This window comes from Geodermatophilus maliterrae (assembly GCF_041018925.1).
Lineage (GTDB): Bacteria > Actinomycetota > Actinomycetes > Mycobacteriales > Geodermatophilaceae > Geodermatophilus > Geodermatophilus maliterrae.
Window position 1 is genome coordinate 1 of the sequence record NZ_JBFNXQ010000037.1, and the last position, 45,989, is coordinate 45,989.

A 45,989-nucleotide genomic window follows, 5' to 3' on the forward strand; every position below is an offset into this window, starting at 1 on the left:
CTAGATCGGTCCACCATGCGGGCCGGCCGGGCGGTCCGCCCGGCCACGTGCCGGTCCTCCACGGGCGGCGTTCCCCACGGCGTCGGAGTCGGCCCGGACACCGGAAGCGCAGGTCGGGTCCTCGATCGGGCGAGGCTGACTCCCATGGCAGGTCGTCCGAGCAAGTAGCCTCCGCTGTCGACCCATCACGTCGGCACGGGGAGGACACATGTGCGGAGGGCCGATCTGGCGAGGACAGTCGCGACTTCGGGCAGGGGCTGACCCCACGGTCCGCCGTCGCCGAACCACGCGGACGTCCCCGAGGTGAGGGCCCCGGCGACCGCCCGAGACGTGGTGCACCGGCCACCGTCCGACCGGACGCCGCCGGTGTCCGAACCGTGCGGCGGGCACGACGTGCCCTCCGCGGGGCGAGGCAGCCCCGCGGCGGGCCGAGACGATCCCTCCGAGCTCAGGCGCCTGGCCGAGACGGAGATCACGCGTGCACCTATCGCACCGCAGCGCCTCGTCCGCGCCGCGCAACGGTAGACGTGTCAGCGATGTCTTCCGTCGACGCGCGCGGGTCGACGGGTGAGCCCCTGAGGGTGCTGGTGCTCGACCACTGCGCCCAGCTCTCGGGCGCTGAACTGGCGCTCGTCCGGTTGCTGCCGCACGTGCCCGGCGTCGACTTCACCGTGCTCCTGGCCGAGGACGGACCTCTCGCGGACAGACTGCGCGCCGTGGGCGTACGGGTCGAGGTCCTCCCCCTCGCGGTCGGCGCGGCCACCCTGCGGAGGGACCGGATCAGCCTGACCAGGCCGCCCGTGAAGGCGATCTGGTACGCCCTCACCTATGCGTGGAGGCTGGCACGGGTCATCCGTCAGGAGGCGCCGGACCTCGTCCACACCAACTCCAACAAGGCGCACCTCTACGGTGGCGTGGCGGCGAGGATCGCGCGTGTCCCGCACGTCTGGCACGCCAGGGACCGGATCGACTCCCGCTACATGTCCGCCTCGGCTGCTGCGTTGTCCAGATTGGCCGTCTGGACGCTGCCGCGACTCGTCATCGCGAACTCCCGGTCCACCCTCGCGACGGTCGCTCCTCGATGGCGCCGGGGACGGACCGTCGTCCTCCCCGAGCCGGTCGAGCAGACACCGCGCCAGGACCCCGTGCACGAGCGCGACGACGGCCTTACCGTCGGGATGGTCGGTCGCATCACGCCGTGGAAGGGGCAGGACGTCTTCCTCCGCGCCTTCGCGCAGGCCACACACGACCGACCGCACAGTCGAGCGGTGATCGTCGGTTCAGCCATGTTCGGTGAGACGGACTACCTCGCCGAGTTGCACCAGCTCGTGGCCGAACTCGACATCGACGGACGCGTGACGTTCACGGGGTTCTCCGACGACGTCCCGGCGGAACTGCAGGCAATGGACGTCCTGGTGCACGCGTCGCTCATCCCCGAGCCCTTCGGCCAGGTGGTGACCGAGGGCATGGCCGCCGGACTGGCCGTGCTGGCAGCCGATGCCGGGGGACCGAGTGAGATCCTCGAGCACGGCGTGACTGGCCTCCTCCACCCTCCCGGTGACGTGGACCTGCTCGCGGAGCACATCCAGCTCGTCGCCCGGGACCCTCGCCTCCGTGCGTCGATGGGGGCGGAGGCGCGACGCGCGAGCAGGGCCTACGACGTCGGGCTCATCGCCGCGCACCTGCACCGCGTCTACGCGGACGTCTTGGGGCGTTGCCCGTGACGCGCTCTGACGCCAGGTCGGCGTCATCAGCTCCCGGCCATCCGCGGGCGCCCCACACCGAGAGGCACGACAATGGATGAGGCGGTGGCGTCGCGGGACGGCGCGCGCGGAGCGAAGCTCGTCGGGTTGTACGGGACGTCGGCCGCGGTCGTGGCTGCGGGTGCGGCACTGCTGGTGGTCTTCACCGACCTCGACCCGGGCCTCGTGCTCACGGTCGCCGGCGCGGTGGTCGTCGCCGGCATCGCGCACCACGCCACCACCTGGGCCCTGCACGCCTTCCTGATCACGCTCCCGCTGTTCCCGTACACGGGTGAACTGGCCGGCGGCTCGGTCTTCTCGGGGTTCCTCGTCGGGCTGCCCGTCGCCGTCGTCTGTCTGCTCCGGTACGTCGGTCTCCCGAGGCGGACCCGCCCCGGTGCCACGGCTGTCACCGTGGTCCTCCTGGTGCTGGCCGTGAGTGTGAGCGCCGTGGCCTCCGGGAGTCCGTACGCCCTGTCCCGCGCGGCCTACCTGACCTTCTTCGTCGGGTTCGGCCTGGCTGTGCACGGTGCGGTCCGCACCGGGGCGACGACGGGAGCGAGGGTGCTCCAGTCCCTGACGATCGGTGGTCTGGTCGCCGGCGTCGTGTGCCTCCTGCAGTACGCCTACCAGTTCTTCGTCGGGGAGCCCGAGTTCTATGATCTGCTCGCGCAGGCCAACGCAGTGTGGGGCGGCACCACCGCCAACTCCATCGGCCTGCTGAACGTCTACGTGCCCAGCGTGGGGCAGTTCCGGGGCATCGTGCCGTTCATGGCATCGCCGAGTGCCGGTCAGTACTTCGCCGTGACGGCCTTCACGGCGCTGCTCCTGCTGGTCCACCGGAGGCTGCCCGTCCTGAACGCCGCGGCGATCGTGGTCATCGGGGCAGCTCTGGCCATCACCTTCTCGCGTCAGGGACTCGTGGCCTTGCTGGTCGTCACCGCCGGATACCTAGTCCTGAGGAGCAGTCGGCGCGTCGTCATCGCCGGTGTCGCCCTGGTGGGCCTCCTCGCCGTGCTGTTCGTGAGGCCTCCCGGCGCCCAGGAGAGCCTGGGCGACAACATCCTCCGCGCAATCGACTCGGGTGACGTGAGCACCTCCGGCCGGCTGGACCTGCTCACGTCCGCCGTGGGCGAGGCCGTCGACCGCGCTCTCACGCTCGGTGTCGGGCCCGGGCTCTACGCCCAGTTGTCCGACGACGGGACGGGTGGCCTGGTCTACTCGCACAACACCTTCATCGACGTGTTCATCGAGACGGGCGCTCTCGGTGGGCTGGCACTGATCGCCGCGGTGCTCGCCGTCTGTCGTGCCGCGTGGCGTGCTCGGTCCCCCGTCCTGGGCGTGCTGGTCCTGGTCCTCCTCACCTGGATGCTGGACAACGTCCTCTACTTCCCGCGGAACGGTCTCCTGCTGGCGGCCGTCGTCGCCGTGTCCACCGTCGCGCCCCGCTTCGCCGACCGGCCGGTCACCGAGGGACGTGGGCGGCACCGCCGCGAGGGCGTACCGCCGGTCCCCGACCGTCCCGCCGGAGGCGGGTCCCGTCCTGGCGAGGAGGTGTACGGCTAGTGGACCTGGACCCCCGCGAGTGGACGATCAGTCACGACTTCGCCTTCGTGTCGGGGGGTGCCGAGTGGGTGACGAGGTGCCTGAGCGAGCTCGTCCTCCCCGGCGCCCCGGTGCGGTTCATCGGCGCGGACGACGACGTGGTGCGGCACTTCGGGGTGCCCCGGGGTCCGGACCTGCTGGGCGCGCTCCCGGTCACCCGGTGGAACCACCGCTGGCTCGCGCCCCTCTACCCGGTGCTCCTGAGGAGGGCGAGACCGGCCGCCGGGCACCTCCTGGCGTCGTCCTACGCCTTCTGTCACGTCGTCCCGTCCACGGGGATGAAGGTCGTGTACTGCCACTCGCCGCTCCGGCACGCCTGGAGCGGCGCGGCGATGTACACCAAGGGTGGGTCGCTCCCCGTGCGGATGGCCACCCGCCTCCTCGGCGGGTACTTCAGGCACGCCGACCAGCGGGCGGCCGAGTCGGTCACCGCCTTCATCGCGACGAGTCGGGCCGTCCGGGACAGGATCCACCTCGCCTACGGCGTCGCGGACGCGCCCATCGTGCCGCCGCCCTTCGACGAGCGCGTCTTCACCTTCGACGCGGACGCGGTCCGGGACGGGTTCCTCTGGGTGGGCCGGATCGCAGAGCCCTACAAGAGGCTCTCGCTGGCCATCGAGGTCATGCGCGACATGCCGAACAAGACGCTCACGGTCGTCGGCGAGGGGCGCGACAGGGCGCGGCTGCAGCGCACGGCTCCCAGCAACGTCCGCTTCCTCGGCTGGCGGAGCGCGCACGACCTGGTGGACCTGTACCGCTCCTCGGAGGGACTGTTCTTCCCCGGCGAGGACGACTTCGGCATCGTGCCCGTGGAGGCTATGGCCTGCGGGACCCCGGTGATCGCATACCGGGCCGGTGGGGCACTGGACACCGTGGAGGAGGGCTTCTCCGGGGTCTTCTTCGACACACCGTCGGTGGAGAGCCTGGGTCAGGCGATCAAGGAGCTCCTGGCGCAGGACTGGGACCACGCGGAGGTTGCCTCCCGGACGTCGCAGGTCTACTCCCGCCTGGCCTTCCAACAGCGGATGACGGACACGCTCCGCGGAGTGGTCGGGGACCGCGACCGGTGACGACACTCGGTGGTCGAGCTGTCCCCCGGGGCTCGGCACAGGAGCACGACCGGATCGGTCCTCCGCTGTGCGTGTCGATCACTGCCTGCACCCGTGGGGGAGTCGATGGGGCGCCGTAGGCCGACGTCGCACCGCCCGCAGGGGGCGGCCCCCGGCGTTGTGGTGATCGGGGACGGGTGGTTCCCCGACCGGCCTGGAGGGCTGAACCGCTACGTAGCGAGCCTCTGCCACGCCTTCCAGGCGCTCGGTGTGGAGCAGCGCGTGCTGGTCCTGGGACCGTGCCGGGAGGACCCGGTCGAGGGTCTTGTGGACGTCGCGAGGGTCGAGGACCCCCTGCCGCTGCGTCTCCTCGCTCTGTTCCGGGTGCTGCGGCGCGTCGTGCGGACCGGTGACGTCGTCGTCGCGCACTTCGCGCTCAACGCCCTGCCGGCACTGTGGTCGCGACGGTCCTCGGGGTTGGTCTTCCACTTCCACGGGCCCTGGGCAGCGGAAAGTGCGGTGGAAGGCGCGTCCCCCGTGGTGGTGTCGGCCAAGAAGCGCATTGAGCGTCTGGTCTTCCGGCGCGCCGAGGCGTTCGTCGTGCTCTCCCGGTCCTTCGCGTCGGTGCTCGAGGAGGAGTACGGGGTCGAGGCCTCGCGCATCCGCGTCGTCCCTCCCGGCGTGGACCACGAGCGGTTCGTGGCCGGCCCGGACGCAGCGGTGCAGGACTACGCGGTCTGCGTGCGTCGTCTCGTGCCGCGGATGGGTCTCGACGTCCTCCTTCAGGCGTGGGCCCGCAGCGGCGTCCGTACCAAGCTCGTGCTGGTCGGCGACGGACCGGAGCGCCCTCGCCTCGAGCAACTGGCAGCGGAGTTGGGGCTCGGCGCCGTGGTGGAGTTCCGAGGCAGGGTGTCCGACTCGGCGCTCGCGTCGCTGTACCGCGGTGCCCGGTTCTCCGTGGTCCCGTCCGTCGCTCTGGAGGGCTTCGGTCTCGTCGCTCTCGAGTCGCTGGCCAGCGGTGTCCCCGTCCTGGGCAGCGACCTCGGCGGGTTGGGTGAGGTGATCGGGGACTTCTCGCCGGAACTCATCGTGCGTCCAGGCGACCCCGTAGCCCTGGCCGCCCGGCTCCGGGACGTCGCATCCGGACGGATCCCGCTCCCGAGCAGGGCCTCCTGCACCTCGTTCGCGCAGCGGTACACGTGGGAGGCCACGGCCGCGACCTGCCTTGAGGTGTACCGGGACGCCGGCCGGCAACGACCGGCACCCGATGGGCCCGAGTGATCGTCCGTGCTGCTCGGGAGGACAGGCGCGCTGCTGCAGCAGGCCGCGGTGGTGTTGGCGGGCCTGCTGTCAGGGGTGCTCCTGGCTCGTGAGCTGGGCGTCGTGGGGCGCGGCGACTACTCGAGGGTCCAGGTGCTCTACGTCCTGGCGCCCCACCTCCTGTCGCTCGGGGTGCCGCTGGCCCTCCTCCCGAGGAGCGCAGCAGGACCGGAACCCCGCATCGTCCTCCTGCACGTCGTCCTGGCGTGGACTGCGCTGGCAGGGCTGGGCCTGGTCGTGATCACGCCGTCCTCGGCGAGTTACGTGGTGGCCCTGCTCATGATCGGACCCGTGCTCGTCGGGTGGAGCGAGTCGTTCCTCGTCAGGAGTGCGCGTGAGACCTGGGTTCAACCCCTGAGGACGGTGGACGTCGTCTCCTCCTCGGTGGCGATCACCGTCGTCGGTCTCCTCGGGACGCTGTCGATCGAGGTGGCGGTCGTCTGCCTGTTCCTCCCGACGGTGGCCATGAGAGTGCCGATCGTGGTCTGGCTGCGCCACGGACTCCGGGGACCCACCCACGCCGGCCGCTCGCTCTACCGACACGGAGCCGCCCGACTCTGGCCGCGGGAACTCCTCGGTGCGGTCGGCTTCCACGCGGACCTGATCGCCGCGATGCTGCTGCTCTCCCCCCGAGAGCTGGGGGTGTACGCCGTGGCGTCCGCGATCGGTCGCCTGGGCATGGCGCCGTACCACGCCTTCTACGGCGAGAGCCTCCGGTCCGTCGCGTCCGGCTCCGCCCTCCGGGTGACCCTGCTGCGGCTGGTACCGGTCCCCACCGGGATGAGCCTGCTGGGTGTCGCTGGCCTGGTCCTGGTCGGAGGGCCGCTGGTGTCTTTGGTGTTCGGCGAGCAGTACGCCTCGGCCGGACCCCTGGCGGCGGCCCTGTTGGCGGCGTTCGCGTGTGGCGGACTGGCATCCCTGCTGGAAACGCTCATCACGGCAGGTCTGCCTGCGGCCGCCTCGGTCCGTCCGCGCCTGGTCTCCCTGCTCGCCGGCTGCGGCGTCTGGGCGGCGGCGTACTGGCTCGACCTCGGCCTGGTCGGTGTGGTGCTGGGACTCGCCGTGACGAACGTGCTGGTCCTCACGCTCACGGCGTTCGACCTGTCACGGCGGAGTCCGGCGTGGCTCGACGCGTGACGTCCCCTGTGGGAGGCCGGGCCGTCGGCGCCGGCGTCGGTGAGCCCTCCGTCCCCGTCCTCCGCTAGCGCTGAACCCAGACGTGTCCCACCGGCGGCCCGGGGACACGCAGTCCCATCCGATCGGCGGAACTCCGACTGTCCCGGCTCGACCCATCACGGCGCTTCTATAGGGTCTGGCCCATGATCGACCGACCCCGGCGCGGTGTCCTCGTCGCGTCCGGCATGCTCTTTCTGGCCGGTCCGGTCCTGCCGCTGGCGCTCGGCGCGGTGGAACGCCTCCTCGGCCGCGGGACGGGGTCGCACCCGGCGCCGGACCCCCTCCCCGAGGACCCGTTCGTCGAGGTCATCATCCCCGCCTACCTCGAGCAGAGCACGGTGGGGGACACGGTCGAGAGACTGACCACGGACTTGGAGAAGTCCTCAGTGCGGCACCTCGTGCACGTGGTGGCCAGTGACGAGGCCACCGCCGTTGCAGCGGCTGTCGCTGGCAAGGTGACCCTGACCGGGCGGGGAGGTAAGCCAGCCGCCGTCAACGCGGCCGTCGAGCAGTCGACCGCCGATGTCGTCGTCCTCACCGATGCGAACTGCCGGATCCAGCCGCCGGACTGGCCGGTGCGGATGCTCCGTGAGCTCCAGGAGACCAGTCTCCTCAGCGCGAACAAGACGGAGAACGGGTCGGATGACGTCCTGTTCTGGCTCCTCGAGTCGTGGTTGAAGCGGGAGGCCAGCGAGAGGGGAGGGACCCTGGCCGTGGTGGGTGAGTTCCTGGCGCTGCGACGGCGGGACTACCGGGCGGTGCCGCCCGCAACGACGTCTGACGACCTCTGGCTCGCGATCGACTTCGATGCCCGCGGGCTCCGCGTCAGCGTCTCCCCGGCCATCGTGACCTGCGAGGACCCGGTCCCTCGTCGGGAACAGTGGGAACGCCGGGTGCGCATCGCCTACGGCCAGCTGTCCGAGGCGCTGCCGAGGCTCCCGGCACTGTCCCGGACGCCGGCCGGCCGGGACTACCTCGCCCACAAGATGTACCGGCTCACCGTAGGAGCGGCCGCCTTCTGGGTCGGTGTCGGAGCCGTGGTGAGCGCGCGGCCCCGTGTGTTGGGACCCCTCGTGGGTGTTCCCGTTGCCGCTGCGGTTGCGCAGTACCGCGGTCTCCTGTCGGTCACGACCCCCCTCGACCCCGTGGCCGCGGTCGTCGCCCTCCAGGCCATCCCCGTCGCGGCGGCGTCCCGGATCCTGCGGCGGCGCCTGCGTCGCAACCAGCCGACCGCTGTCGGCTGGCGCAAGGTCCCTCGCTAGACCCACTCACCGACCGCTCAGGTCCCGACCACCACTCGCGGCGAGTGGGGTTCCCGCCTGGGCCGTCGTCACTCGCTGGAACAGGACCCTCATGTCACACACCGCTCGGCCGGCCGCGGGCCGACGCATCCTCCTGCTGACCAAGACCGACTTCGAGGACCCTCGGGACGGGGGGAGCCTGCGGGTGGCAGCCCTGGTGAGCGAACTGACCGAGGCGGGCTTCGTCGTCGACGCGCACGTCGTCCGCGCCCGGAAGCGCAGCGGTGCAGGCGCGTCCGGGCGATGGAGCCCGGGCTCCGCACGCTCCCTCGTGCGCGTCCTCGTCCGTTTCCTCCGGGCCCGCAGCATCTCGGCCCTGACCTGGTTCAGCCCCCGGGTCGTGCGCGAGGTGCACCGGGACCTGGAGCAGCACCGGTACGACCTGACGGTCCTGGAGTTCACGCAGCTGCTGGGTTACCTGCCCGTCGTACCGCGCCCCGTCCTCGTGGACATGCACAACGTCGAGTCCGAGCTGATGGCCAACTACGCGAGGTCGGCCACCTCGCGGCTGAAGCGGCTGGCCGCCCGGTACGAGGCCGCTGCGCTGCGGAGGATGGAGAGCCACCTGCCGCGGCAGGTCGACGCCGTCGCCACGGTCAGCCAGCGGGACGCGGACCTGCTGCGGGACCTGGCCGGCGGCCGTCCGGCGGGGGCCGAGATCGTCGTGGCACCCAACGGCGTGAGCGACGCGGCCTTCTACACGTCCGGCCCCCGGAGCAGGACCGTCGTCTTCGTCGCCCACCTCGGCTGGCGACCCAACGTCGACGCCGCGGAGTGGCTGGTCAGAGAGGTCTGGCCCCACGTGCAGGCGCTGGACCCCGGCCTGGTGCTCCAGCTCGTGGGCCGCTCGCCGGCGGCGTCGGTGCGGACCCTGCAGGGGCCGACGGTCGAGGTGCACGCCGACGTCCCCAGCGTCCTGCCGTACGTCACGGCCGCGCGGGTGGCCACCGCGCCGCTCCTCGCTGCGGGGGGGACGCGGCTGAAGATCCTGGAGGCCCTGGCGTGCGGCACGCCGGTGGTGGCGACCCCGCTGGGAGCCCTCGGCCTCGAGTCGCTGGAGGGTGCACACCTCCGGCTCGCCGAGTCCGCGGAGGCCTTCGCGCACGCGGTCGTCGACGTCGCACGGCAGGACCCGGACCGAGGGGCCGTGCGCGCGGTGGTCGAGCCCTACCGGTGGCACAACGCCCTGGGGTCCCTCGTCGACCGTGCGACCGCACTCGGCTCGCGGGCCGGCGGATAGACGGGCGCGGGCACGCGAGGACAGGCCCGTCACGCTGCAGGCGCGAGGTCCTCATGATGTGGCTCCCGTCACGGACGGTGAGCAAAAACCCTGTCCATTCCTCACTCTCGGTCACTAGTGAGTGACAAGATCCGAAGTCCTCCACGCGTGTCCGCCGATGGTGCGCAAATGGGCTCCCCGAGCGGTCGAGCATTGTGCAAGATCTCCGCTGCACGGGGTGGGCAGGTCACCGAGGGTCATGGTGATCTCCGCTCGCCCGGCTCGCGGCGTCGCCGGGGGCCGAGGACGACGCTCCAGACGCCGTGTCCGGAGCCTGATGTCACACGGGGGTCGGATGTACACGGTCACTCCAGGTGACGGGCTGAGACGCTCCGAGCCGCGGCCGGATGCCGGACGCGGGGCGCTCACCCGGGCCGCCTCGCGCCGTGACGACTCCGTCGACCTCCAGGCGTGGGAGCGGGCCTACGTCCGACGCATCATGGTGACCGACGGCGTCGTCGCGCTGGCCGTCTCGGCGGCCGGGTACCTCGTGCGCTTCGGCCCCGGCAGCACGCCACCCGGCAACGCGGCGTCTGTCTGGATGGCTGTGCTCCTGCCCGCCGTGTGGGTTCTCGCCATGCTGGTCTCCCGGAGTTACGAGCGGCGGTTCCTCTGGGTCGGCGCCGAGGAGTTCCGGCGCGTCTTCTCCGCGGCCGTGTTGCTCCTCGCCGCCGTCGCCACCGTCAGTTATGCCTTCAAGCTCGAGGTGGCTCGCGGCTTCGTCGTGGTGGCCCTCCCGCTGGCGACGGTCCTCACGCTGCTCACCCGGTACCTGCACCGGTCCTGGGTGCACCGCCAGCGGCAGTACGGGCGCTTCCAGCGGACGATGCTCATGGTCGGCCACCGCAGCGGGGTCGAGGCGTTGCACGGGCAGATCGAGCGGGACGCCTACCACGGGTACCGGGTGATCGGCTGCTGCCTGCCCTCCGACCAGCGTGACCGCCCGACTCCCGTCTTCGACGGCATCCCCGTCCTCGGGAGCCTGGACGAGGTCGCCGAGGTCGTGCGCGGGTACGACGTCGACACGGTCGCCGTGCTGCCCTCCCGGGAGCTGGACGGTCCGGCGCTGCGCCAGCTCGGGTGGGACCTGGAGCAGACCCGGGCCGAGCTGCTCCTCGCCCCTGCGGTCACCGAGATCGTGGGCACGCGGGTGAACATCCGCCCGGTGTGCGGGCTGCCCCTGCTCCACATGGAGCGTCCGGAGCTGCGGGGCGTCCGTCGCCTGACCAAGGAGACCCTCGACCGGGTGGCCGCCGCGGTCGGCCTGCTGGTGCTCCTGCCCGCCCTCGTGGCGATCGCGACGGCCGTGCGGATGACCAGCCGCGGTCCCGTCCTGTTCCGTCAGGAGCGGGTGGGCCGGGACGGACGCCTGTTCCCGATGCTGAAGTTCCGCAGCATGGTCGAGGGCGCCGAGCGCATGGTGCCCACCGAGCACGACGACGGCAACGGGGTGCTGTTCAAGCTGCGGGAGGACCCCCGTGTCACGCCGGTCGGCCGGTGGCTGCGGCGGTTCTCCCTCGACGAGCTCCCTCAGCTGATCAACGTCCTCCGTGGGGACATGTCGCTCGTGGGACCCCGACCCCCGCTGCCGTCCGAGGTCGAGCGCTACGGCCTGGACATGCGCCGGCGTTTCCTGGTCAAGCCCGGCCTCACCGGGCTCTGGCAGGTCAGTGGACGGTCGGACCTCTCCTGGGACGACTCCGTCCGCATCGACGTGCGCTACGTGGAGAACTGGTCACTGGCGTTCGACTTCATGATCATGTGGAAGACGCTGGGCGCCGTCTTCCGGGGGCCTGGCGCCTACTAGCCAAGGGCGGGGTACCGCTGCGACGCAGCCGGGCCGGAGGTCGCCCCGGCTTGATCCGCGGGGACGGTCGCCGGTCGGTCACACCCGCAGGACCGTCGGTCGCGGGTGGTCCTGCTCCACGGCGACACCGGCTGCCCACGCCGGGCCAGGTCCCTGCGCGATCCGGCCCGCCAGGCCGCCCGGAGGGGCGGTCCTGACGGGCCCCGGTGCGGCGACGGGAGAGACCTCGTCGCTCAGGTGCGGGACGTGACGAGGCGGCCGCCGACGAAGGCCCGCCCCGTGAAGGTGCCCACTGCGTGAGCCCAGAACTCCCGCGCCCGGCGGCGGTCACGGCGGAGGACCTGGACCGCCGACCGGATGGCGTAGCCCAGACCGAACAGGACGACCATGACCTCGGCGCGGAACCGAGGGTGGAACTTCCGGAGGTACTGGGCCATGGAGGCCCCCCGCAACCGCATCATCTCCAGGGACGGGGCCCCCGAGCCGCCGCTCGAGCCGGCGATCGGGACGTCGGTCCGCAGTCGCGGCACCAGTCCTCCCCGGCGACTGGCGCGGCCGAACGCGACGTCCTCGTTGTAGACGTAGAAGTCCTCGTCGAAGCAGCCGAGGTCGAGGAAGGTCTGCCGGCGCACCGCCATGCAGCCGCCACTGACCCAGTCGAGCTCCTCCGGCTCACCGATCACCGGGCGGGCGTAGATCCCCGCACGCGGGAAGGGCTTGTGCAGGCCCAGCGCGTGGACCGCGGCGCGGCGGACCGAGGGTTCCCAACCGCCCACACCGATCTGGGACCGGCCGTCGTCCTCGACGAGCGTGCCCCCGCTGGCCGAGCACCGCGGATCGGTGGCCACGTCCTCGACCAGCGTGGCGAGATCGCTCGTGGTGGGCCGGGTGTCCGGGTTGACGAACACCAAGTGCTCCGCGCTCGAGGTGCGCGCTCCCAGGTTGGCCGCGCGCGCGAAGCCGACACCGCCTCCCCGCAGGTACCGGCCGCCCGGGCGGGCGAGGACCACCTCCTCGAGTCCGTCGGCGCCGTCGGAGTTGTCGACGACCACGAGGGGCAGGTCGGTCGGCAGGCCGGCCAGCATCTGCTCGATCTGCGCGCGGCTGCGGTACGCGACCACGACGAGCTCGACGTCGGCCAGGGAGCCGGCAGCTGGTGGGGGCGGGACGGGACGTTCGGTCACCTGCTCACCTGCGCGGACATGTAATCTCCAGTCACTTGAGGGTGGCGTCGCGACTCAACGTCTGGTCTCCAGCGAGCTGCGCCGACATGATCTTCCACGACCAGGCGCAGGATCATCGCATCAGACACGGGAGAGTGACAGGTGGCCGCTGAGACGCAGGAGACCCCTCCGGGTGGCTCGACGTCCGTGACCCCGCACCCCTCCGGGCCCTGGCAGGTCGCCCACCCGGGCCGTCGACGTCGGTGGGTCGCCGTCCTGGCGATCGTCGCCGTGGTGACGGGCCTCGCGGTGGGTGCGTACGTCGTCCTGGGGGACGACCCGGTCCGGGTGGAGCAGACCCCCGACCCCCGCGTGTCCCCACCCGCGGACTGGCTGTCCGGAGCCGCCACCGAGGACGTCGTGACCATCGACCAGATGGGGGAGTGGCGGGGCCGGCCCATGGAGATCGGCGGCACGTGGTCGGACAACAACGAGGCGATGGTCGAGCTCTGGCAGTTGCACGACGAGGAGCAGTTCGGCTCCTGGGACCGGCCGCTTGACATCGCCATCGGTGCGATCGACGACGACCAGGAGGGGGAGAGCTGGGAGGAGGCTGCCGAGGGGGCCTACGACGACCGGTGGCGGGAGTCCCTGACCAACCTCCGTGAGCTGCGCGAGGACAAGTCCGGCACCACCTACATCCGCTTCGCCCACGAGATGAACGGCGACTGGTTCGACTGGTCGGTCGACGCCGACAACCACGAGGCGTTCGTCGAGGCGTGGAAGCGCTTCCGGGCGCTGCAGCAGGAGGTCTTCCCCGAGGCCCAGTTGGTGTTCAACGTCAACCGGGAGTCGGTGGGCACCGACATGGACTGGCGTGAGTTCTTCCCCGGCGCGGAGTACGTCGACGTCATGGCCGTCGACTACTACAACCGCTACCCGTACGTGGAGACCGAGCAGGAGTGGGCCGACACGCTGGACGACACGGACGAGTACGGCGCCCCCAAGGGCCTGCAGGCACACCTCGACTTCGCGCGCAGCGTCGGTCTGCCGCTGGCGGTACCGGAGTGGTCGGGCAGCGCCGAGGACGGCGACTCCCCGGCGTTCATCCGAGGGATGTACGAGTTCTTCTCCGAGAACGCCGGGACCGGCGCCGGCGAGGTGCTGTACGAGATCCACTTCAACGTCGACAAGGACGACCTGAACTGGCTGCTGTTCGGCGAGTACCTCCGGATGCCGGAGTCCGCCCGCACCTACCAGGAGCTGTGGTGACCGCGCGAGGCTGCGGCCGTCCGGTCCGCTGACCGGCGGGGCCGTGCGCGTCCCGGCTCACACGAGCGGGGGACGGGGGATCCCGTCCGGTGGACACCCGCCTCCCGTCCACCGGCCGGCAGGGGACGCAGGCCCGGACAGGACATACGCTTCCGCCCACCCACAGCGCACGAGGAGAGGGGGAGGCGAACGGGGGCACGGTGTCCTCGCTGCCTCGACGTCGATGCTGTCTCTGTCTGCAGGTCATCTGGAAACCGCGCGTCGCACACTGGACCCGGCGGTCTGGGACTACTACCAGGCCGGCTCGGGGGAGGAGACGACCCTCCGCGAGGCCGAGGCCGCCTGGCGGGCCTACCGGCTGCGCCCCCGCGTCCTGCGGGACGTCTCGTCGGTGGACCTGACGACCCAGTTGCTCGGGACCACCGTGGAGTCCCCGTTCGTCGTCGCCCCCATGGCCTTCCACGCACTCGCGCACCCCGACGGGGAGTGCGCGACCGTCGCCGGCACGGGCAAGGCGGGCTGCCTGTCGGTCGTCTCCACCCGGGCCTCGCGCACGCTGGAGGACATCGGCGTGGCCGCGACGGGCCCGTGGTGGTTCCAGGCCTACGTGATGCGCGACCGGGGCCTCACCGAGGCGCTCGTCCAGCGGGCCGCGGCGGCAGGCGCCCGAGCCGTCGTCCTCACCGTCGACACCCCCTACGTGGGCCGGAAACACAAGGTGAGCGGGGTTCGCATCGCCGTCCCCGACGACCAGTTCCTCGTCAACCTCGCCCAGCACCTGCTCCCCGGGGCCATCGGGCGCGAAGCCGCCGAGCAGGACCCCTCGATGACCCCGGACGTCATCCGGCGGCTCGCGGAGGTCGGGGGACTGCCGGTCCTCGTGAAGGGCGTCCTCCGGGGGGACGAGGCGGAGCGCTGCCTGGAGGCGGGAGCGGCCGGCGTCATCGTCTCCAACCACGGCGGCCGCCAGCTCGACCGGGCCGTCCCCAGCGCCCTGGCCCTCCCCGAGGTGCTCGAAGCCGTCGACGGACGCGCTCCCGTGCTGGTGGACGGTGGCGTGCGCACCGGTGTCGACGCGCTGGTGGCGTTGACGCTCGGAGCGGCTGCCGTGCTGGTCGGCCGGCCGGTGCTGTGGGCGCTGGCGAGCGAGGGGGCCGACGGGGTGACCGCCGCGCTGGAGGCGCTCGGTGCCGATCTCCGGCACGTCATGGCGGTCGCCGGTGCGGCCGGCATCGGCGACCTCGACCCGAGCATGGTGACCGGCGCTCTGCGTCCGCCGGGCTGACCGTCCGGCCGGGACCGGTGACCGGTCGGGTGACGTTGGTCTCCCCACCGGGCCGTCGACGCCGCGGAGCAGCCCACGATCGGGGGTGATCCGGTCCGGGTGGTGCGACTGCGGTTCCCCCGGGACGGGATCCTGCCTACGCTCCCGGGCGGACTGCAAGCAGTACTGCCGAGTAACCAGGAACGAGGAACGCATGCCCGACCGCCCCGACGTCCCGACCGCCGACATCCCCGTCGTCATCCTCTGCGGAGGGATGGGAACGCGGCTCCGGGAGGCCAGCGAGCACCTGCCCAAGCCGCTGGTGGACATCGGCGGGCGGCCGATCCTCTGGCACATCATGAAGACCTACAGCCACCACGGCTTCCGTCGCTTCGTGCTCTGCCTGGGTTACAAGGGCGACATGATCAAGGACTACTTCCTCGATCACCGCTCCCGGTGGAACGACTTCACCCTCCGGCTGCGCGGCGAGCACGAGCTCGAGTACCACACGGCGGTCGAGGACGAGGACTGGGAGATCACCTTCGCCGAGACCGGGCTGACCACCGCCACGGGTGCCCGCATCGCCCGCGTCGCCGAGTACCTCGACGCCCCCCGCTTCGCGCTCACCTACGGCGACGGCATCGGCGCGGTCGACATCACCGGCGTGCTCAAGACGCACGTGGCCGGCGGCAAGCTCGGCACGTTGACCGGCGTGCACCCGGCCGGCCGGTACGGCGAGATGGCGATCGCCGGCGACGACGTCACCCAGTTCAACGAGAAGCAGTCGCAGACCGGTTACGTCAACGGGGGCTTCTTCTTCTTCGAGCGCGAGTTCATCGACGGGTACCTCGACCCGGGCGCGACCGAGCAGATGCTCGAGCACGCCCCGCTGCAGCGGCTCGCGCGCGACGGGCAGCTCGGCGTGTACCGGCACGAGGCCTTCTGGATGGGCATGGACACCTTCCGCGACTGGAAGGAGCTCAACAGCCTGTGGGACAGCGGTTCGGCGGAGTGGAGGGTCTGGGAGGACTGACCCGGCCGGGCGTCGGCGCTCAGGGTGCCGGCGCCCGGTCCGCCTGCCACCCGAGGACGGTCTTGGGGCAGGAGAAGGCCTCGGCGTAGTCGGACCGGCACTCCATCCCCCTGAGCCGGGCCAGCGCGAGGAACGTGTCCTCGCGGAACCAGTCGTGGTCGCGCTGGGAGCCGTAGTGCTCGTGGAGGAGCGCGGCCTTCCGGCGGACGAGCTGGCCGGACAGGGGCCAGTACGTCTGCGGGCGCCCCGCGCCCAGATCGCCGTCCCACTTGGGGATCTCGTAGTGCAGGACCAGCTGGTCGCGGAACGCCGTCGTCACGAGTTCACCGAGCAGCCGGTGGTCCTGGTGGGCGTCCGCCGGGGAGGGCGCCAGCACGAGGTCGGGGGACGTCGTGGCCGCGAAGTCCTGCAGCCGGTCCTTGACCTCGTCCCAGCGGCCGGGCAGCCTCCCGTCCGGCAGGCCCCCGAAGGTCACCGCAGGGCGGACGGGCGCGCAGAAGGCCTCCAGGCTGGCACTGGCCTCGGCCTCGCGGACCGGTGTCGACGCGAGGACCAGGACGTCCACGGCGGCGAGCGCCCGCCGCTCGCCCAGGTCGAGGACGAGGCCGCCGGCGCCGATCTCCACGTCGTCGCAGTGGGCGCCGATCAGGGCGACGCGCAGTCGCTTCCCCGGGTCCGGGGTGAGACGCAGCACCCGGTCAGCTCCCGCGGCCGTCGCTCGTCAGTGCGGCCCTCCTCGCCTCGTCCCAGACGGCCCAGGGACGGACGTGCCGCCGCGCCAGCACGTCGAGCTCGCTGCGCTCCTTGACCGTGTCGGCCGGCTTCCAGAACCCGTCGTGCCGCCAGGCGATCAGCCGGCGCTCGGCGGCCAGGCGCGGGAAGGCGTCGGTCACCAGGTCCTCACCCTCGTGCAGGTAGTCGAAGACCTCGGGCGTGAAGAAGAAGTAGCCGCCGTTCTCCCGGACCTCGAGCGCGGAGACGGACCGCACGGCCGAGACGTAGTCGTCCTCGTCGGACTCCACCATGTGGAACGCCGCCTGGGGTGGCACCGACAGGAGGCTGCCGACCGCCCCGCTGGCACGGAAGTGCTCCTCGATGACGTCGAGCGGTGCGTCGGTCAGGACGTCGGCGTAGTTGGCGGCGAAGACGTCCTGGTCGACGTGCTCGCGCACCCGCCTCAGGCGCTCCCCGATGGGGGTGTCCATGCCCGTGTGCACGAAGGTGATCGTCCAGTCGGAGATGTCCGACGACAGGAGCTCGAGCTTCGCGCCGCCCTCGCGGAGCACGAAGTCGTTCGTGTACGTCTCGTCATAACGCCGGAAGAAGTCGACGACGTGCCGTGCGCCGTAGCCCATGCAGAGCACGAACTCGGTGTGCCCGTAGTAGGCGTAGGTGCGCATGACGTTCCACAGGAGCGGGCGGTCACCGATCATCTGCATCGGCTTGGGGACGTCGTCGACGTCGTTGCGCATCCGCATCCCGTAGCCGCCGCAGAAGAGGACCACCTTCATCGCCACCACCTCCGGGGCTCATCCTGCGCATGTGCGCGGTAGACGCCAGGAGCTCCGGCGAGAATCACACCCAACGTGAGAATCAACCGCGTGCCGCCACGTTCCGGAACCGTTCCGTTGCGGCTGTCCTCGGGTTCTCACCGATACAGGTGGATCGGGGCCACGGACGGTGACCCCCGGCCGTCCCCGCTGTAGCGTTCGCCGGTGCACGCAGTCCGCGGCGCCCGCGGCTGCCGCAGCGACTGAGGGGTCCACGATCCGCCGGTTGCGTCGCGTGCGCCGGCTCATCGTGAGCCGCGCCGAACATCAGGAGGATTCCGGTCTTGCGAGTCATGGTCACCGGCACCGAGGGGTACCTCGGCTGCCTGACCGCACAGGAGCTGCTCCGTGCGGGTCACAACGTCGTCGGCGTCGACACCGGCTACTACAAGAACGGCTGGCTCTACCCGGGCCTCGAGCACGTCCCCGAGACGCTCGCGCTCGACATCCGGCGTCTGGGCCCCGAGCACCTCGAGGGCGTCGAGGCGATCGTGCACATGGCCGAGCTGTCCAACGACCCGATCGGTGACCTCATCGGCGACGTCACCTACGACATCAACCACCACGGGTCGGTGCACCTTGCCGAGGCCGCGAAGGTCGCGGGTGTCCCGCGCTTCGTCTACATGTCCTCGTGCAGCGTCTACGGCGTCGCCGAGGGCACCGTCGACGAGAGCAGCCCGGTCTCGCCGCAGACGTCCTACGCGCGGTGCAAGGCGCTGGTCGAGCGCGACGTCACGGCCCTGGCCACGGACGGCTTCTCCCCTACGTTCCTGCGCAACGCCACGGCCTTCGGCGCCAGCCCGCGGATGCGCTTCGACATCGTGCTGAACAACCTCTCCGGCCTGGCCTGGACGACGGGGAAGATCGCCATGACCAGCGACGGCTCGCCCTGGCGCCCGCTGGTCCACGCGCTCGACATCGCCAAGGCCATCCGCATGACGCTGGAGAGCCCCCGCGAGCGGGTGCACGGCGAGGTCTTCAACGTGGGCAGCGAGGCCAACAACTACCGCGTCCGCGACATCGCCGAGATCGTCGCCGCCGAGTTCCCCGGCTGCGAGCTCACCTTCGGCGACCCCAGCGCCGACAACCGCAGCTACCGGGTCGCCTTCGACCGCATCCGCGAGGTCCTGCCCGGATACGACACCGACTGGGACGCCAAGGCCGGCGCCGCCCAGCTGCACCGGGTCTTCGAGTCCATCGACATGGACGAGGCCACCTTCACCGGCCGCGGCCACACCCGGCTCAAGCAGATCGAGTACCTGATGCGCACGTCCCAGGTCGACCCCCAGCTGTTCTGGAAGGCCTCCCTGTGAGGTACACGCCCCTCGAGGTCGACGGCGTCCACCTCGTCGAGATGGAGCCGTTCACCGACGAGCGCGGCGGGTTCGCCCGCTCGTTCGACACGACCGAGTTCGAGGCGCACGGCATGCGCTCCGAGGTCGCCCAGTGCAACGTCTCCTGGAACCACCGCGCGGGGACGCTGCGCGGCCTGCACCTGTCGGTGCCCGGGCACCCGGAGTCGAAGTTCATCCGGTGCACCCGCGGCGCGATCGTCGACGTCGCCGTCGACGTGCGGCCCGACTCGCCCACGTACCTGCAGCACGTGATGGTCGAGCTGTCGGCGGAGAACCGTCACGGTCTCTATCTGCCCCCGCACCTGGCGCACGCCTACCAGACGCTGACCGACGACACCGAGGTGCTCTACATGGTCAGCGTCCCGTACGCGCCCGGAGCCGAGGTCGGGTACCGGTACGACGACCCCGCGTTCGGTCTCACCTGGCCGCGCGAGGTCACCGTGATCAGTGACAAGGACGCCGGCTGGGCGCCCTTCGACGCCGAGGCCAACGCCGAGCGCTTCCGTGCGGGGGCCCCCGCGTGATCGCGATCGACACGCTGCTGCGCCAGCGGCAGACCGACGGCCGGCCGGTCCGCATGGGCCTCGTCGGCGCCGGGTTCATGGCCAAGGGCCTGGTCAACCAGGTGGTCAACAGCACGCCGGGCGTGCAGCTGACCGTCGTCTGCAACCGGACGCCGGCCAAGGCCCACGCGATCGTCACCGAGGCCGGCGCGTCACCGGTGGCCGCGGAGTCGGCCGCCGACGTCGTCCGGATCGCCGCGGCCGGTGACGTCGCGGTCACCGACGACATCGCGCTGGTGGCCGGCAGTGACGCCGTCGACGTCGTCGTGGACGCCACCGGCGCGGTCGCCTTCGGGGCGGAGCTCGCGCTCGCCGTCATCGCCGGCGGCAAGCACCTGGTGCTGCTCAACGCCGAGGTCGACGCCACGCTCGGTCCGCTGCTGGTGACGAAGGCCGACGCGGCCGGCGTCGTCTACTCCGGCGCCGACGGCGACCAGCCCGCCGTGCAGATGAACCTCATCCGGTTCGTCCGGCAGATCGGGCTGCGGCCGCTCGTGGCCGGCAACATCAAGGGCCTGCAGGACCCGTACCGCAACCCCACCACCCAGGAGGGGTTCGCGAAGCGGTGGGGTCAGGACCCCTGGATGGTCACCAGCTTCGCCGACGGCACCAAGGTCAGCGTCGAGGAGGCCCTGGTCGCCAACGCCGCGGGCTTCAGCGTGCACAGGCGCGGGATGCTCGGACGGGACCACCACGGGCACGTCGACGAGCTCACCGGGATGTACGACGTCGAGGAACTGCATGCGCTCGGCGGCGCGGTCGACTACGTGGTCGGCGCGCAGCCGGGGCCGGGGATCTACGTGCTCGGCGAGCACGACGACCCGAAGCAGCGGCACTACCTGGAGCTGTACAAGCTCGGCACGGGGCCGCTGTACAGCTTCTACACGCCCTACCACCTGTGCCACTTCGAGGTGCCGACGACGGTCGCGCGGGTGGCCCTGCTCGGCGACCCGGCGATCCGGCCGATGGGCGCGCCGCAGGTCGACGTCGTCACGATGGCCAAGACCGACCTGACGGCCGGCACCGTCCTCGACCGGCCGGGCGGCTACCACTACTACGGCGAGGCGGAGCGGGCCGACGTCACCCACCGGGACCGGCTCCTCCCCCTCGGCCTCGCCGAGGGGGCGCGGCTGCTGCGGGACGTGGCCAAGGACGAGGTGATCGGCTACGGCGACGTCGAGCTGCCGACCGGCCGGCTCGTCGACCGGCTGCGCGCCGAGCAGGACGAACGGTTCTTCGGGACGCCCGCGCTCACCGGCGCCGCCACTGCCGCACGCTGAGCGGTCCCGCGCCGCTGCGCGCCAGAGGGCCCGCAGCGGCGCCGGGCGGTCGGTCCTCGGCCGGCGGGGTCACCGGGACGACGGTGCCACCGCGTCCCGGTGACCGCCCGGCCGCGCCACGGGGTCGGGCCGGCCGCCCATCGCGCTCTGCTCCTCGGCACGGAGTTCCTCGGTGCGGAGTTCCTCGGTGCGGAGCACGGCGATGAAGTCGTCGGCCCAGTCGAGGTTCCGCTTCAACCTGTCCCGTCGCGAGGTGGCGTCGGTGATGAAGGCACGCAGGCGGTCCAGGAGCAGTCCGCGCTCGGCGTCCGCGGTGCCGCGCTCATCCCGTAGACCCTCCACGACGTCGAGGACCTGTCGCATCTCGTCGACGCTGAAGCCGAGTGGCTTCATGCGGCGGATCACCATCAACTTCTCGTAGTCGGCCTCGCTGTACATCCGGAACTTGCCGGCGGTCCGGGCCGACGGACTGAGCAGTCCGGTCTCGTCGTAGTGGCGGATCGTCGGCAGCGACAGCCCCGTCCGCTCGGCGAGCTCGCCGATCCGCATGAGACGCGCCGCCATGTCGACCTGCCTTCTCGCCTGGCCGACCCGAGCGCCCTCGTGGCGGCGGAACGTGCCGATCCAGTGCCGGAGAGTACACGGTTCGCCCCGGGCGAGGGTCGCTCGGGCGAACGCCTGGTGGCTGCCTAATCTCACCTCGGGTGAGGGTAGGTTGCACCGTGCGAACTCTGCCCCGCCAGAGGGGCTAACCGGCGTCCGCACTCGAGGCGTGCCGGGGACGAGCCGACCGGACCGGGTCGGGGGGAAAGGGGTGGTCGTGGCCGGCGAGCGGAGCCCGCAGTCGCACCCTGCCCGGCCGTCGACCCCTGTGGCGGACCATGAGCCCGACGTCCGCGGTGGCGACGTCGGAGCGCCTCGTCGGCGGACGGAGACGCTCGAGCGGGCCTTCGACCCTCGGCGCAACAGCCTGGCCATGATGCGCCTGGGGCTGGCCGGCGTCGTTGCCGTGGCGCACGCACTCGCCGTCGGCTTCGGCTGGCAGCCCCACCTCGGGGCCACCCTGCTCGGAGACCTCGCGGTCGACGGCTTCTTCGTCCTGAGTGGGTTCCTGGTGACCCGCAGCTTCCTGAGTCTGAGCGCGCCCGGCCGGTTCGTCTGGCACCGGTTCCTGAGGATCGTGCCCGGCTTCTGGGGCTGTCTGGTCGTGACCGCGGTCGTCGCCGCTCCGCTGGCGGCCGCGCTCGTCGGACGGGCGCCTGCATCGGTCTTCACGGCCGCGGAGGACCCGGCGTGGCGGTACGTGCTGGCGAACGCCGCCCTGCCGTCCTGCAGTACGAGATCGCGGGCATCACCGCGGGCAACGGCGAGACGGTCTTCGACGGGTCGCTGTGGACCCTGCAGTACGAGGCCTTCTGCTACGCGGTGGTCGGGCTGCTCGGCGTCACCGCGGTCCTCCGGCGCAGCCGCTGGGGGGTCCTGGCCCTGTGCGCCGCCGTGTGGGTCGCCGTGCTCCTCGAGCACGCCGGCCTCGTTCCGTTCGACGTCCCGCTGCTGGCCAACGACCAGCTGCTGCGCTTCCTCCTCGTGTTCCTGCTCGGCGCGGCCGCGTTCCTGTTCGCCGACGTCGTCCCCGTACGAGGCCTCTGGGCCCTGCTCAGCGCGGCCGTCGTCCTCGCCGGTTCGTTTCTCCCCGACTACCGCGTGGTGGGTGCGTTGTGCTTCGCCTACCTGTGCGTCTACGGGATGGTCCGGCTGCCGCTGCGCTGGACGCCGTCCTGGGACCTGTCCTACGGGCTCTACGTGTACCACTGGCCCGTGCAGCTCCTCCTGCTGCTCTCCGGTGCCGGCACGCTCGGGCCGGTGCCCTTCGTGCTCATCAGCCTGGCCCTGGCCCTGGCGCTGGCTGCGCTGTCCTGGGTGACGGTGGAGGGGCCGGCCCTCCGGCTCAAGGACGCTCGACCGCCCGTGCTCGGTTCGAGCGGGACCGCGCCACCCCGGCACCCCCAGCCCTGAGGCGGCGCAGCCGGACGACGGGCCCCTGCGGCACGATCCAGCGCACCGCCCGGGTGGTCACCGGGCCGGCGGGGGCGACACCGCGACACGACCCGGCCGGAGTCGTCCCGGTGAGAGCCGTGTGACAGGAGTGACCAGCCGGGCTCGGGAATACTGGGCGTGACTATACGAGTGCGGAGTGCTTGTGCGAGCATCCCGAGGTCGTTGTCGAAATTCGTCCGATCACGCCGAGTGTCGGACGCGCGGAGGACGTCTTCCCTTGATCCATCCCTTCCCCTCGTCGCGCGCCGTGCGATCCGCGCGCCTCCCTGCGAACCCCGACCGGAGCCGGCCTGCGCCGCTCCTCGGGGGCCGGGACTGATGGCCCGCCACGCGTACGAGCGCGCCTCGCTCCACACCGACAGCAGGTCCGCCGCTGCCTCGCCGGCGCCGCGGGCCGCCGAGTCCGCCCACCCGGACGCGGACGGCGTCGTGCACCTGATCCAGGGGCCGCGTCCTCGTCCGGACGGCGCCCTCCGCCAGGAGCGGACATCCGTCGAGGGCCCGGGGCCGCACCACGGCTCGACCTCCCGCCGGCCCGCCGTGACCCGTGAGCTCCCGGTGGTGATCGCCCGCGAGCCGTGGGTGACCGGATCCGGCGCCCGTCCCCACCGGCGCACGCAGCGCGGCACAGGACTCGAGGTGATCGGCAGGAGCCGCCCCCTGACGCGGGACGGGCGCAGGAGCTCCCGGGGACGTCACGCGCACGGCTTCCTCGCCTACGCCATGGGCCTCGTCCTGGTCCTGTCGGCGGTGTACGGCGTCGCCCACTCCGTGGGGGGCGACGGTGAGGTCGTCACCGACAGCGCGACCTCCGCCCGGTGGCACGAGAACGGGCGCGCCGCGTGGGAGGACGCGGGCTCGTGGTTCCGCTCGTGGAGCGGTCACCGCAGCGCACGCCCCGCCGGTGCGCCCGCGGCGGTCCCGACGACCGGCACGGTCCCGTCGGCGGCCGCTGCGACCCCCGAGGACGTCCCGCAGGGACCGGCGGCCGTCCCGTCCTCGGGAACGGGCGAGCAGCCGGGCGAGGGGACGAGCGTGGCGACCGGTGACGAGGTGGCCGGGGAGACCGGCACCGCGACGCCGCAGCCCGCCGGGACCGGCGTGGCGACCCGGTCGTCCCTCCCTGCGGGCACCTGGCTGTCCGGTGCGTCCGGTGTGGGTGTCTCCGACGGGTCCCTGGCGGCATGGCGAGGTACTCCCCTCGGGATCGCCGGCACGTGGTCGGACAACAACGAGGCGATGGTCGAGCTGTGGCAGCTGCACCCGGACGGGGAGTACGGGTCGTGGCAGGAGTCCCTCGACATCGCGATCGGCGGCATCAGCGACGACGAGAGCTGGGCCGAGGCCGCCGACGGTGCCTACGACGCGCGCTGGCGGGAGTCCCTGACCAACCTCCGTGAGCTGCGCGGGGCCAAGGGCACCACCTACATCCGCTTCGCCCACGAGATGAACGGCACGTGGTTCCCGTGGTCGGTGGCGCCCGGCGAGGCGGACGACTTCATCCGCTCCTGGCAGCGGTTCAGGGCGCTGCAGCAGGAGATCTTCCCGGCCGCGCAACTGGTCTTCTGCGTCAACCGCGACTCCAGCGACAACGACCTCGACTGGCGGGAGATCTTCCCCGGCGCCGAGCACGTCGACGTCATGGGGGTCGACTACTACAACCAGTGGCCGTACGTGGACACGCGCGAGGAGTGGCAGGAGTCCCTCGTCGAGACCGACGGCTACGGCGCCCCCAAGGGCCTGCAGGCACACCTCGACTTCGCCCGCAGCGTCGGGCTGCCCCTGTCGCTGGGGGAGTGGTCGGGCAACGCCGACGAGGGTGACTCGGTCGCCTTCATCGAGGGCATGCACGAGTTCTTCGCCGCCAACGCCGGCAGCGGGCCGGGGCAGCTCCTCTACGAGGTCCAGTTCAACGTCGACAAGGACGGCCGGCGCTGGCTGCTCCACGGCGCCACCCGCATGCCGGAGGCGGCCGCGGCCTACCGCGACCTCTTCTGACGGAACCCGCCGGGTGCGCTCGCGACGGCGGGCGCACCCGGCGCCGTCGGGGCACGGGTTCTCCCCGAACGGCGTGGCACCGCGCGAGTGACCACGAGCCCCGCTCGGCCGTGTCCCCCATCCGGTGCACGGGACCGGTCCTCGGCCGTCAGCGCCCGGTGTGGCCGGTAGCCTGCAGCGCGTGTCCCTGCGTGCCCGGCTCCGCGCTGCCCGCGGGCGGGGACTGCGGGGGGTGCTCGGTCGGGCCGGCTGGAACCTGGCCGACCAGGCCGTGTCGAGCGCCACCAACCTGCTCCTGTCGGTCCTCGCCGCCAGGGCCCTGTCCGTCGACGGGTTCGGCGCCTTCTCCGTGGCCTTCACCATCTACTCGTTCCTCATCGCCGGTGGACGGGCGATGATCAGCCGGCCGCTCGCGGTCCGCTACGCGTCCGCGGGGCCCGAGCAGTACCGGGCCGCCGCCCAGTCGGCCACCGGGGCCACCGTGCTGCTCGGCATCGCGGCCGGCGTGGTCGTCGCCGCGGCCGGGCTGTTCTTCCTCGGGGGGCCGCTCGGGACGTCGCTGCTCTGGATGGGCGCGCTGATGCCCGGCCTGCTGCTGCAGGACATGTGGCGGATGGTCTTCATCACCGAGGGCCGGCCCCGGGCCGCCTTCGTCAACGACTCGGTGTGGGGCGTGGTCCAGGTGGGCCTCGTCGCCGCCTTCATCGCGCTGGACCGCCAGAGTGCCGCGACGCTCCTCATCGCCTGGGGTGGCGCCGCCCTGCTGGTGTCCCTGTTGGGGATCGTCCAGTTCCGCGGGCGCCCGACGGTGCGCACGGCCATCGGCTGGGTGGCTGCGCAGCGTGACCTGCTCAAGTACTACCTGGCGTCCTTCATCGCCGTCATGGGCGCGAGCCAGCTCACCCTCCTGCTCATCGCCGCGCTGGGCAGTCCGGCGGACGTCGGCGCGCTGCGTGCGGCACAGGTCGTCCTCGGGCCCCTGAACCTGCTGACCTTCGCCCTGCAGGCCTTCGCCATACCCGAGATCGCCCGTCGCCGGCCCGGGGGACGCCGCGCGCTCCAGACCGCCATGGTCCTGTCCGGGGTCCTCCTGCTGGCGAACGTGGTGTGGGGGGTGGTCGCCGTGGCCCTGCCCGACGCGGCCGGGGTCTTCCTCCTCGGCGACACGTGGACCTCCGCCGAGGCGGTGCTGCCCGCGACCCTGGTCGGTGTCGTGGCGAGCGCGGTGGGTTTCGGGGCCAACACGCTCCTGGTGGCCCGAGGGTTCGCCAAGGAGACGTTCCGGATCAACGCCATGCTGGCCCCCGGGTTCTTCGTGTTCGGGCTCACCGGCCTGCAGCTCGCCGGAGCGCCCGGGGCCGCCCTGGGGCTGTCCCTGGCCCAGGTGGTGGTGAGCCCGGCGCTGTGGTGGCGGGCGATCGTCCTGATGCGCCGGGGGACGGACAGTCCCGGTGAGCGACCGGTCGACCGGCCGTCCTCGGGAGCCGAGCGGGACGGCGCCCTCGACCCGGCTTGAGCCCGACCTCGTCCACGTCGGGTCGGGCAGGAGGCTGTCGCGTCGCTGCAGGACCGGGTCCGCGGTGCGGGGTGCTGGGCGCCCGGCCGGCCCGCGAGCGTGCGGACCCCGAGGCCGGTGAGGTCCGTCGGCCGCCGGGCCGGGGACACCGCCGGCGGACCGACGAGCGCCGGCCGGCTGCGCGCCCGCGCCCGTTCGGCTGCCGCGGGCCGCGAGGATCAGCCGCCGCGGGCCAGGGAGATGTCCGGCGGCCGGTGGCTGGCGCCGATCCCGGACAGCAGCCAGACGAGGTAGGCCGTCTGCGGTTGCAGCAGGGCACCGGAGAGCACGAAGACCATGAACACGAGGGCCGCGGGCACCACGCGCCACGGTGCCCGGTCGACCAGCGCCAGCACCAGGAAGAGGACGAAGAGCCCCCCGGCGAGGATCCCGTACTCGAGGGCGAGCTTCGGCAGGACCGAGTAGTTGACGTCGACGCCGCCGTTGTCCGCGCTGAGGAGGACGCGGGTGACCGAGCCGGGACCGTTGCCCACGAACAACCGCAGCGGCTCGTCCAGCAACCCGTTCCACACCTGCTCGAACGGGGCCACGAAGCGGGAGTAGCCGCTGGTGTTCTGGGAGCTCAGCTCGTCGTCCCGCGCGAGGAAGTACTCACCCACGGGGCTCTCGAGGATCACCACGGGCACCACGGCGGCCGTGAGCACGTAGCCGATGTGCAGGCGGCGCGGCGCGCGGAGCAGCAGCAGGACACCGCCGACGGCGAGCAGGATCAGGCCGGTGCCGGAGACGGCGGAGCCGAGGCCACCGGCCAGCACCAGCAGCTTCCAGGTGCGGACGCGGAGCATGATGCCGACGAGGATGGCGACGGCGCAGAACTGCGAGAGGAACGACGGCTCCAGCAGCACGAACGCGGTGCCCTTGGCGATGTAGTGCCCGTAGGTCAGCTCGTTGGTGAAGTTGTAGTCGGGGATGAGGTACTCCCCGGGGACGACGTCACCGAGGTAGTCCTCCCAGGTCCACACGCCGGCGAACTGGGCGGCCAGCTGGGCGGCCCCCAGCACCGAGAGCACGAGCATGGTCCACACGAACGTGCGGCCGGCCTGGGCCACGACGGCGGCGCCGTAGGGATCCCGGGCCCGCAGGACCCACGGGAGGTAGATCACGAGGAGGAGCAGCAGCGAGGACATCGAGAAGTCCGCGCCCCACCCCAGCCACGACACGGCGGCCGTGGTCAGCAGGATCGCGCTGACCGCGACGGTGAAGAGCCCGGCCCGGAGCCGGCTCACGGTGAGCAACCGCGATGCCAGCGAGATCGCGACGAAGGCGTATGCCATCGGGATGGCGATCGACGTGGTCTCGCCACCGGCCGGGACACCGATGCGCTGCGTCACCACGAGCAGGACCACCAGGACCGAGACCAGGCGGAGGTACCACGCCGGCGGGACGCTGCGGCCGGCTCGTGCCGTAGGCGCTGCGCCGCGAGGCGTGGCGGTCCCTCCGGCGGTCACCGGGCCGGCCGCCGCGTCGACCACCGGAGTGCCGTCCACCGGGGTGTCGACCACCGGGGTGCCGGTCACCGCCGTGGCGGGCCGCTGTCCCGGGTCAGCGGTCCGGGGGAGGGTGGTCACAGCGCTCGTCCTCTCCGGTCCCGGCCCCAGCGGACCGGACCACCGTCACAGGTGCAGGTGGCGATGACGCACGCTCCCTTCCAGCCTGCCGACGCACGCCCCGAGCTGCCGGGCCGCGACGACGACGTCCTCGGACTGCCGGGCGCGGATCAGGAGGAGGAGCGGCCGGGCCCAGCGCAGCAGGGCCCGCAACCGGCTGCCGCCGGCGACCAGACCGCGGGACCGGTACCGCCGGTACAGCTCGACCTCCCAGGAGGCCCAGCTCCGAGCCTGGCGGAAGGCCGGTCGGGCGGCGGTCCGCAGCCGGTAGGAGATCCGCGCGTCCGGCGCGAACACGATGCGGGCGTCGGCGTCCAGCTGGGCGCGCCAGCTGAGGTCGGTGTCCTCCCCGACGAGGAGGCTGGTGTCGAAGCCGTCGACCTCGTGGAACGTCTTCTGCCGGATCCCCATGGCACCGCCGATGACCCAGGGCAGGAAGTCGTGGTAGGTCATCGGCCCCGCGGCCTGCATGTCGCCCCATCGGGCGGCCAGCCGGTCGGTGTTCAGCTGCTCGAGGTCGATGCTCGCCGCAGCCAGCTCACCGCGGTCGAGCGCGTCGCCCATCGCTGCCACGTACCCGGGGTCGACGACGTCGTCGTCGTCGAGGAAGAGGATGCCGGGCTGGCGGGCACGGGCTGCGCCGACGTTGCGTGCGTGCCCGCAGATGGCCGCGGACCGGTCCTCGACGAGCTCCATCTGGGGCAGGGCCTCGCGCCACGCGTCCACCACTGCGTCGACCGCACCGGCCGGCCCGTTGTTGACGACGACGAGTTGGGCCGGCGGCCGGGTCTGCCGTGCCAGGGCGGCCAGTTGTCCGGTGAGCCAGGGCCCGCCGACGGTCGTGACGACGACGGTCACGTCCACGACGGCACCCGGTCCGGCCGCAGCCTGAGGTGGTGCGCGAGCCGCAGGGCCAGCGCCACGATGGTGAGCGTCGGGTTGGCGTAGCCCCCCGTGGGGAACACCGAGGACCCGCACACGTAGAGACCGTCGAGACCGTGGACCCGGCAGTCACGGTCCACGACACCCCGCGCCGGGTCGGTGGACATGCGCGTGCTGCCGATGGGGTGGTAGGCGTCCTCGAACCCGCCGGCCCAGTCGTCTCCGTCGAGCCACTCGGTCCCGGTGAGCCGGCCGAGTCCCAGCCGGCGCAGCTCTCCGTCGAGCACGTCGGTGAACACACGGGTGGTCCGGCGCTCCAGCTCGGTCAGTCGCCAGTCCACGGACACCCGGGGCAGGCCCAGCGCGTCCCGCTCGGACGACAGCGAGATCCGGCTCTCGCGGTTCGGCGCCTGCTCCACGAGGATCTTCACCTGCATCCGGTCGAGTGGGCCGGCGCTGGGGCGGCCGCGCACGAACCGCCGCCAACCGGCGCTCGCCACGCGGTCGAGCTCGTGCAGCGCTCCACCGAGCTCGGCCCTGCCCAGCTGGGCGGGCCGGCGCCGCTCCTGCAGAGCGCTGGAGATCTCCCGGGCCGCAGCGAGCCCAGGGGTGACCGTGGTGTCGTAGACGAAGGTCGCGATCGCGTTGAGGACCTGCTGCCGGCGCTGCGTCGCGTAGCCCAGCCGCAGACGGGGGACGTAGCGGACCCTGCCGCGGCCGAGGACGTTGTAGAACTCCTGCAGCGCAGCCGGCCGGTCGGCGGCGACGTCGGCCCAGATGGTGGGGTGGTCCTGCAGGTACTGCCCGACGGTGTCGGACCCGAGCTTCGACAGCAGCATCAGGCGCGCGTTCTCGATGCCACCCCCGCAGAGCACGAACGTCCCGGCCCGGACCCGCCCGGTGCGGCCCGAGAGGGACCGCACCTCGAGTTCGCTGGCGACGGTGCCGCCGGCCTCGGTGCGGATCTCCGCCGCCGTGGCGTGCAGCAGCACCCGGACCCGGTCCGAGCGCTCGAACACGCGGCGGTGCAGGGCGCCGACGTCGGGACGGGGACTGTAGACCGCGGACTTGTGGGCCAGGAGGTCCGGGTCCACCGCGGGCGGCACCAGGCCGTACCGGCGCCAGGCCTGCTCGTCGGACGCCTCCGCCGGGACACCCAGCCACTGCTCGGCACGGTCGTACCAGGGGTCGAGGTCGGCCGCCGAGACGGGCCAGCCGCTCTCGGGCACCCAGTCCCGGGGTTCGAGGTCGGAGGGGTCCATGCGGATGCACTGGCCGGGCCAGACGGTCCCCGTGCCGCCGAAGGTCCTGGCCCGCCCGGTCTCCAGACCCAGGCCGAGGCCGATGTTCTCGCCCTCGTTGAGCCGGCTGACCGCGGCCTCCGGTGCGAAGCCACCGCTCTCCACGAGCAGGACCGTCGTCGGGGTGTCCATGAGCTCACGCGCGATGGCGAGCCCGGCGATGCCGGCGCCCACGATGCAGACGTCCGCGACGTGGTCGGTGCCGACCGCGGCGTCGTCGAAGTCGAGGATCACCGCTGCAGCGCCGCGGCGATGAGCTGGTGGATCTCCTCGGCGGCGACCGTCCCGTCGTCGGCACCGGTCAGCTGCGGGGCGTTGGTGAGGAAGAAGCCGTCCAGGGCGTGCTGGCCCGACTGCTCGCGCCGCATGCACCAGGTCTCGCCACTGTCCAGCTGCACGCGCGACTCGAAGACCGCCGGGTCCCAGTGCACGACCACGTCGGGGAGCCCGCCGGGGTGGGAGCCGCGCGGCGGCCGGATGACGCGCCTGGTCACGGGTCGTCCGTCCACGGTGGACAGCGCGAGCAGCGCCTTCTCGATCTGCTCGCAGGTCTCGGCGTACTCCTCCGGGGGGACGATCCCCTGCGCCTCCCGTCCGGCCAGGTTGATCCGGATGTGCCCCTCGTGCTCGATGGGGAGGGCGAAGGCGCGCGTCCGGGACCAGTCGTAGGACGGCAGGACCGCGGCCCTGCCCCACTGGCTGCGGGTGGACTGCGGGATCGAACGCCAGTAGAGATCGCGCAGCGGCTTCGGGATCCGCGCCTTCAGCGCCGACACCGTCGACCGTCGTCGCTCCCCTTCCACCGCGCGGGAGGCCAGACCGAGCTCGTCGAGCAGCGGCTCGAGCAGGGTGGGCACCCCACGCGCCGGCTCCATGCCGTGGAGGGCGAACACGAGCACCGTCGTGTCCGGACCGGTGGCCTCGACCAGCCGGCCGATCTGCCGGTCGATCTCGCGGTAGACGTCCACCAGTGTCTTGTCGGGGAACGCGGAGCGGGGGAGGTCCCCGAACATCGAGAGGTCCGGCTGCACGGTGTGCCACAGGAAGTGGCCGCCGTGGTGTGACTCCGGGAAGACCACCACGGTGACGTCCGGCTGCGTGCGCGTGACCAGTCGCAGCGCGAGGTCCCCGCGCTGGCGGACGCCGGCGAGGCACTGCTCGAGGAAGTCGGGGACCTGGGCCGGCTCGAAGGGCGGTCGCGCGAGGGGGTGGGCGAACGGGTGTGGCGGGACCTCCTCGGCGACCACGTCGGCCAGCGACGCGGGCGAGACCCGGACCCGGCCCTTGACCCGGTCGTGCGGCCCCCACTCCGCGACCTCGAAGCCGTCGGTGACGCCGACGAGGGGGGCGAAGGGGACGTCCAGCACGCCGACGGTCGCGCCCTCGCGGGTCAGGCTCTCCCAGAACGCGGGGATCCCGGACGGGTCGGAGTACGTCATGCCCATCGCGGCGGGATCCCAGTTCCACAGGCCGTAGAGCCCGTGGTCGCACGCGAGCCGACCGGACCAGAAGCTGGGCCAGACCGCGCCGCTGCTGTACTCGGCCGGCCCGGTCACCCGGCTCCAGGTCCCCTGGTCGAGCAGGGCGGCGAGCGCCGGCAGGTCGCCGGACTCGATCAGGCTCCGGACGAGGGTGGACTCGGCAGCGTCCATGCCGATGGCCAGGACCCGCCCGGGATGGTTCCGGTTCACGCGGTTTCCGATCTCTGTGACGCGTTGACGAGCGGTGGTCAGGACGGCCGGCCGGCCGTGACGGTGGGCTCGGTCGCCGCGCCGCGATCCCGCTCGAGGGCCGGTGCGGAAGCGGGCAGCCGGTCGGCGGCGGCAGGAGGGGGCACGTCCCGCTCCGACGACGGCAGCCAGCTGTGCCGGGTCACGAGGACACCCGCGCACTCGCGCCCGGCGAGCGCCAGACGCCGGCGGAACTCCTTCAGCTCCCTGCCGCCACGCTTCCCGCGGACCACGGCCACGACGGCCCCGACCGGGCCGAGGAGGGCGAAGGCGGCGGCGCTGCTCCCGAGCGGCCCGGCGTCGACGAGCACGATGTCGCAGGACCGCAGCAACGCTGCGAGCGAGCGCTCGAGGACGTCGTCGGCGGCCGCGGCCCCGCGACTCACGTGCGCCACGTGGACGCTGCCGCCGGCGGGGGAGTCCAGTGCCGGCACCCGACGGAGCACCTGGTGCAGGTCGCCAGTCCGGGTGACGGAGTCGGTGAGCACGACAGGCGGCGTCGACGCGCCGACCCGGCGCAGCAGCCTGCCGTCGGAGGTGGCGTCCACGACCACCACGGAGCGTCCCTGTGCCGCGGCGGCCGCGGCCAGGCCGAGGACGGCGCTGGTGGCGCCGGTGCCCCGGCCCACCTCGGCGAGCATGAACGTCGGGGCGTCACCGTCCCGCAGCCGGTAGCGGAGCGCCTGGAGCGCGAACGCGTACTCGCTGAGCCGGGGCGGCACCGCCGCACCGGATCCGGACCACGGCACGGAGACCTCGCCCAGGAGCGGCCCACCGGCGTCGGCCGCCAGGTTGTCCGACCCGCTCGGCCGGCGCCGGCTCCGCCAGCTCAGCGCCAGCCCGGCGGACAGCAGGAAGGCCACGGCGGCAGCGAGGTAGGCGTCACGGCTGGGGGTCGGGGAGGACGGGTCCGAGGGGACCGACGCCGGCTGGGTCACCTGGACCCCGTCGCCGAAGCTCGCCGCACGGGCACGGATCTGCAGGACCTCGTCGGGGTTCGAGGCGCTGGCCTCGGCCGCCTGGTCGGCGAGGGCGTTCACCTGGACGGCGGTGAACTGCGCGTAGGCGTTCGCCACCGCGTCGGCGCGCCGCGCGGCCAGTGCCGGGTCCGCGGCCTCGGCGGTCACGTTGATGACGTCGCTCGCGCTGACGGGCTCGGCCGAGATGCTGCCGCGGAGGTCGCTGCCCGGGACGCCGTCGTTGAGGATGACGGCGGCCTGGTCGAGCACCCCCACCGTGGTCATGATCTCGGCCTGGTTCTGCACGTACCGGTCCGGGTTGCTCCCGCCGCCCGCGTCGACCGGGGAGAAGTTGGTCGACGAGGACAGCACCACCTGTGCGGTCGCCGAGTAGCTGTCGGGCCGCTCGGCGCTGCGCGAGTAGGCGACGTAGCCCACGATCAGGGTGATGAGCGCAACGGGGACGGCGGCGCGCAGGAGGAAGGGGAGCAGGCCCGAGCCCGAGCTCCGCCGGTCGTCCTCGTCGGCGAAGTCGCCCGTGCTGGCGTACTGCGGACTGGTGGTCATGCTCGACTTTCTGTCCTCGGGTCGGGAGTGGGTGTGGCCTGGTCGGGGTGCTGCACCGCGTGCAGCACGTGCCGACCGACCGGCGGTCGCGTGAGCGCTCCGGTGCCGCGGTTCAGCGTCCCGTGTCGCTGACTCTCCGGCTCGGTCCCCCGTGCCGGCTGGGAGGTGCCAGGGCCGGAACACGATAGACGGGCATGAGTCCGGCGAGCCGTCGACGTGGTCTCCAGCTCGCCGGCAGCACACCTGCCGGCTGCCCGTGGGTCGACTCCCGAGCGCCCGCACGCCGCACTGCGGCGAGGCTCGGTCCGGAGTCGGTCGGGTTCCCCACGGCACCCATGCTGCACGATGGTCAGCGGCCCGACCAGGATCTTCGCCCTCATCGGGTGACCTGCCCGTCCGGGTGACCGCCCGGCGGGTGACGACGTTACTCCACGGAGGTGAGGGGACGACCGGTCCGTCACACCGACGGGCGCGGCCACCACGGTCCCGATCGGCAGTCGTCCTCCCTGCTCCGCCCGGCTGTCGCGCTCGACCGTTCGTCGCCCGCGCCCGGCCCCCACGGCCGCCGGCGCTGGCTCAGCTCGCGGTCCAGGCCAGCAGGTCGTCGGCCGTCCGGCTGTTGACGACCCGGTCGACCGGGACGCCGGTCTCCACCGCCCGCTCGCAGCCGTTGCCCTGCCAGTCGAGCTGGCCGGGGGCGTGCGCGTCGGTGTCGATGGCGAACTCGCACCCGAGCTCCACGGCCAGGGACAGCAGCCGCAGCGGTGGGTCGAGCCGTTCGGGCCGGGAGTTGATCTCGACGGCGGTGCCGTGCTCGACGCAGGCGTCGAAGACGGCCTCGGCGTCGAAGGTGCTCTCCGGGCGGGGGCGCTGCCGTCGTCCCTCCCGCTGTTCGCGGGGGATGAGCAGCCGGCCGGTGCAGTGCCCGAGGACGTCGGTGTGCGGGTCGGCGACGGCGGTGAGCATGCGCTCGGTCATCACCGCGGTGTCGGCGCGCAGGTCGGAGTGCACGCTGGCGACGACGACGTCGAGGCGGCCGAGCAGCTCGTCGGTCTGGTCGAGGCTGCCGTCGGCGTGGATGTCGCACTCGATGCCGGTGAGGATGCGGAACGGCGCGAGCTCCGCGTTCAACTCCGCGACGACGCCGAGCTGGCGCTCCAGCCGCTCCGCCGTCAGCCCGTTGGCCACGGTCAGCCGCGGGGAGTGGTCGGTGAGCGCCATGTACTCGTGGCCCAGCGCGATGCCGGCCTCGGCCATCTCGCGGATGGAGCTGCCACCGTCGGACCAGTCCGAGTGCACGTGCAGGTCGCCGCGCAACGCGGCACGGAACTCGGCGACGTCGTCGGCCAGCGGCACCAGCTCGGCGTGGGCGTCCTCGAGCCGGGCCAGGTACTCGGGCACCTCGCCGGCGTGCGCCTGCACGATCGCGGCGCCGGTCTTGGGGCCGATGCCGCGCAGGTCGGTGAGCGTCCGGGTGCGGATCCGCCGGTCGAGCTCGTCGGGACCGATGGTGTCCACGACGGCGGCCGCGGTGCGGAAGGCGGCGACCCGGTGGGTGGGCTCGCGAGCGCGCTCCAGGAGGAAGGCGATCCTCCGGAGCGCGGCCGCGGGCGGGAGTGGCGTGGTCAGCTGGCCTTCTTCATCTGCTTCTTGGTGCGCTTCTCGGCCTTGGCAGCGCGCTTCTGCGCGTCCTCCAGGCTCCGCTCGGTGGCCGAGGCGGCGCGCTTGGCGGCGCGACGGGCCCGGTAGCCGACCGACGGCCTGCCCTCGGTGTCGACGGCGGCGATGAGCAGGCCGCCGAGCAGGCCGGCGTTCTTGAGGAAGTTCGAGAGCTGCCCGAAGCGCTCCTCCGGGTCCTCGTGTTCCCAGAACCTGTGCCCGGCCAGCGTCGTGGGGACGATGCTGCCGGCCATCGCCAGCGCGGCCAGGCGGGGGAACTTGCCCAGCGCGAACAGCGATCCCGCGCCCACCTTGATCCCGGCGTCGATCCTCACCCACTGCTCGACGTCCCGTGGCACCTGCACCGGCAGCTGCTGGTCGGCCGTCCTGGCGATCTGGTCGACGACCGGCTTCGCGCCCGGCACGCGGGTCTGCGGGTTGCGCAGGGTGTCGATGCCGCCGTAGATGAACGACGACGCGAGCAGGGGCCGGGCGATCCGGCGGACCAACATGGATGACCTCTTCCGTCGATGGGACCTTCACGGCGTCCCATGCCCACTGGTCACGGCGGGACACCCCTGTCCGGACCGTAGTGAGGCGCTCGTCACTCTGCTCGGTCAACGGCCACGGCCGGCGGCGGCGGCATGCATGATCGGGAGATGGCCCGGAGCGTGCGTCCCGCGACGGGTCCGCGCCTCCGGGACGTCTGGTGGGTGTTCGGGCTCGTGCTCGTCGCCGCCTGCTTGTTCGGCACGGCGTTCGTCGTCCGGCTCCGGTGCCTCGCCGGCGCCTGCGTCCGCCCCGCAGTCGGGCAGCTCCTGGACCTCGAGGCGGTCGGCGGGCTGCCCCGGCTGTTCACCGCGGGGGTGTTCGTCGCCGCCGCCGTCCTCGCCTGGCGCGGGCGGCCCACCGGCTGGGGAGCGCTGTGGTGGACGGTGGTCGCCGGGACGGTCCTGGGGCTGGCCGTGCTCAAGCTGGCCAGCGCCCACTCGATCGTGAAGGGCGCGACGTCGCCCTGGACGACCCTGCTGCTCGGCCTCGCGGTCACCGTCCCGGGCCTGTGCCTGCTCTACGTCGCCGGCCGCGCGTGGCGGGTGCCGGCGACCGGGTCGGTGGTGGCGGTCCTGGGCGCCTACGCGCTGACCGCGCTCGGCCTGGACGTCGTCACGACCGCCGCCGCGGTGGTGCAGACGTACGCGGGGGCGCGGACCGGGGCCTCGGCGGCGTTCGTGGAGGAGTTCGGGGAGGCGCTCGCGGCGCTCGGCGTGCTGGCCGTCGTCCGGTGGTGGACGGCGGTCAGTCGTAGGGGTCGGTGAGGACGGCGCGGGCCTCGCGGACGTCGAAGGTGACCGGCGGTCCGTCGGTGGTCGTGGTGCCCGGGACGTCGACGCTGGCACTGCCGTCGACGCGGAAGGTGCCACCCCAGGTGGTGGTGAGCGAGGCGGTGTAGCGCCCGGCGCCGTAGTCGTGGGTGATCGTGTGGTCCGGGTAGGGGGCGCCGGGGTCGGTGGTGGTGAGGTCGGTGCCGTCGCCGGTGTGCCAGGTGAAGGACTCGGCGGTGGCGGTGATCTCGACGGTGAAGCCGCGGATGTCGAGCGTGAAGGTCTGCGTGGTCGGGCCGTCGGTGAAGAAGACGACCGGCAGGCCGACCAGCGCGTCGCCCGGCGGCTGCTGCTGGGCGGCGAGCGCAGGCAGCGGCAGGGTCTGGAAGTAGCGGAACACCTCGTCCGGTGACGGCGGCGGGTTGAGATCGGTGATGTCCACGCACGACGTGCTGAACCCGATCCATGGGCCGATCGGTGACCCGGCCGGCGTCCCCGGGACAACAGGCGAGTTGTCGATGGTTGAGCCATCAGGAAGTACTAACGGACGCCGCTCGAGGGTTAGAAACTCAACCACTCGACCAGGGGCGGATTCGCAGACCTGGTCAAGTGTCGGACTGCAGTCGTTGCCCGTCGACGCTGAGCAGGGTGTGAGCAGCCGGTAAGCCCACGGCTGAGCTACGGAAGCGCTATTGCTAGCTGCGAGGCGTCCGCCACTCTCTGCGATATATGACGCGTACAGGGCGCCTGATCCGACACTCACCTCGGGAGCTTCACATCCCCGTCGGCAGCCGTCGTCGGCCGAGGCTGGGACTGATAGGGCAAGAAGTGCAAGCGCAACCAGCGTCGTAATCGGCGCGCTCCTAACTTGCCCGGCTTGAACCTTCATCCGAGCGCGAGGGCGGTAGCGACCCATGTCGATCGACCCTCATCCCAAGAGGCTGCTAAGCCGGACTGCAGGTTGGGGAGGTTAGGAAATGTCAAATCATCGACAATATTGTTATTGGAGTCGCGCACGTTCAAGGATGCTTGGTCGGCGATGAAGGAGACTGTCGCGCTTTCGTCTTCTCGGAGCGCTGAAGCGATGCCATCGATTGTCAACTCCCCGCCCTCGTAACGATAACCTGCGGCGGCGTCGGTTTCGGTATCGGAGGCGATGCGCTCGCAGTCGCGGCAACCCTGACTGAAGTCACGCAGTGGCGCGGCGTCCATGACGGTCGAGGTCCGGTTGATCAGGCCGATGTAGTAGCGGGCGAAGGCCTCTGCCCCGGCTGCGTCCTGGGTTCTCGCCTCGGCGGGCATGGGGAAGTCGGCCGGGCCGAGCGGGGGGAGTGCCTCGGTGGTGGGCGCGGGCTCGGCGGTCGCCGTCGGCAGGGTGTCGTTGGCCGGCTCGGCCTCCGAGCAACCCGCCAGCGCCGCGGCCGCGACGGCCAGCGCGGCCGCCGTCCGGAAGAGCCTGCCAATGCTCCGTCCACCCCCGTCGGTGATCACGGATCCGGGACCCTAGCCACTGCGCGGCCTCCGGCGCAGTGCCCCTGTGGAGGGACTGCCGCCTCGGCGTGCGCAGTGCGGGTGTTCCTCGTGCACTGCCGGCCCTGCAGCACCCGCAGTGCGCGAGGAACACCCGCAGTGCGGTCCGGCAGCGGGTGCTCAGGACGTGCGGCAGCAGTACACGGTCAGCGGTGGCCGCTTGCGGAAGAGGAACGACGACGACGCGGCCGCTGTCTCGCCGTCGTAGGCCACCGGCTCCGGTCCCGACCACAGGTGCACCCGCAGCTCGGGCGTCTGGACGTCCGCGTAGCCCGAACTGTGGTCGCTCACCCCGAGCAGCGCGCCCAGCACCGCCCGGGTGCGGCTGAACGGGACGTCGGCGCGCAGGTACTGGACGTCGAGCAGCCCGTCCTCCAGTCGCGGCCGCCACGCCGGCGCCAGTCCGCGCGGGGTGTAGCGGCAGTTGCCCACGAAGAGGATCCAGACCTGCACCGGCCGCCCGTTGAGCACCAGTGAGACGGGCGTCCCGCCGCGGAGCACCTGCGCCACCGCCACGGTCATCGCCGCCCAGCGGCCCAGGCGGCCGGCCAGCGCGTCGCGCCGACGCACCATCTCCGGGTACGCCCCGATGCTCGCGGTGTTGAGGAACGGCGTCCCGTTGACCTCGGCGACGTCCACGCACACCGCGCGCCCCTCCTCGACCGCCGCGGCGGCCTCCTCCGGCGTCTCGACGCCGAGGTCGCGGGCGAAGTGGTTGAGCGTCCCCGCGGGGACGACGGCGAGCGGGAGGTCGTGCTCCAGCGCGACGGCTGCCGCAGCGGCGACGCTGCCGTCGCCCCCGGCCACCCCGAGCGCCGCCGCCCGTCCCGACCGCGCCGCGTCCGTCAGCAGGTCGGCGACCCCGTGCTCCTCGGAGGCGGTGAGCACTTCCGCCCCGGGCAGCAGTGCGCGGATCTCCGCCGCGGGGTCGTACCCCTCGGGCCCCGACCGCGGGTTCACCGCGACCACCAGTCCCTCGCCGCGCGGCAGAGCCCGGGCCGAGCGGACCGGGCGCACCCGTGCCGGCTCCGTCGGCCGCACCGGCCACCACCGGCGGCCGGCCAGCGCGACGCTCGCGCCGATCGCCAGCCCGCTGACGACGTCGCCCGGGTAGTGGACGCCCACGTGCACCCGCGAGTACCCGACCGCGAGCGCCACGGGCGCCAGCGCCGCGCCCACCACCGGGCTCTCCAGCGCCACCCCGGTCGCGAAGGCGCCGGCCGAGGCGGAGTGTCCGCTCGGGAAGGACAGCGTGTGCGGCGCCCGCCGCAGCTGCCGGTGGGAGGCCATGTTCGCCAGGTCCGGCCGCACCCGGCCGAAGATCCGCTTGAGGACGACGTTGACCAGCGCGCTCGACACCGTCAGCCCGCCCAGTCCGCGCAGGGCGGCGCGCCGCAGCGGCCCCCGGCGCAGTCCGAGGAGGACGCCGAGCACCAGCCACAGCCTCCCGTGGTCGGCCGTCGTCGAGAGCCGGCGCAGCCACCGGTCGGCCGGGGTGTCGGGCAGTGCGCCGATCGCGGCGTGCAGCCGCGCGTCCCAGTAGCGCAGCCGCAGCGGGGTCACGCGCGAGACGCTACGGCCTCCCTGCAGGGCCCACCGCGAGCGTACGAGCGGTGGGGGCAGGGAGGTCCTTCCTCAGACGCGACGGCGGGCGCGGTAGGCGGCGACGGTCGACCGGCTGGCGCAGGTGTTGGAGCAGTAGCGGCGGCTGGCGTTGCGGGAGGTGTCGACGTAGACGTCGTCGCACCCCTCCGCCGAGCAGACGCCGAGGCGCTGCCACCCGTGCTGGGCCACCACCTGCGACAGGCCCATGGCCACCGTCGTCGTCAGCTGTTCGAGCGCCGGGGCGTCGGGGCGGGCGTAGTGCAGGTGCAGCTCACCGTCGTGGTCGGTGGCGTAGGGGTGCGGCCGGGCCAGGTCGAGCAGCTCGTTGAGCCGCGCGATGACGTCGTCCTGGGTCGTGGCGACGGCGACCGCCCGCACCAGCTCGGCCGTCGCGGCCGCCCGGCGCGCCTCGCCGGGCGAGAGCCCCAGAGGTGTCTCGGTGGTGAACCACTCGTCGTGGGCGCGCAGGAACGCCTCCGCCCAGCCGGGGTCGCTGTCGCGGTCGGCGTTGGCCAGGTCGATGGCCAGCTCGACGGCGTTCGACCCGTAGGTGTCGTAGTCCATGTGACTCCCTACCGTCCTGCTAGTGTTGTAGGTGGTCAACGTCGATTGACCAACTACTGTTCCGTTCCTGTCCGTGTCGAAGTGGGTCCCGTCGTGCGTGCGTACCTGTCGGTCTGGCGTCTGCCGTCCGCTCCCGTCCTGCTGGTCGCCGGTTTCGCCGGCCGGCTGCCGTCGGCGATGGTCCCGCTGGCCCTGCTGCTCATGGTGCAGCAGCAGACCGGCTCCTACGCGGTCGCCGGTCTCGCGGCGGCGACCTACGGCGTCGCGATGGCGGGCATGGCCCCGGTGCTGGGCCGGCTGGCCGACCGGCGCACCCCGCGCCCGGTCCTGCTCGCCCAGGCCGGCGTCTACCCGCTGCTGCTGACGCTGCTGGTGCTCGCCGTCCTGGGGGACGCGCCGACGGCGGTGGTCGTCGCCGCGTCGGCCGCCGCCGGTGCCGGGACACCGCTGGTGTCGGGGGCGGTCCGTGCGCTGTGGTCGCGGGCCGACGCAGCCGTCCGTCCCACCGCCTACGCCCTCGACGCGACGGCCACCGAGCTGGTCTTCGTCGCCGGCCCGACGCTGGTCGCCGCGCTCGCCGTGCTGGCCGGTCCCGCGTGGGCGCTCGCCGTCGCCGGGGTGCTCGCCGTGGCCGGTGCGGTCGGCATCGCGACGTCGGCGGCGATGCGCGGCTGGGCGCCCGCTCCCGCGGCGTCGCGCACCAGCCCGTTCGCCACCGTGCTCACCCCCGGGATGCCGCGGGTGCTGGTCAGCGGCTCGCTGCTGATGCTCGGCTTCGGTGCGCTCGAGGTCGCCGTCCCCGCGTTCGCCGACGCGGCGGGGTCGCCGGGGATGTCCGGTCTCCTGCTGGCGCTGTGGTCGCTGGGCTCGGTCGCGGGCGGCCTGTGGTTCGGCGCGCGGGTGGTCAGCGCCTCGCTGCCGCGGCAGTACCGGTGGCTGCTGCTCGGCGTCACCATCGGCCTGGCCCCGCTCACCGCGGCGTCCAGCCCGTGGGTGCTCGGCGCGCTGCTCTTCCTCGGCGGGACGGCGATCGCGCCGACGCTGACCGTGCAGAACTCGCTCGTCGGCGCCCTCGCCCCGGCGCACGCCACCACGGAGGCCTTCACCTGGCTGTCGACGATGGCCACGGGCGCCTCGGCGGTCGGCGCGGCACTCGGCGGTGCGCTGATCGAGAGCTCGGCCGGGGTGAGCGGCAGCCTGGTGCTGGCCGTCGCCGGCGCCGCACTGGCGGTGCTGGTCACCCTGCTGCCGGGGCGGCGTCCGGTGCGGGCGCGCGCGGGCGAGCCGGTGGCCGTCTGACCCCACCCCCGGGCTGGGAGGGGTGACACGGGCGCTGGTACTGTGCTCCCCGGTGGTTCCGAGGGGACTCGGACCCCGGGAGGCTTCGCCTAGTCCGGTCTATGGCGCCGCACTGCTAATGCGGTTTGGGTTAATCCCCATCCCGGGTTCAAATCCCGGAGCCTCCGCGCACGACAACTGCACATCCGCACCCGTAGCTCAACGGATAGAGCATCTGACTACGGATCAGAAGGTTAGGGGTTCGAATCCCTTCGGGTGCACGTCTGGTTGAGACAGCACAGCGGCTCCGTCCTCCGGGACGGGGCCGCTGTTCTCTCTCCCGGGCACCGCGTCGTGCCGCTCGGCCGGTGTACGCCGGGACCTGCGGACCCGTGGCCGTGAACCCCTGCTCGCCGCGAGTCCGTGCGTCCCGACGTGTGGCCGCGGACGGCGGCGTGACGAGGGGCTGAGGGGCGGGGGGCCGGTCCTGACGGTCTGGCCGCGTTGGTCGGTCCTCCCAGCAGTGGGAGGCCACTCGTTGCCGGCTGCCCCCGCCCACGACCACTGTGAGCCCCGTCACAGGCGGCGTCAAGTTCCGGGCGGCGTGTCGGCCGGGTCCCTCGGTGCTCCCCGTGGACGGGGGGGTCCTCAGCCCACGCGGCGCAGCACCTCCGGCGTCAGCTCCCCGACCGAGGTGTGCCCGGTCAGGCCCAGCGACAGGTCGAACTCGCCGAGGACGTCGGACACCACCTGCCGCACCCCGGCCTCCCCGGCCAGGCCCAGCCCCCACGCGTACGGCCGGCCCAGCAGCACCGCGCGCGCCCCGAGGGCCACGGCCACGAGGACGTCGGCGCCGCTGCGGATGCCGCTGTCGAGCAGCACGGGCGCCCGGTCGCCGACCGCGGCCACGACGTCGGGCAGCGCGTCCAGCGCGGAGATCGAGCGGTCCACCTGCCGCCCGCCGTGCGTGCTGACCACCACGCCGTCGACCCCCTCGTCCAGGGCGCGGCGGGCGTCGTCGGGGTGCAGCACGCCCTTGAGCAGGAGTGGCAGCCGGGTGCGGGCACGCAGCCAGGCGAGGTCGGCCCAGGTGATCGAGGGCCGCGAGTAGATGGCCTGGAAGGTCTCGACGGCCGCACGCGGCAGCGGTGAGCGCAGGTTCTCCCGCAGCGGTCCCGGCCAGGCGCGCGCCATCCCGACCATCGCCAGGACGGCGGCCAGCGTGGGCCGCGGCTGCCGGTCGCGCCCGGCGGCCTCCCCGGCCTGGGCGGGTGCGGCGTCCCCGGCCTCGGCGACCCGCTGCTCGACCAGCCGGCGGAAGACGGGGTCGGAGGTGTACTGCGCGATGCCCTTGCCCAGCGCGAAGGGCAGGTGGCCGAGGTCGAGGTCGCGCGGGCGCCAGCCGAGCATCGTGGTGTCGAGCGTGACCACCAGCGCCTCGCAGCCGGCCGCCTCGGCCCGGTGCACCAGGCTCTCCACGAGCTCGTCGGAGGTGGACCAGTAGAGCTGGGACCAGCGGGGGGCGTCCCCCATCGCGGCCGCGCAGGTCTCCATCGGCACCGACGCCTGGTTGGAGAAGACGAACGGCACGCCCAGGGACGCCGCGGCGCGGGCGACCGCCAGGTCGGCCTCCCGGTGCACCAGCTCCAGCGCACCGACCGGCCCGAGCAGCAGGGGTGCCGGGATGCGCCGGCCGAAGAGCTCGACGGAGGTGTCGCGGGCGCTGACGTCGCGCAGCACCCGGGGGACGACGGCCCACCGGTCGAACGCGGCCCGGTTGGCCCGCTGGGTGTGCTCCTCGCCGGCACCCCCGGCGACGTAGGCGTAGGCCCGGGCGGTCAGCCGCCGCCGGGCGCGGCGCTGCAGCGGCCGTGCGGTGGTGGGCACCAGCGGTGAGCGCCCGTACACCCCGGCGCGGTAGACCTCGTTCTGGCGGCGGCGTCCGGTCCCGGCTGCTGAGTCCACGGCCGTCACCGTAGTGACCGGCGTCTCGTCAGCGGACGGCCCCGTACCGGCCGGTACGACACGCCCGGGACCCGACACGCCGGTTGGCCGGGCGACGCGCCGTGGACTCCTCGTCGGCAGGCGGTGATCGACCGCATCATGGGGGCTGCGCTCCTCGCGGACCCACCGTGCGCGGCGCGACCGCTCGAGGGGGATTCCGTGCCGGTCGGGACGACGCCGCCGCGTCCGCCCCGCCCCGTCGTGACGACGGGGCTCGCCCTGCTGTCCACCGTCGCCGGCCTGCTCGCCCTCGGCGTCGCCACCGCCGTGCCCGCGGCCGCCATCGACGACCCGACCCGGCCCGACGCCCGCGTCACCCACGGGCCCAGCTGCCGCCCCGGGGGCGTGGTGGTCGAGGTGACCGCCGGCACCGTCGCCTACGCGGTCACGCTGGCCACCACCCGTCGGCCCGGGGGCGAGGACCGGGCCGAGGTCCAGCCCGGGGCGACGGTCGTGCTGCGCACCGACGCCGTCGACTGGGGCGAGACGATCGACAGCCGGCTGGAGTACGCCCCGCTCGACGGGTCGGGCACCGCCTACGTCGACGAGCTCGAGGGCCACGACTACACCCGTCCCGCGGAGGAGGACTGCGCGGCGATCACCGCGCCACCGGCCGCGGCGGAGCCCCCACCGGGCGACGTCGTCCCGGCGCCCTCGCCCGAGCCGACCCCGGCACCCTCCCCGGACCCCACGCCTGCCCCGGGGCCGCCCGCGGGTGCCCTTCCGGTGCCCGACGTGCTGCCCGTGCCGGGGCGGCCGGCGCCGGAGACCGCGTCCGGGTCGCCGGCCGACGGTCCGGGCACCGACCTCGGCACGGCCAGCGCCTCGGCCCACCAGGTCCCCGCCGGTGGCGAGGTCGTGGTCACCGGCACGGGCTTCGCGCCCGGTGAGGAGGTCACCGTCCGGGACGACGACGGCACCGTCCTCGCGACCGTGCCGGCCGGCCCGGACGGCACCGTCGAGATCACCGTGCGCGTGCCCGGCGGGGCGGACGCCGGGGCGACCACCGTGGAGCTGACCGGGAGCACCTCGGCGGTCACCGCCGCCGTGCGGCTGGAGGGGGTCGCGGCCGCGACGCCGGTCGCCGACCCCCTGCCCGTCCCGATGGTCGCGGCCGGGCTGGCACTGCTGGTCAGTGCCACCGGACTGGTGCTCGTGGCGGCCCGGCGCGGGTCCCCCCTCGCCCCGCCGTGGCCGACCGGGAGCGCCTGAACGAGACTTCGGCGAGGATGGGCCGATGGGCTCCGAGGACGTGCTGGCGGCCGGGACCCCGTCCGACGCCGTGCCGTCGGACCCGGCGACGCTCCCCGGAGCCGCCCCCCGCCCGGCCGAGACCTGGCTGCGCATCGTCCAGGTGCACGACCGGATCACCCACCGCGTCGACTCCGCGCTGCACCGCGACCACGACCTCTCCCTCACCGGCTTCGAGGCCCTGCGGCGGATCGCCGAGGCGCCGGGGGAGCGGGCCACCATGGGCGAGGTCGCCGAGGCCCTCGGGTTGTCGCGGGCCGGGGTGACCAGCACGGTCGGCCGGCTGGTCGAGCAGGGGCTCGTCGTGCGCGAGCGGCGGCCCGGCGACCGGCGGCTGCTGCACGCCCGGCTCACCGACGCCGGCCGGGCGCGGGTGCAGGCCGCCGCGGCCACCCACGACGAGCTCGTCGCCCACCTGCTCACCCTGCTGGGGAACGACGCCGCGGTGGTCACCGACGCCCTCGCCCGCGTCTCCGCGGCCACGCGCATCCGCCGCTGACGGAAGGACCCGCCTGCCCCCCGCCACTCGCGGGCTCGTGGCGGGACCGTGCAGGGGACCGAGCGACGTCCGGGGGAACTTCAAGCCCGTAGTGTTTGGCGGGCGCCACGGTCGGGCAGGGCGCGATCATGCTCGCGGAGTGCAGTGTCGTCGTGCCGACCATCGGCCGGCCGTCGCTCGACGTGCTCCTCGACGCCCTCGCGGCCGCGCCCGGCCCGCGTCCGGCCCAGCTCGTCGTCGTCGACGACCGGCCCGACGGGCCCCCGCTGGCCGTCGAGCGGCCCGGTCTGCCGCCGGTCCGCGTGGTCCGCACCGGAGGCGGTGGCCCCGCCCGCGCCCGCAACCTCGGCTGGCGGACGGCGCGCACCCCGTGGGTGGCCTTCCTCGACGACGACGTCGTCCCCGACCCCGACTGGTACGAGCGGCTCGCAGCGGACCTCAGCGGGCTGCCCGCCGACGTCGCGGGCAGCCAGGGCCGCGTCCGCGTGCCGCTGCCCGAGGACCGCCGGCCGACCGACTGGGAGCGCGGTACCGCGGGCCTGGCCACCAGCAGCTGGATCACCGCCGACCTCGCCTACCGCCGCGCCGTGCTGGCCGCCGTCGGCGGGTTCGACGAGCGCTTCCCCCGCGCCTTCCGCGAGGACTCCGACCTGGCCCTGCGGGTCATGGACACCGGCGGCCGGCTGGTCCGCGGGCAGCGCTGGATCACCCACCCGGTCCGCCCGGTCGACCGCTGGGTCAGCGTCCGCGTGCAGGCCGGCAACGGCGACGACGTCCTCATGCGCCGGCTGCACGGCCCGGACTGGCGCGAGCGCGCCGACGCCGCCCTCGGTCGCCGCC

Annotated in this window: 38 protein-coding genes and 2 tRNA genes; 24 read left to right on the top strand and 16 right to left on the bottom strand. The window is 73.1% G+C overall.

Annotated features, from left to right (window positions below; genetic code table 11):
- The first annotated feature begins 536 nt into the window (after positions 1 to 536).
- The 8 genes from ABQ292_RS13015 (at position 537) to ABQ292_RS13050 (ending at position 11,279) form a co-directional block, all read left to right on the top strand.
- Positions 537 to 1,724, top strand: coding sequence for a glycosyltransferase (locus tag ABQ292_RS13015; RefSeq protein ID WP_369206969.1), 1,188 nt, complete (start codon positions 537 to 539; stop codon positions 1,722 to 1,724).
- Between the two features lie 84 nt (positions 1,725 to 1,808).
- Entirely contained in the window at positions 1,809 to 3,308 is a 1,500-nt protein-coding gene (locus ABQ292_RS13020; protein ID WP_369206971.1) for an O-antigen ligase family protein, read from the top strand.
- Positions 3,308 to 4,417: a glycosyltransferase gene (locus tag ABQ292_RS13025; protein ID WP_369206973.1), complete on the top strand. Its 1,110-nt coding sequence runs from the start codon at positions 3,308 to 3,310 to the stop codon at positions 4,415 to 4,417. Before ABQ292_RS13020 ends, ABQ292_RS13025 begins: the two co-directional genes overlap by 1 nt.
- Positions 4,418 to 4,522: 105 nt before the next feature.
- A complete protein-coding gene (locus tag ABQ292_RS13030) occupies positions 4,523 to 5,677 on the top strand; it encodes a glycosyltransferase family 4 protein (RefSeq protein WP_369206975.1) in 1,155 nt (384 codons plus the stop codon).
- Positions 5,678 to 5,683: 6 nt separating this feature from the next.
- Positions 5,684 to 6,853 (top strand): polysaccharide biosynthesis protein, encoded by a 1,170-nt coding sequence (locus ABQ292_RS13035; RefSeq protein WP_369206977.1) that lies wholly within the window; start codon positions 5,684 to 5,686, stop codon positions 6,851 to 6,853.
- A 182-nt stretch (positions 6,854 to 7,035) separates the two neighbouring features.
- Positions 7,036 to 8,154: a glycosyltransferase gene (locus tag ABQ292_RS13040; protein ID WP_369206979.1), complete on the top strand. Its 1,119-nt coding sequence runs from the start codon at positions 7,036 to 7,038 to the stop codon at positions 8,152 to 8,154.
- Positions 8,155 to 8,245: 91 nt separating this feature from the next.
- The gene (locus ABQ292_RS13045; protein WP_369206981.1) at positions 8,246 to 9,433 is read left to right on the top strand and encodes a glycosyltransferase; all 1,188 of its coding nucleotides are present in this window, start codon (positions 8,246 to 8,248) and stop codon (positions 9,431 to 9,433) included.
- Positions 9,434 to 9,749: 316 nt separating this feature from the next.
- Entirely contained in the window at positions 9,750 to 11,279 is a 1,530-nt protein-coding gene (locus ABQ292_RS13050; protein WP_369206983.1) for a sugar transferase, read from the top strand.
- A gap of 233 nt (positions 11,280 to 11,512) precedes the next feature.
- Here ABQ292_RS13050 and ABQ292_RS13055 read toward each other — a convergent pair whose 3' ends face one another.
- Complete coding sequence (locus ABQ292_RS13055) at positions 11,513 to 12,463, bottom strand: glycosyltransferase (RefSeq protein WP_369206985.1); 951 nt, start codon at positions 12,461 to 12,463, stop codon at positions 11,513 to 11,515.
- Positions 12,464 to 12,649: 186 nt separating this feature from the next.
- On the opposite strand from ABQ292_RS13055, the gene ABQ292_RS13060 reads away from it, so the two are divergent.
- The 3 genes from ABQ292_RS13060 to ABQ292_RS13070 all read left to right on the top strand — a co-directional run bounded on the left by ABQ292_RS13060 (position 12,650) and on the right by ABQ292_RS13070 (position 16,011).
- A complete protein-coding gene (locus ABQ292_RS13060) occupies positions 12,650 to 13,714 on the top strand; it encodes a glycoside hydrolase family 26 protein (RefSeq protein ID WP_369206987.1) in 1,065 nt (354 codons plus the stop codon).
- Between the two features lie 223 nt (positions 13,715 to 13,937).
- Positions 13,938 to 14,999 (top strand): alpha-hydroxy acid oxidase, encoded by a 1,062-nt coding sequence (locus ABQ292_RS13065; RefSeq protein ID WP_369206989.1) that lies wholly within the window; start codon positions 13,938 to 13,940, stop codon positions 14,997 to 14,999.
- 193 nt (positions 15,000 to 15,192) lie between these two features.
- Positions 15,193 to 16,011 (top strand): sugar phosphate nucleotidyltransferase, encoded by an 819-nt coding sequence (locus ABQ292_RS13070; protein WP_369206991.1) that lies wholly within the window; start codon positions 15,193 to 15,195, stop codon positions 16,009 to 16,011.
- A gap of 19 nt (positions 16,012 to 16,030) precedes the next feature.
- Here the strand turns inward: ABQ292_RS13070 and ABQ292_RS13075 are convergent, their stop codons facing one another.
- Together ABQ292_RS13075 and ABQ292_RS13080 are read right to left on the bottom strand one after the other, a co-directional pair.
- Positions 16,031 to 16,705, bottom strand: a complete 675-nt coding sequence (locus ABQ292_RS13075) for a PIG-L deacetylase family protein (protein WP_369206993.1) — start codon at positions 16,703 to 16,705, stop codon at positions 16,031 to 16,033.
- A 4-nt stretch (positions 16,706 to 16,709) separates the two neighbouring features.
- Complete coding sequence (locus ABQ292_RS13080; RefSeq protein WP_369206995.1) at positions 16,710 to 17,522, bottom strand: glycosyltransferase family protein; 813 nt, start codon at positions 17,520 to 17,522, stop codon at positions 16,710 to 16,712.
- Between the two features lie 332 nt (positions 17,523 to 17,854).
- Between ABQ292_RS13080 and ABQ292_RS13085 the strand changes: the two genes are divergently transcribed.
- Genes ABQ292_RS13085 through ABQ292_RS13095 form a run of 3 tightly spaced genes read left to right on the top strand, consistent with a single transcriptional unit; the run spans position 17,855 to position 20,759 of the window.
- Complete coding sequence (locus tag ABQ292_RS13085) at positions 17,855 to 18,874, top strand: NAD-dependent epimerase/dehydratase family protein (protein ID WP_369207041.1); 1,020 nt, start codon at positions 17,855 to 17,857, stop codon at positions 18,872 to 18,874.
- On the top strand, positions 18,871 to 19,440 hold the full coding sequence (locus ABQ292_RS13090; RefSeq protein WP_369206997.1) for a dTDP-4-dehydrorhamnose 3,5-epimerase family protein: 570 nt from the start codon (positions 18,871 to 18,873) through the stop codon (positions 19,438 to 19,440). The genes ABQ292_RS13085 and ABQ292_RS13090 overlap by 4 nt, the downstream gene beginning before the upstream one ends.
- On the top strand, positions 19,437 to 20,759 hold the full coding sequence (locus tag ABQ292_RS13095) for an NAD(P)H-dependent oxidoreductase (protein WP_369206999.1): 1,323 nt from the start codon (positions 19,437 to 19,439) through the stop codon (positions 20,757 to 20,759). Before ABQ292_RS13090 ends, ABQ292_RS13095 begins: the two co-directional genes overlap by 4 nt.
- A 69-nt stretch (positions 20,760 to 20,828) precedes the next feature.
- Here the strand turns inward: ABQ292_RS13095 and ABQ292_RS13100 are convergent, their stop codons facing one another.
- Positions 20,829 to 21,323: a MerR family transcriptional regulator gene (locus ABQ292_RS13100; RefSeq protein ID WP_369207001.1), complete on the bottom strand. Its 495-nt coding sequence runs from the start codon at positions 21,321 to 21,323 to the stop codon at positions 20,829 to 20,831.
- 729 nt (positions 21,324 to 22,052) lie between these two features.
- Between ABQ292_RS13100 and ABQ292_RS13105 the strand changes: the two genes are divergently transcribed.
- The 3 genes from ABQ292_RS13105 (at position 22,053) to ABQ292_RS13115 (ending at position 26,331) form a co-directional block, all read left to right on the top strand.
- Positions 22,053 to 22,775 carry an acyltransferase family protein gene (locus ABQ292_RS13105; RefSeq protein ID WP_369207003.1) on the top strand — a complete coding sequence of 241 codons (723 nt, stop codon included), beginning with the start codon at positions 22,053 to 22,055 and terminating at the stop codon, positions 22,773 to 22,775.
- A gap of 681 nt (positions 22,776 to 23,456) precedes the next feature.
- The gene (locus ABQ292_RS13110) at positions 23,457 to 24,815 is read left to right on the top strand and encodes a glycosyl hydrolase (RefSeq protein WP_369207005.1); all 1,359 of its coding nucleotides are present in this window, start codon (positions 23,457 to 23,459) and stop codon (positions 24,813 to 24,815) included.
- Positions 24,816 to 24,996: 181 nt separating this feature from the next.
- Positions 24,997 to 26,331: an MATE family efflux transporter gene (locus ABQ292_RS13115; protein WP_369207007.1), complete on the top strand. Its 1,335-nt coding sequence runs from the start codon at positions 24,997 to 24,999 to the stop codon at positions 26,329 to 26,331.
- Positions 26,332 to 26,549: 218 nt separating this feature from the next.
- On the opposite strand, the gene ABQ292_RS13120 is transcribed toward ABQ292_RS13115, so the two are convergent.
- From ABQ292_RS13120 to ABQ292_RS13150, 7 genes are all read right to left on the bottom strand, one after another.
- Positions 26,550 to 27,959 (bottom strand): hypothetical protein, encoded by a 1,410-nt coding sequence (locus ABQ292_RS13120; protein ID WP_369207009.1) that lies wholly within the window; start codon positions 27,957 to 27,959, stop codon positions 26,550 to 26,552.
- Positions 27,960 to 28,004: 45 nt separating this feature from the next.
- Positions 28,005 to 28,856: a glycosyltransferase family 2 protein gene (locus ABQ292_RS13125; protein ID WP_369207011.1), complete on the bottom strand. Its 852-nt coding sequence runs from the start codon at positions 28,854 to 28,856 to the stop codon at positions 28,005 to 28,007.
- A complete protein-coding gene (locus ABQ292_RS13130; RefSeq protein WP_369207013.1) occupies positions 28,853 to 30,415 on the bottom strand; it encodes a GMC oxidoreductase in 1,563 nt (520 codons plus the stop codon). The genes ABQ292_RS13125 and ABQ292_RS13130 overlap by 4 nt, the downstream gene beginning before the upstream one ends.
- A complete protein-coding gene (locus ABQ292_RS13135; protein WP_369207015.1) occupies positions 30,412 to 31,872 on the bottom strand; it encodes an alkaline phosphatase family protein in 1,461 nt (486 codons plus the stop codon). The genes ABQ292_RS13130 and ABQ292_RS13135 overlap by 4 nt, the downstream gene beginning before the upstream one ends.
- A 38-nt stretch (positions 31,873 to 31,910) precedes the next feature.
- Positions 31,911 to 33,437: a hypothetical protein gene (locus tag ABQ292_RS13140; RefSeq protein ID WP_369207017.1), complete on the bottom strand. Its 1,527-nt coding sequence runs from the start codon at positions 33,435 to 33,437 to the stop codon at positions 31,911 to 31,913.
- Between the two features lie 576 nt (positions 33,438 to 34,013).
- On the bottom strand, positions 34,014 to 35,066 hold the full coding sequence (locus ABQ292_RS13145) for a PHP domain-containing protein (protein WP_369207043.1): 1,053 nt from the start codon (positions 35,064 to 35,066) through the stop codon (positions 34,014 to 34,016).
- Positions 35,063 to 35,608, bottom strand: a complete 546-nt coding sequence (locus ABQ292_RS13150) for a DoxX family protein (RefSeq protein WP_369207019.1) — start codon at positions 35,606 to 35,608, stop codon at positions 35,063 to 35,065. Before ABQ292_RS13150 ends, ABQ292_RS13145 begins: the two co-directional genes overlap by 4 nt.
- A gap of 147 nt (positions 35,609 to 35,755) precedes the next feature.
- Between ABQ292_RS13150 and ABQ292_RS13155 the strand changes: the two genes are divergently transcribed.
- Positions 35,756 to 36,412, top strand: coding sequence for a hypothetical protein (locus tag ABQ292_RS13155; protein WP_369207021.1), 657 nt, complete (start codon positions 35,756 to 35,758; stop codon positions 36,410 to 36,412).
- Here ABQ292_RS13155 and ABQ292_RS13160 read toward each other — a convergent pair.
- From ABQ292_RS13160 to ABQ292_RS13175, 4 genes are all read right to left on the bottom strand, one after another.
- Positions 36,393 to 36,860: a hypothetical protein gene (locus ABQ292_RS13160; RefSeq protein ID WP_369207023.1), complete on the bottom strand. Its 468-nt coding sequence runs from the start codon at positions 36,858 to 36,860 to the stop codon at positions 36,393 to 36,395. The two genes, ABQ292_RS13155 and ABQ292_RS13160, sit on opposite strands and share 20 nt — an antisense overlap.
- Before the next feature lie 443 nt (positions 36,861 to 37,303).
- Positions 37,304 to 37,909 (bottom strand): DUF6318 family protein, encoded by a 606-nt coding sequence (locus tag ABQ292_RS13165; RefSeq protein ID WP_369207025.1) that lies wholly within the window; start codon positions 37,907 to 37,909, stop codon positions 37,304 to 37,306.
- A gap of 159 nt (positions 37,910 to 38,068) precedes the next feature.
- Entirely contained in the window at positions 38,069 to 39,511 is a 1,443-nt protein-coding gene (locus tag ABQ292_RS13170) for a bifunctional phosphatase PAP2/diacylglycerol kinase family protein (protein WP_369207027.1), read from the bottom strand.
- A gap of 72 nt (positions 39,512 to 39,583) precedes the next feature.
- Positions 39,584 to 40,117 carry a CGNR zinc finger domain-containing protein gene (locus tag ABQ292_RS13175; RefSeq protein WP_369207029.1) on the bottom strand — a complete coding sequence of 178 codons (534 nt, stop codon included), beginning with the start codon at positions 40,115 to 40,117 and terminating at the stop codon, positions 39,584 to 39,586.
- Positions 40,118 to 40,210: 93 nt separating this feature from the next.
- Between ABQ292_RS13175 and ABQ292_RS13180 the strand changes: the two genes are divergently transcribed.
- The 3 genes from ABQ292_RS13180 to ABQ292_RS13190 all read left to right on the top strand — a co-directional run bounded on the left by ABQ292_RS13180 (position 40,211) and on the right by ABQ292_RS13190 (position 41,676).
- The gene (locus tag ABQ292_RS13180; protein WP_369207031.1) at positions 40,211 to 41,416 is read left to right on the top strand and encodes an MFS transporter; all 1,206 of its coding nucleotides are present in this window, start codon (positions 40,211 to 40,213) and stop codon (positions 41,414 to 41,416) included.
- A gap of 78 nt (positions 41,417 to 41,494) precedes the next feature.
- A tRNA-Ser gene (locus ABQ292_RS13185) sits at positions 41,495 to 41,583 on the top strand.
- Positions 41,584 to 41,603: 20 nt separating this feature from the next.
- Positions 41,604 to 41,676, top strand: a tRNA-Arg gene (locus ABQ292_RS13190).
- A gap of 367 nt (positions 41,677 to 42,043) precedes the next feature.
- On the opposite strand, the gene ABQ292_RS13195 is transcribed toward ABQ292_RS13190, so the two are convergent.
- Entirely contained in the window at positions 42,044 to 43,360 is a 1,317-nt protein-coding gene (locus ABQ292_RS13195) for an alpha-hydroxy-acid oxidizing protein (protein WP_369207033.1), read from the bottom strand.
- A gap of 240 nt (positions 43,361 to 43,600) precedes the next feature.
- On the opposite strand from ABQ292_RS13195, the gene ABQ292_RS13200 reads away from it, so the two are divergent.
- The 3 genes from ABQ292_RS13200 to ABQ292_RS13210 form a co-directional block, all read left to right on the top strand.
- The gene (locus tag ABQ292_RS13200; protein ID WP_369207035.1) at positions 43,601 to 44,611 is read left to right on the top strand and encodes a hypothetical protein; all 1,011 of its coding nucleotides are present in this window, start codon (positions 43,601 to 43,603) and stop codon (positions 44,609 to 44,611) included.
- A 25-nt stretch (positions 44,612 to 44,636) separates the two neighbouring features.
- Complete coding sequence (locus ABQ292_RS13205; protein WP_369207037.1) at positions 44,637 to 45,149, top strand: MarR family winged helix-turn-helix transcriptional regulator; 513 nt, start codon at positions 44,637 to 44,639, stop codon at positions 45,147 to 45,149.
- A gap of 152 nt (positions 45,150 to 45,301) precedes the next feature.
- A partial coding sequence (locus tag ABQ292_RS13210; RefSeq protein WP_369207039.1) for a glycosyltransferase family 2 protein occupies positions 45,302 to 45,989 on the top strand: 688 nt, incomplete at its 3' end.

Bases quoted from the DNA above. Each gene is read 5' to 3' on its own strand.
- ABQ292_RS13085 (WP_369207041.1), top strand. From the start codon at position 17,855: ATGGTCACCGGCACCGAGGGGTACCTCGGCTGCCTGACCGCACAGGAG.
- ABQ292_RS13155 (WP_369207021.1), top strand. From the start codon at position 35,756: ATGGCCCGGAGCGTGCGTCCCGCGACGGGTCCGCGCCTCCGGGACGTC.
- ABQ292_RS13065 (WP_369206989.1), top strand. From the start codon at position 13,938: ATGCTGTCTCTGTCTGCAGGTCATCTGGAAACCGCGCGTCGCACACTG.
- ABQ292_RS13080 (WP_369206995.1), bottom strand. From the start codon at position 17,522: ATGAAGGTGGTCCTCTTCTGCGGCGGCTACGGGATGCGGATGCGCAAC.
- ABQ292_RS13100 (WP_369207001.1), bottom strand. From the start codon at position 21,323: ATGGCGGCGCGTCTCATGCGGATCGGCGAGCTCGCCGAGCGGACGGGG.
- ABQ292_RS13040 (WP_369206979.1), top strand. From the start codon at position 7,036: ATGATCGACCGACCCCGGCGCGGTGTCCTCGTCGCGTCCGGCATGCTC.
- ABQ292_RS13175 (WP_369207029.1), bottom strand. From the start codon at position 40,117: ATGGACTACGACACCTACGGGTCGAACGCCGTCGAGCTGGCCATCGAC.
- ABQ292_RS13030 (WP_369206975.1), top strand. From the start codon at position 4,523: ATGGGGCGCCGTAGGCCGACGTCGCACCGCCCGCAGGGGGCGGCCCCC.
- ABQ292_RS13205 (WP_369207037.1), top strand. From the start codon at position 44,637: ATGGGCTCCGAGGACGTGCTGGCGGCCGGGACCCCGTCCGACGCCGTG.
- ABQ292_RS13140 (WP_369207017.1), bottom strand. From the start codon at position 33,437: ATGACCACCAGTCCGCAGTACGCCAGCACGGGCGACTTCGCCGACGAG.
- ABQ292_RS13045 (WP_369206981.1), top strand. From the start codon at position 8,246: ATGTCACACACCGCTCGGCCGGCCGCGGGCCGACGCATCCTCCTGCTG.
- ABQ292_RS13050 (WP_369206983.1), top strand. From the start codon at position 9,750: ATGTCACACGGGGGTCGGATGTACACGGTCACTCCAGGTGACGGGCTG.
- ABQ292_RS13015 (WP_369206969.1), top strand. From the start codon at position 537: ATGTCTTCCGTCGACGCGCGCGGGTCGACGGGTGAGCCCCTGAGGGTG.
- ABQ292_RS13070 (WP_369206991.1), top strand. From the start codon at position 15,193: ATGCCCGACCGCCCCGACGTCCCGACCGCCGACATCCCCGTCGTCATC.
- ABQ292_RS13150 (WP_369207019.1), bottom strand. From the start codon at position 35,608: ATGTTGGTCCGCCGGATCGCCCGGCCCCTGCTCGCGTCGTCGTTCATC.